The sequence below is a fragment of the Thalassobacter stenotrophicus genome, from assembly GCF_001458315.1.
Classification (GTDB): Bacteria; Pseudomonadota; Alphaproteobacteria; order Rhodobacterales; family Rhodobacteraceae; genus Thalassobacter; species Thalassobacter stenotrophicus.
On sequence record NZ_CYRX01000033.1, the window covers coordinates 613734 to 670400 of the forward strand.

The following is a 56667-nucleotide window of genomic DNA, read 5'->3' on the forward strand; positions in this document are numbered from 1 at the left end:
CCGTGCCAACGGTTTCCGTCACTTCTTCAACTCCTACATGTCCGGTGCTGCACTGGCTCCCGTGCTCGAAGCTCGCTACGGCTCCGACCGGAACGCCTACCACCTGACCGCGGACTACAACTGGGGTTACACCACAGAAGAAGCCGTCCGTTCGTCCACCGAAGCCATGGGCTGGAACACGGTCAACGCCGTGAAAACCCCCCTGACCGCGACTGACTTCTCGGCCTACATCACGCCGATCCTCCAGTCCGACGCAGACGTTCTGGTTCTGAACCACTACGGCGGCAACATGGTGAACTCGCTCACGAACGCCGTTCAGTTCGGCCTGCGTGACCGGATCGTCAACGGCAAGAACTTCGAAATCGTTGTGCCTCTGTACTCGCGCCTGATGGCGAAGGGTGCTGGTGCCAACGTTAAAGGTATCTTCGGTTCCACAAACTGGCACTGGTCGCTGCAGGACGCAGGCTCGCAAGCCTTCGTTCGCTCGTTCGGCACCAAGTACGGCTTCCCCCCCTCGCAGGCGGCGCACACATGCTACGTGCAAACGCTTCTTTATGCGGATGCCGTGGAGCGCGCAGGCTCGTTCAACCCATGTGCGGTTGTCGAGGCTCTGGAAGACTTCGAGTTCGACGGTCTGGGCAACGGCAAAACGCTGTACCGTGGCGACGATCACCAGTGCTTCAAAGACGTGCTGGTTGTGAAGGGTAAAGAGAACCCAACATCCGAGTTCGACCTTCTCGAAATCGTCGAAGTCACACCCGTCGAGCAAGTTACATACGCACCTGATCACCCGCAGTTTGCGGGCGGCGAACTGGGCACGTGTAACCCCGGCGCATAAGCCTGACGAATCCAGTGCGGGCTCGCCCCCGCGCTGGACTTCATCACCCGCGGCCCATCCGACATGGGCCGCGGGCTCTGACACTCTGCAACTGCGAAGGGTGGGACCGATGGAAGCCATTATCCTCCAAATTCTCAATGGGCTCGACAAGGGCTCTGCCTATGCGCTGATCGCGATGGGCCTGACACTCATTTTCGGCACGCTCGGCGTTGTGAACTTTGCCCACGGGGCGCTGTTCATGGTTGGCGCGTTCTGTGCTGTCACTCTGAGCCGTATCCTCACGCTCAGCCACGAGGTGGTCGACCCCACCCGCACCGACTTTTTGGGCAACCCGCTCAAGGTTGACGTGCCCTACGCCTACGATTGGTTTGGTCAAGCCACGGGTGATGCGATTATCGACTGGGCGGTGCCGCTGTCGATCCTGTTCGCGGTCCCTGTGATGATCATCATCGGTGTGGTGATGGAACGCGGGTTGATCAAACACTTCTACAAACGCCCCCACGCGGACCAAATCCTCGTGACGTTTGGCCTTGCCATCGTTCTCCAAGAAGTCATCAAATACTTCTACGGCGCGAACCCAATCCCAACACCCGCCCCGCAAGCCTTTGCCAGCTCGATGGACATGGGTGCGGCTCTTGGTTTTGAGGCCGGGCAGATCATCTATCCGATCTGGCGCTTGGTGTATTTCGTCTTTGCCGCAATCGTCATCGGCTGCGTGTTTGCCTTCTTGCAGTTCACCACCTTCGGGATGGTTGTCCGGGCTGGTATGGCCGACCGCGAAACTGTTGGCCTGCTGGGCATCAACATCGACAAACGCTTTACGATTATGTTCGGCATCGCCGCCGCCGTGGCTGGCCTTGCGGGTGTGATGTACACGCCGATCACGTCTCCCAACTATCACATGGGCATGGACTTCCTGGTTCTCAGCTTTGTGGTTGTTGTTGTGGGCGGCATGGGCTCGCTGCCCGGTGCGGTTCTGGCGGGCTTCCTGCTGGGTGTGATCGAAGCCTTTGCTTCGCTGCCCCAAGTGCTCGACGTTCTGCCGGGCCTCAACCAGATCATCATCTTCCTTGTGGCGATCGTGATCCTGCTGACCCGTCCCCGGGGCCTTATGGGCCGCAAGGGCGTGATGGAGGAATAAGAGCCATGACGAACGCAATGTACACATTCATCTCTATCTCGGAAGGAGCGGTGCAATGACCGACCAGACCGAACAGCACGCCACCTCTGCGGCCCCTGCTGCAAGTTCCGCGACCCAATCCAGCACCAAGGTGCTGGGCCTCGGCCCCAAAGACTTCAAACTGATGTTCTTGGTTGTCGTCCTGACTATGGCCGCACCCTTCTTGCTGAACCCCTTCCCCGAAGGCTCAGCGATGGCGCAGTTCAACGCAGGCTACCCTGACTTGATGCAGCGCTTTGTGATCTTTGGCATCTTTGCCATTGGCTTTAACATCCTGTTTGGCCTCACCGGCTACCTCAGCTTTGGCCACGCCGCGTTTTTGGGTGTGGGGTCCTATGCGGGCATCTGGATGATGAAACTGCTGACCATGAACGTGATCCCCGCCATCGTGGTGTCGGTCGCAGTGGCTGGTGTGTTTGCCTTGATCGTGGGGTATATCTCTTTGCGGCGCTCGGGCATCTACTTCTCGATCCTAACTCTCGCGTTTGCGCAAATGTCCTACTCACTGGCCTACTCGGTGCTGACACCGATCACCGGCGGTGAGACTGGCCTGCAGCCAAAAGTGGCTGACCCGCGTATCCTTGATGGCGCACTAGAGGCAGGCGCCTCCCCACGTGCGAACCTTTTCGGGCTCGAAATGGGCGCAGGTTTTGAATGGCAAGTCGGCAACTGGTTGTTCACCTTCAACGCAGGCTACTACGTGGCCGCCGTTGTGATGCTGGTGGCATTCTACCTGTCGATCCGCATCTTCCGCTCTCCCTTTGGCATGATGCTGCGCGCGGTTAAATCCAACCAGCAACGCCTCAGCTACACGGGCCTCAGCCCCAAACCCTACACGCTGGCAGCTTTTGTGATTTCCGGCATGTATGCGGGTCTTGCGGGTGGTCTGTTGGTTGCGATGGACACTCAGGTGGGGGCAGAGCGTATGTTCTGGACAGCCTCCGGTGAGGTGGTTCTGATGACCATTCTTGGCGGTGCGGGCACGTTGATTGGTCCCGTCCTGGGCGCTGGCTTGATCAAGTACATGGAAAACATCCTGTCCAAGATCAACAAAGACATCCTGCACGAATGGTTCTTCTTCCTGCCCGACGGCTTTGAGAACCTGATGGTTGAACTGGTCTATCCGTTCATCGGCAAAGGGTGGCACCTCACGCTTGGCATCATCTTTATGCTCGTCGTGATCTTCCTCCCCGGTGGCCTTGTTGAAGGCGGCCAGAAAATCGCCGGTATGTTCAAGCGTGGCAAAGACGCTGACGCTTCCAAAACCACCCCCGCAGAATAAGGAGATACACCAATGGGTATTCTTGAAGTCAAAGGGGTGAACAAACGGTTCGGCGGCCTTCAGGCGCTGGGCGATGTGAACCTCTCCATTGCGGACAATGTCTGCCATGCGATCATCGGGCCGAACGGTGCGGGCAAATCCACGCTGCTGAACTGCCTCGTGGGTAAGCTGATCCCCGACACCGGATCCGTCAGCTTTAAGGGCAACTCGGTGCTGGGGCGCTCCCCGCACGAGATCAACCAGATGGGGATTTCCCGCGTGTTTCAGACACCCGAAATCTTCGGTGATCTGAGCGTGCTCGAGAACATGATGATCCCGTGTTTCGCCAAGCGCGACGGCTATTTCAAACTCAACGCCATCTCCGATGTGATGGCGCAGCGCGATATGGTCGAAAAAGCGGAGCACATGCTCGAAGAGATGAACATGGCCAATAAAAAGGACATGATGGCATCTTCCATGTCGCGCGGTGACAAACGTCGCCTTGAGATCGGCATGTGTCTGGCCCAAGAACCGTCGCTGCTGTTGCTGGATGAACCAACCGCCGGTATGGCGCGCGCGGACACCAACAACACGATTGACCTGCTCAAGCAGATCAAGGACGAGCGCGACATCACCATCGCCATCATTGAGCACGACATGCACGTTGTGTTCAGCCTTGCGGACCGGATCACCGTTCTGGCCCAAGGCACGCCGCTGGTCGAAGACACGCCGGAAAACATCAAGGGTCACCCCAAGGTGCGCGAAGCGTATCTTGGTGAGAACTCTGGCCACTAGGAGGGCGATTTCATGAACGTCAAACCCGATTTCACGAAAAACGCCAATGCGGCGACCACCGCTCCGGCCTTCTTTTCCGTCTATGATCTGCACGCCTACTACGGCGAAAGCTACATCGTTCAAGGCATCAGCTTTAACGTCCACGAGGGCGAGATCCTCGCGCTTTTGGGGCGGAACGGTGCGGGCAAAACCTCGACCCTGCGGGCCTGTTCGCGGGTCGGCAGCCCCGAGGTGCGCCGCGGCGAGATCTGGCTTGATCACCAGCCGCTGCACCTGATGGAAAGCTATCAGGCGTCGGCTGCGGGTCTTGGCCTCGTGCCCGAGGATCGTCGGATCATTCCGGGCCTCACGGTGGAAGAAAACCTGCAACTGGCCCAAATCGCACCGCCCATCGGGTGGTCGATTGAGCGGATCTATGACCTGTTCCCCCGCCTGGGTGAACGTCGCAAGCAAGAGGGCGTGACCCTCTCGGGTGGTGAGCAACAGATGCTCTCGATCGCCCGCGCGCTGGCCCGCGACATCAAGGTGCTGCTGCTGGACGAACCCTATGAGGGCCTCGCCCCCGTGATCGTGGATGAGATCGAAAAGACCCTCATGCACATCAAGGAACAGGGCATGACGACCATTCTGGTAGAACAGAACGCGGTACGCGCGCTGGAACTGGCAGACCGGGCCGTGATCCTCGACACCGGTGGCATCGTCTTTGACGGCCTCGCATCCGAGGTTCTGGCCGATGAAGCCCTGCGAGCCGAATACCTCGCCATCTAAGGCACACAATTCAAAATCCCTCGTAAGGCGCGCCAATCGGCGCGCCTTACCTCCGTTTCCCACATCATAATCGGAGAAACCGATGAGCGATAAGACCTATCCCCCCAGTGCAGAATTTGCGGCCAACGCCCACGCCGATGCCGCGACGTATGAGGCGATGTACACCGCCTCCGTCACAGACCCCGAGGCCTTTTGGGGCGAGCACGGCAAACGGATCGACTGGATCAAGCCCTACACCAAGGTAAAAAACACCCGCTACGATTTTGGCGACGTGGACATCAAATGGTACGAAGACGGCACGCTCAACGTTTCGGCCAACTGCATCGACCGCCATGCGGCGGCGACCCCCGATAAAACCGCCATTATCTTTGAGCCCGACGAACCCACCGAGCCCGCGCGCCACATCTCCTACCGGGAGCTGTTGGAGCAAACCTCGCGGATGGCTAATGTGCTCAAGGGGTTGGGCGTGGGCAAAGGCGACCGCGTTGTCCTGTACCTGCCCATGATCCCAGAGGCCGCCTATGCAATGCTGGCCTGCGCGCGGATCGGCGCGGTGCATTCTATCGTCTTCGCGGGCTTTTCGCCCGATGCCTTGGGCGCACGGATCAACGGGTGTAACGCCAAGGTCGTGATCACCGCCGACGAAGCCCCCCGGGGCGGGCGGAAAACACCGCTCAAGACCAACACGGACAAAGCGTTGCTGCACGGCAATGACGGTGTGAAATGTCTGGTGGTCAAGCGCACAGGTGGCCAGACCACATGGATTGATGGTCGCGATTTCGACTACAACGCGTTGGCCGCTGAGGCCTCGACCTACTGCACCCCCGCTGAGATGAATGCCGAAGACCCGCTGTTCATCCTGTATACATCGGGCTCAACCGGTCAGCCAAAGGGTGTGGTGCATTCCTCCGGTGGGTATCTCGTGTTTGCGGCGATGACGCATCAATACACCTTCGATTACCATGATAATGACGTCTTTTGGTGCACCGCGGACGTAGGTTGGGTCACGGGCCATAGCTACATCGTGTACGGTCCCCTCGCGAATGGGGCGACGACCCTGATGTTCGAAGGCGTGCCGACCTATCCCGACGCGGGCCGGTTCTGGGCCGTGTGCGAAAAGCACAAAGTGAACCAGTTCTATACCGCGCCGACCGCGCTGCGCGCGTTGATGGGGCAGGGCAATGAATGGGTCGTGAAGTACGATCTGTCCTCGCTTAAACTGCTCGGAACAGTGGGCGAGCCGATCAACCCAGAGGCTTGGAATTGGTACAACGACGTGGTGGGCGGCGGGCGTTGCCCGATTGTCGACACGTGGTGGCAGACAGAAACCGGCGGCCACCTTCTGACGCCATTGCCCGGCGCGACGGCGACCAAACCCGGCTCGGCGACACGGCCATTCTTTGGGGTGCAGCCCGTGGTGTTGGAGCCGACAACCGGTGAAGAGATCACGGACACAGCCGCCGAGGGCGTGTTGTGCCTGCGCGACAGTTGGCCGGGTCAAATGCGCACCGTCTGGGGCGATCATGAGCGGTTCATGAAAACATACTTCTCGGACTACAAGGGTTACTACTTCACCGGTGATGGCTGCCGCCGCGACGCGGATGGGTACTACTGGATCACGGGCCGCGTGGATGACGTGATCAACGTGTCCGGCCACCGGATGGGCACCGCCGAAGTCGAAAGCGCGCTGGTTGCCCATGAAACCGTCGCAGAGGCCGCCGTGGTCGGCTATCCACACGACGTCAAAGGGCAGGGTATCTATGCCTATGTCACGTTGATGGCAGGGGTCGAGGCGACCGAAGAGCTGCGCAAAGAGCTGGAGAAATGGGTCCGGACCGAGATCGGCCCGATTGCGAAGCCCGATCTGATCCAGTGGGCGCCGGGCTTGCCCAAGACGCGCTCGGGCAAGATCATGCGCCGGATCCTGCGCAAGATCGCCGAAGATGATTTCGGCGCCTTGGGGGATACATCTACGCTGGCTGATCCGTCCGTTGTGGACGATCTGATCGAAAACCGCATGAACCGCGCGGCGACCGAATAGGTTTGATCTAAAGGAAAGCCCCGCCATTGGCGGGGCTTACATCTTTGAAATAATTTGGCCTCAGCGCGACCCTTGGGTGCTAAGATGCAAGGCCGCTCTTGGTCCGTGCCGACCATCCTCCAAGACGGCGCATTTGACAGGTTCAAAACCCCGTTGCTAACCTCACAAAACTTATGACCTAAATTTTTTAGTGGAGTTTTGTGATGCGTATTATTGCGTTTGTTTTACCTTTTGTTTTGCTTGGATGTGACGTGGCCGAGGAAATGGCCCCAAGCTCGACGCAGCTCTCGACATCAGCCGAGTTTGCGCCTCTTTTGGGCAAACGTCTGGAATTAAATGAAAACGATCATCTTGTTTTGAATGCCGATGGAAGTCTTTCGGGAGAATTCGGCGGTGCGGTGACGCGCGGCACATGGGTTGTTCGCGACGGTTTTTGGTGCCGTGAATTGAGCGCGGGGCCGCGCGGACCTTCCCCTGAGGATTGCCAGCTGTGGGCCCAAGAGGGCAGCTCCATTAACGTGACCCGAGATCAGGGGCGCGGCGGATCGTTTGTCTATGAAATCAGCTAGCGATGGCTGGGTCAGAGGGAAAATGGCCCTTTTGTGGCGCCATTTTCATTTGTGATTGCGCCGGGCCTTTGGCCCGTCGCGGTGGGCGCTGCGCGCCATTGAGTATTTTTAGAACAAAGGAGCCTTTTAGGCTTGGAGTGCGCGCAGGCGTTTGATGAGGCTTGAGGTGTCCCACCGGCCGCCGCCCATGTTTTGGACGTCTTTGTAGTATTGATCGATCATGGCCGTGCCCGGCAGCGGTGCGCCAATGTTGTTAGCCTCATCGAGGCAAATCCCGAGGTCTTTGCGCATCCAGTCGACGGCGAAGCCGAAATCGTAGGTGTCATCGAGCATGGTCGCGTGGCGGTTGAGCATTTGCCAGCTGCCCGCAGCGCCGCCCTTGATCACATCGACAACCGCGCGTCCGTCTAGGCCGGATTTTTCCGCAAATAGCATCGCCTCGGACAAGCCCTGGAGGAGGCCTGCGATTGCGATTTGGTTGACCATCTTGGTCAGCTGACCCGCGCCTGTTTCGCCCATGCGGGCACAGGCACCGGCATAGGCGTCGATGACCGGAGCGGCTTGGTCATAGGCGTCTTGGTCGCCCCCGCACATGACGCTGAGCACGCCGTTTTCGGCGCCGGCCTGTCCGCCGGAGACGGGCGCATCAATGAAGCTGATGCCGTGGTCTTTGGCCGCCGCGTACAGCGTGCGCGTGATATCGGCGGAGACTGTTGTGTGATCGACGAATACGGTGCCTGCAGCCATCGCTCCGAGTGCGCCATCCTCCCCTAGGCACACGCTGCGCAGGTCATCATCGTTGCCCACGCAGGACATCACAAAATCCGCGCCCTTTGCGGCCGCCGCCGGTGTTGTGGCCATCGCGCCACCATGTTCTGCGACCCAAGCCTCTGCCTTGGCAGTGGTGCGGTTGTAGACGGTGACGGTGTGCCCGGCCTTTACCAAATGCCCGGCCATCGGATACCCCATGACCCCCAAGCCCAGAAATGTGACGTTCGCCATGGTGTGCTCCCTTTGCAAATAGCGTTCCTAGCCGTTACGTAACGGGATGAGCGTGGCCGTCAACGGGGACAAGTATGGGCGAGGTGTTTCGGTGGACGGTGCGTGGCATTGGGGTCGTGTTTGCTTTGGCGGCTTTGGGGCTGTTTTTGGGCTATCTTCTCGCGGCGCGGTCGCTGCCTGAGTACGATAAGCGGCTGCGTGTTGCGGGGCTTGAGGCACGGGTCGAGATCGTGCGCAACACCCACAACGTGCCTCACATTTTGGGCGAAACCTCTGAGGCTAGTTATTTTGGCTTGGGCTATGTGCACGCGCAGGACCGGCTGTGGCAGATGATGGTAATGCGGCGCACGGCGCAGGGCCGTCTGTCTGAGCTGTTTGGCGCCGAAACTCTGCGCACGGATGAATTGCTGCGGCGGTTGGACCTGTATGGTGCGGCCAGCCGTGCGATCCCCGCGCAGGACCCTGAAACGATGGCTATGCTGGAGGCCTATGCCGCCGGGGTGAATGCCCGTATCCAACAGGTCAACGATGAGGCCTTGGGCCGTGGCGCGCCGGAATATTTTCTGTTTCCGCCACAAATCGCGCCGTGGCGGCCGACCGATAGCCTTGCCGTCCTCAAGATCATGGCCCTGCAATTGGCCGGACACATGGAGGAGGAGATCGCGCGCGCCCGCGCCGGCCTCGTACTGCCGGCGGAGCGGTTGGTGGATCTGCATCCGGATGCGCCGGGGGGCGGGCGGGCTGTCCTGCCGGAGATTAGCACATTGTTCCCCACGCTTGAGCCGACGCAAATCGCCCGCTCGGACCGGCCCGCCTTGTGGCCCGCACCTTCGCGCAACATGGCGGGAGCCTCTAACGCTTGGGCGGCCACTCCCGCCCGCGCGGCCAAAGGGGGCACGCTGCTGGCCAATGACCCCCACCTTGGGCTGAGCGCGCCGTCCATCTGGTATCTTGCACGGCTTGAGTTGGCGACGGGCGGCGTGATCGGTGGCACCGTGCCGGGGATGCCGCTGGTTCTGGTCGGCCGCTCGGACCAGATCGGCTGGGGCCTGACCTCGGCCTATCTTGATGACCAAGACGTGTTCATCGAACGCCTGAACCCCGACAACCCGTTCCAATATCGCACCCCCGACGGCTGGAAAGATTTCGAGGTCCGGGAGAGTATTATTCAGGTCAAGGATGCGGACCCTGTGACCATCACCCTGCGCTGGACCGACAATGGCCCGGTCCTGACGCGTGGGCAGTTCGATCTGGGCAGTGTCACCCCGCAGGGGCACGTTGCGGCCTTGGGTTGGACCGCACTTGCCGATGCCGACACCTCAATGCGCGGCGCGCGCGAAATCATGGCTGCCAACACGATTGATCAGGCACTTGAGGCGGGCCGCTACCACGTGGCACCGGCGCAAAACCTGACGGTCGTCGACGGCCGCCGCGTGGCAATGCAGATCATCGGGCACCAGCCCCAGCGTGACATCAACCACCAAAGCCAAGGGCGCATCCCCGCCCCCGGGTGGGAGCCGCGCAACCGCTGGCAGGGCACTATGCCCTACGCGATGAACCCTCGTTTTGTGGACCCCGCAGGCGGCATCGTGGGCAACACCAACAATAAAACCGTAGATCAGCCCTTTCCCCGCCACATCAGCCACTGGTGGGGCGACACCCAACGCGTCCAACGCTGGGAACGGTTGATGCAGGCACGCGTCGCCCATACCCGCGAAAGCTTTATCGAAGCGCAACTAGACCCCGTCAGTATCTCGGCTCGTGCACTTTTGCCGCTGATCGGGCGGGACCTTTGGTTCACCGGTGAGGCCGCCGCCGCCGACACCCCCGAACGCACGCGCCACGATGCCCTGACGCTTTTGGCGGCATGGAATGGTGAGATGTCCGAACATCTGCCCGAGCCGCTGATTTATGCCGCATGGGTGCGCCACCTTCAGGATCGCCTGATCCGCGATGAACTGGGCCCCTTGGCCGACGATTACACCCATGTTGAACCTTTGTTCATCGAGCGGGTCTACCGCAACGCCCAAGGGGCGGCGGCGTGGTGCGATGTGATCCAATCCACCCCCCTTGAGACCTGCGCAGACATGGCGCGGATTTCGCTGGATGAGGCGCTGATCTGGCTGACGGAACGCTATGGTCGCACGCCCGCCAGTTGGCGCTGGGGCGACGCCCATGAGGCCCGTCATGATCACCCCGTGTTGGGCGAGGTGCCGGGCCTGTCGCTGGTGGTGAACATTCGTCAATCAACCTCGGGCGGGGACAATACGCTGATGCGCGGGCTGACCTCTGGTGAGGACCCCGATCCGTTCACGAACGTCCATGCCGGGGCCTATCGCGGGGTCTATGACTTTTCGGATCCTGAAAGCTCTGTCTTTATCATCTCAACCGGGCAAAGCGGGCATCCGCTGTCGCGGCACTACGATGATCTGGGTGAGCTGTGGCGGCGCGGCGAATACATCCCGATGACGCTAGATCCCGCCTTGGCGCGGGCGGGCGCGGTGGGCGTTACGGTGCTTGAGCCTGCGCGCTAGGCCGCGCCAAGGCATTAGCGGCGGGCGGGGCCGTGGCCACAAGATATGGCGCTCACCATCGGTATCTCGTGGTTAACAAATCACTAATATAGTGTGAAAATCGTTAATTATAAGTAAGTTAGCATGACCCATTGTTGCGCGCTCGCAACAATGGGTCATAGGTGCAGACCTAAGCTCTGTCGCGGGGTCAGACCCTAGCCGCGGTTCAAAATCCGCGCGACTTCAGGGGCGAAATAGGTCAGGACCCCATCACATCCCGCGCGGCGAAACGCCATGAGGCTTTCCAACATCACCCGCTCTCCATCGATCCAACCGTTGGCGGCAGCGGCCTTGATCATCGCGTATTCCCCCGACACCTGATAGGCATAGGTGGGCGCGCCAAAGGTGTCTTTGGCCTCACGGCAGATGTCCAGATAGGGCATGCCGGGTTTGACCATGACCATATCGGCCCCTTCGCTCAGATCACGCTCAATTAAGCGCATCGCCTCGCGCCGGTTGAGGGGGTCCATCTGATAGGTTTTCTTATCGCCCGTCAGCGCGCCCGAGGCTCCGACCGCATCGCGGAACGGACCGTAAAAGGCAGACGCGTATTTCGCGGCATAGGACATGATAGTAACGTTCTTGTGGCCATTGGTTTCAAGCGCTTGGCGCAACGCACCAATGCGGCCGTCCATCATGTCGGAGGGACCAAGGATATCGGCACCTGCCTCCGCTTGGGCCATGCCCATCTTGACCAACGCCTCAACGCTTTCGTCGTTGACGACCTCACCGTTGACCACAATCCCGTCGTGACCGTGGGTGTTGTAGGGGTCCAGCGCGATGTCCGTCATGATCGCGATTTCCGGCACGGCGGCCTTGATCGCGCGGGTGGCGCGGTTTGATAGGTTGTCGGGGTTCCACGCTTCTTCGCAGCCGGGCGTTTTCAGCGCAGGGTCCGTGTAGGGGAACAGGCAAATCGCGGGGATCCCAAGGTCAGCGGCTTGCCGTGCGGCCTCAACCAACAGATCCACCGAAAGCCTCTCAACCCCCGGCATCGAGGGGATAGGCTGGCGTGTGTTTTCACCGTCGCACACAAAAATGGGCCAGATCAGATCATCCACCGAAAGCCGATCCTCCCGCACCAGCGCCCGAAGGGCAGGGGTTGCACGGGTCCGGCGCAGTCGCGTGCCGGGAAAGGGGCTCTGGGTCGGGCGCATCGCGTCCTCCTGGAATAATGTGTCAGGTTTGAGTGACACGAAATCGCCATCGGCTGCAAGGCCCGCAAATGTCCTATCGGGTTGCAAATTTGCCCCCCGCGCGCCAAAGAAAAGCCATTCCCCACCCGCAGAAGGCACGCAGTGGATTTTTTCTGGCTCAATACGGCCTTCGAGGTCATCGACATGCGCTCGTTCTCGAACCTTTGGTTCTGGATCGCGCTGGCGGTGTTGTGGTCGACGGCGGCGCACTGGGTGATCGGCGTGCCCTTCGATATGGTCCAACGTGCCAACCGGGGCCAAGACGCGGCCCTGCGCGATGTTGAGACGCTGGCCAACATGCATGCGCGTCGCTTGATCCATATCTTTGATGTCTCCGGTATCTGGGCCACAGGGTTCATCTTTTTCGCACTGGCCGCCCTTGCGTCGCTGGGCTTTGTCTACGGACTTGAGTTCGCGCAGGCGGTGTTTTTGCTGGGCTTTCCGATGTCGATCGTTTGGGGGCTGTCGCTGCATTCAGCCCGGGCCATTCCCGGCATGGAGGTGGGCGCGCTGCTGGAACATCTGCGTTGGCACCGGGTCAAAGTGCAGATGGTCGGGGTTGTGTCGATCTTTGCCACGTCCATGTGGGGCATGTACGTAAACATGAGCGTGAACGTGCTGGGCGGTTGACAGCGGCGCTTATCCCGTTACCTCCCACGGCCATGGCTTCTTCCAATCACATCACCGCCTCTGGCGCTCCCGAAGGCTTTGACGCGAGCGTTTTGCTGCGCGAGCTGGAAAACGGCATGGTCCTGCACCTTGCCCGCGACGACAAACGGATGGAGGCGATGGCCGCCGCCCTGCGCTTTTTCGCGCCCAAGGTGCCTGTGTTGCGCCTTCCGGGGTGGGATTGTCTGCCCTATGATCGGGTCTCGCCCAACCCCGAGATCAGCGCCGAGCGGATGGCCACGCTGACCCTGCTTGCGCACGGGTTTTCGGAAAAGGTGATCGTGCTGTCCACGCTGAACGCCGCGACCCAACGGGTGCCCGCGCGTGAGGTTTTGCGCGGGGCGGGCTTTGCCGCGCGCCTCAACCAACGGTTGGATGAAAAGGCCCTGCGCGATTATCTGGTGCGCAACGGGTTTTCCCAGACCTCAACCGTGATGGAGCCGGGCGATTACGCGTTCCGGGGCGGCATCATCGACATTTGGCCCGCTGGTGAGCCCGCGCCGGTTCGGCTGGACCTCTTTGGTGACACGCTCGACGGGTTGCGCCGCTTTGATCCGCAGAGCCAGCGCACGACCGAACAGCTCAAGGGGATTGAGTTGGCCCCGGTGTCCGAGGTCATCCTTGATGGCCCCGCGATCACCCGCTTTCGGCAGACCTACCGCATTGAGTTCGGGGCCGCGGGCACGGACGATCCGCTGTATGAGGCCGTCAGCGCGGGCCGCAAACATGCCGGGATCGAACACTGGTTGCCGTTTTTCCATGAAACATTGGAAACGCTTTTTGATTACATGCCAACGGCTTCGGTCGTGGTGGACCCTGATGCCGACGCCCTGCGCGCGGACCGTTGGACCAGCCTGACCGACATGTACGACAACCGCCACGAGGCGATGACAGCAAAGGGGCGCGTGGATACTGTCTACAAGCCGTGCCCCCCCGATTTGCTCTATCTGGATGACGCCGCATGGGGTGCCGCGCTGGCCCCCCGCCGCGTCGTGAACATGAGCACATTTTCCCAGCCCACCGGGCCGGGTGTGATTGATCTGGGCGCGCGTCAGGGCCGCAATTTTGCGCCCGAACGGCAGCAGGCTGAGCTGAGCCTGTTCACCGCGCTCAAGTCCCACGTGCAGGCCGTGCGCGCCGATAAGGCCGTGGTGATCGCCAGTTATTCGGGCGGCGCGCGGGAGCGTTTGCAAGGCCTGTTGCTTGATGAGGAACTGACGGACGTCAAGCTGATCAAGAACCGCTCTGAGGTGGCGAAAGGCGAGGTCGGTCTGACGATTTGGCCGCTGGATGAGGGATTTGAGGCTTCGGACATCGTTGTGATTTCCGAACAAGACGTCTTGGGGGAGCGTTTGGTGCGCGGCCCCAAGAAAAAGCGCCGGGCTGAGAATTATCTGACCGAAGCGCAAAGCTTGTCGCCACAAGATCTGGTAGTCCATGTGGATCACGGCGTGGGTCGCTACCTAGGGCTAGAGACCGTCAGAGCGGCGGGTGCTCCCCATGAATGCCTCACGCTGGAGTACGCAGGCGGGGACCGGCTGTTCCTGCCGGTTGAGAATATCGAACTTCTGAGCCGTTATGGTCAGTCGGAGGGGATGCTCGACAAGCTGGGCGGCGGAGCGTGGCAGGCGCGCAAGGCCAAGCTGAAAGAACGCATTCGTCAGGTGGCCGAACGGCTGATGCGGATCGCAGCCGAGCGCGCGCTGCGCCGTGCGCCCGCGTTGATCGCGCCGCATGATATGTACGAAACTTTTGCCGCGCGTTTCCCCTACACTGAAACCGACGATCAGATGTCGGCGATTGATGACGTCGTGTCTGACCTCGGCTCTGGCCGGCCGATGGACCGGCTGGTCGTGGGGGATGTGGGCTTTGGCAAGACCGAGGTCGCGATGCGCGCGGCCTTTGTGGCAGCCTCTGCGGGCAAACAGGTGGCCGTGATCGCACCCACGACGCTGCTTGCGCGCCAACACGCCGCGAGCTTTGCGGAACGGTTCCGCGGGACCGCCCTGACGGTGAGGCAATTGTCCCGCTTTGTGACCAACAAAGAGGCCGCGGCGACCCGTGCGGGCATTGCGGACGGGTCCGTGGATATTGCCATCGGCACCCATGCGCTTTTGGCCAAAACGGTCAAGTTTCAGGACCTTGGCCTGTTGGTCATTGATGAGGAACAGCATTTCGGCGTCACCCACAAAGAGCGGCTCAAAGAGATGCGTTCGGATGTGCATGTTCTGACGCTGTCGGCCACGCCGATCCCGCGCACGCTGCAAATGTCGCTGTCTGGGGTGCGGGACCTGAGCGTGATTGGCACGCCGCCGGTGGACCGGCTTGCGATCCGCACCTACGTCAGCGCGTTTGACACTGTGACCCTGCGTGAGGCGCTGTTGCGCGAACACTATCGCGGCGGGCAGAGTTTCGTGGTTGTGCCGCGCATTTCGGACCTGTCCGAGATGGAGGAATTCCTGCGCAATCAGGTGCCAGAGGTGACCTATGCGCTGGCCCACGGCCAATTGGCGGCAGGCGATCTGGATGACCGGATGAACGCGTTTTACGACGGTAAGTATGACGTCCTTCTGGCCACGACGATTGTGGAATCGGGTATTGATATCCCGACGGCCAACACGATGATCATCCACCGCGCGGATATGTTTGGCCTGAGCCAGCTCTATCAAATTCGCGGTCGGGTGGGGCGGTCCAAGACGCGTGCCTATGCCTATCTGACGACGAAACCGCGTACGAAGCTAACGCCCACGGCGCAAAAGCGGCTCAAGGTTTTGGGCTCTCTTGATGCGCTGGGTGCGGGTTTTAACATCGCCTCGCAGGATCTTGATATTCGCGGCTCTGGCAACATCATCGGTGAGGAGCAATCGGGCCACATGCGTGAGGTCGGCCATGAGCTGTACCAATCCATGCTGGAGGAAACGATTGCCAAGTTGAAGGCCGGTGAGGCGGGCTTGGTTGAGACGGATGACCAATGGGCGCCGCAGATCAACCTAGGGGTGCCCGTGTTGATCCCCGAGGATTACGTGCCCGATTTGGACGTGCGGCTGGGCTTGTATCGCAGGCTCTCAACGCTGGCGAGCAAGGTCGAGTTGGAGGGCTTTGCGGCTGAGTTGATTGACCGGTTCGGCCCCCTCCCGCGGGAAGTCACGTTGCTGACGCGGATCGTGCGGATCAAGGCGATGTGCAAGAAGGCGGGTATTGCCAAGCTGAACGTCGGGGCCAAGGGCGCCACGATTGAGTTTTATAACAACAAATACGCCAATCCCGCAGGGTTGGTGGCGTTTGTTCACGGGCAAAATGGCCGGGCCAAGATCAAGGATACCAAGATCGTGGTGCAACAGGATTGGCCGTCTGAGGGTGACCGCGTGAAGGGGGCATTTGCCTTGGCTAAGGACTTGGCACTGAACGCGCGGGCCTCTGCGGCTTAGCGGTTTGGGCGCGGGAGTGAGGCCAGAACGCTCTGGAGCTTGACGCCCGCGCGGGCGGCATATCCGCTGCGGATTTTGCCGCCCTGCGCGAGCCGCATCACCGCGACCTCGGGCGGGCAGGCTAGCCCCGTTTCGGCGTCGTAATAGCGCGGATAGGCGATCAAGGTGGCGTGTACGAATTGCAGCAGGGTCGGGCGGGCTTGGCGGCGCGCGGGGATGGTGCCCAAGTCGCGGGTCAGCCCCCAGCCCGCATAGAACGGCGCCCCAAGCGTCGTGACAGGCACGCCGCGCAACAGGGCCTCAAACCCGAGGGTTGAGGTCATGGTCCACACCTCATCCGCGATTTTCAACAGCGCGAGGGGGTCTGCCTCGCTTGCGATGAAATCGGCCTCAGTCGCGGGGATTTGACCGTTGCGCAGGCCGGTTTCCACGTCCGGGTGGGGTTTGTAGATGATCCATGCATCGGGGTTTTCGCGCCGCGAGGCGGCCAGAAGGGCGGCGTTATCCGCGACGCGGTCCGTGCCCGTCAGGATGGAGGCATCATCCGCCACTTGCCCCGGTACAAGGATCACCCGCGCGCCTTTGGGCGGGGTGGGGGCGGCGGCGCGCCCGGTGAGGTTATATTTCGTCACCCCAAGTTTCAGGAGCGCATCTACCAAGCGTTTGGCGCGCACCTGATCGGCCGCGCTTAGGCTTGCGGATTGGGTGATCAGCCCTTCAAGGTCCGAAGCGCTGCGCGGGTCGTAATAGATGCCCGCGTGATCCAGCACGAGGCTGAGCGGCGGCGTCATCGCAGCCCCCAACCCGCGCGAGCGAAGAAAGCCGTCCTCCACTTGGATCAGCGGTTGATTGTGATTGGCACTGGTGGCGCGCAGTTCCGGCGTGATCGCGCGGCTCCAGACCAGCACGGGGCGGTCCGGTGCGCGCAGGGTCTCCGTAAATGTCATGCGCATGGGGCGGCCAAACATCTCCTGAAAGGCGGCGCGTTTCCAAAATCGCATGCCGGTCCCGATGTATCCCTGCCGGTCCTCGCGCCACGCGCGGGCCTGCGCCTCAAGGATTTCGAGGATATCCTCCAGCTCGCACAGGGTGTCGGTGAAGGGGCTGTACCACTTGGGGTATATTAGCATTGCGCCCGCAAACAGCTGCGCCTTGGTCAGGGTGCGACGGCGGCGATCAATCGGGTTGCGGTCCGCCGTCAGGCCCCAGCCCGCATAGAACGGTTGGCCAAACACCTGCGGTTTGTGGCCCGCAAGGATTGCTTCAAAGCCCATGTGGCTCGACACGGTATAGACCGCGATCGCCCCGTCCAGCAGGGCCCAAGGCGAAAGGGCGCGGTCCTCAAGCGTGATGTTGCGGTTCGTATCAGATTTGGTGAAATGGCCGGTGCCTGCGTGCGCTTTGGGGTGGGATTTGATGATGATCCGGGTGTGGGGGTGTTCGGTCTGGGCAAAGACCAACATCTCCCGAAAGGTGGCGGCGGAGGCGTTGCCATAGGTGATGGCCGGGTCATCGCGGGGCTGGTCGATGACCAACACATAGCCGGGTTTTGGCGGCTCTAGCGCGGGGTCCACGGCGGCGAACTTGGTGATATGCGTGCGGCGCATCCGGTCCATTGCGTTGTTTGCACGGGCCAGTAGGGGGGCATCGTCGAACGGGTGCCGCGCCAGCAGGTTTTCGAGGTCCGTTGGGCGGCGCGCGTCATAGTGGCTGCCGCGATGATCGACGCACAGGCCGATGGGCGGCGTGCCGTGATCCGTGGGATGCAGGCCGCACAAAAAACCATCGTCCAAGCGGGTGATCGGCAGGGTGTTGCGGGCGGCTGCGGCCTCGGCCCGCTGGGTGTGTGGGCCGTGCCCATAAGCGGCCACCGTGTCGCCGCCCCGTGCGGTTGGGCCAAAGACCAGATCAATCCCGGCCAATTGCAGGATCCGCCGCACCCTGCGGTCGGTTGCAAAGCGGGTGTTATAGAAACGCGCCCGAAGGGACCCCTCGGGCGCGGTGGAAGAAGACATGTCTGGTCGCGGTCCCAAGGGGCGCTTAGCCGCCTTCGACCAGCTGGCTGACCGCGCCGACATTGCCAAGCGACCCTGTGAGCGAGGAGATTGTCTTGCTCCAGGTCACAAACGGGGCCTCGGTCACATAGACGGTATCGCCATCCCGCACGACGAAATCACGGGCGATGAACACGCCGTTCGGCTCCGTCAGGTCGAGCACATAGGCAAAGCGCTGGGTGCCGATCAGATCATCGCGGTCCAACACCTGACGGGCGATGAACTCTGGCTCATTACGGAAAACGAACACGCCGGTGGGGTCGGCCAGACTGCTGTTTAAACCGCCGACCTGTGCGATGGCCTCAATCGCCGAAAGCGTTTGGCTTTCAAAGGCGAGGCGGCTTTGCGCGCCGGTTGCGCCAAGGGCCGTGAAGGAGCGGCTGTCCTCTTCGACCAGAATGCGGTCATCATTGCGCAGGGCAATGTCGAGGCGCGGTTGTTTATAGAGATCCAGCAGCCAGACTTTTTCCGTCGCATTGCCGCGCACCAGCGTGACTTGTGCAATCTCGGGCACCGCGCTGACGCCGCCCGCTGTGGCCAGCATCGAGGTCAGCATCCGGTTGGAGCGTTCGATTGGATAGACCCCCTGCGCGCCGACGTTGCCCAGCACGCTGACCGTGGCACCATCGCCCGCAAGGCGACGCACGACGACTTGAGGGTCGGGGGTTTGCGCATCCAGCCGTTCGGTGATGATTTCGCGCAGGCGGTTGGGGGAATTGCCCGCCGCCCGGATGCGCCCAGCGTAGGGCACAAAGATAAAGCCCGCGCCGTCTACTTGAACCTCATTGATGACGGAGGCGTTCTGACCCGCACTCGCGAGCAAGCCGTCCTCAACGTTTTCGTAGATCGTCAGGCCCAGCGTGTCGCCGGGGCGGATCGTGTCCGCGCCAACGGGGGCTGCATTGATCAGTTCCTCCGAAAAGCCCAGTGCGGGCACAATGCCCGTGGCCCGCGTCACGCGGTCATTGACGGATACGATGAACGCATCCCCCTGTTCGAGGACAGAACCTGAAAAGATTTGGCGTTTGCTTGGCCCACCGCGTGGCAACCCGCAGGCCGCCACCAAAGACGCAATCAACACCAGGACGATAATCTTCGCCCCCCGGGGTGCCGTGGTAATCAAAAGAATGGGCTCCTAGCTGCCGAAGTGCCTCAGTTTTATATTTTGGAAAAGCGTACCCCGTGTGGGCGTGTATTTCTAGTTTTTCATGGGGCTTTGCGCGTCGCGTAGACGAAATTTCGCCGAGTGTGGCATTTATTTCACAAGGTTTCGGGAAGGGCGCGCGCGTTTGGCGGTGCCGCAATGTGCCCGCAGGCTTGTCTTGGCAGGTGGTTAGGGCTACCTCGCGGTGAGCAACAGGAGGCCTTTATGTTCACAGGTATCATCACCGATGTTGGAACGATCCGCACGCTAGAGCGGCGCGGCGATCTGCGGGCGCGGATTGGCACGGCCTACGACCCTGAGGGGATCGACCTTGGGGCCTCGATTGCCTGTGACGGTTGCTGCCTGACGGTTGTGGACCGGGGGCGCGATGATCAAGGCGCGTGGTTTGACGTGGATATTTCGGCCGAAAGTGTCTCCAAGACCGCGATTTCCGATTGGGCCGAGGGGCGCGGCGTGAACCTTGAGCGCGCGCTGAAGGTCGGTGACGAACTGGGCGGGCACATTGTGTCGGGCCATGTGGACGGTGTCGCGCATATCACGGCCATGCAGGATGAGGGTGATAGCACACGCTATACCTTTGAGGTGCCTGAGGCGCTGGCGCGGTTCATCGCGCCCAAGGGGTCTGTTGCGCTTGATGGGACGTCGTTGACCGTGAATGAGGTTGGCCGCACGCATTTCGGGGTGAACTTGATCCCGCACACCAAAACCGTGACCACATGGGGCGCGGCCAAGGTGGGCGACAAGGTTAACCTTGAGATCGACACGCTCGCCCGTTACGTCGCCCGTCTGCAAGACTGGGCGTAGGTTCGCGCGCCCCTTTGGCGGGAGCGTATCTGCTCACTTTTCCCAACAGCCGTCGCGGCACGGCTGGTCACGCGGGCGCGGGCAGGGTATGTGCCTGCGCAACGATATCAGGAGAGACCCATGTCAGATCCATTGCCCTTTGAGGCACCCGGCCCCGTTGAAGCCGCAAATTCCGATGTGATTTCCCCCATTGAGGAGATCATCGAAGACGCGCGCAACGGTCGTATGTTTATCCTTGTGGACCATGAGGACCGTGAAAACGAAGGCGATCTGGTGATCCCTGCGCAAATGGCGACGCCGGATGCGATCAACTTTATGGCGACCCATGGGCGTGGCCTGATTTGTCTGACGCTACCCACCGAGCGGATCGACGCGCTGGGCCTGCCGTTGATGGCCACGCAAAACTCTAGCCGTCACGAGACCGCGTTTACCGTGTCGATTGAGGCGCGTGAGGGCGTGACGACCGGCATCTCTGCCCATGATCGGGCGCGCACGGTGGCTGTGGCGATTGACGCGGGCAAAACTGCGGCGGACATCGCGACGCCGGGCCACGTGTTTCCGCTGCGCGCGCGCGACGGTGGTGTGTTGGTCCGCGCGGGCCACACTGAGGCCGCGACGGATATCTCGCGGTTGGCGGGGCTGAACCCTTCGGGCGTGATCTGTGAGATCATGAAAGAGGACGGGTCTATGGCTCGTTTGCCCGACCTGATTTCCTTCGCGCAGCGCCACGGTCTCAAGATCGGGACGATCAGTGATCTGATCTCGTATCGGCGGCGGCACGACAATCTGGTGAACCAAACGGCGTCCCGTCCGGTCACATCTGCCCATGGGGGCGATTGGCTTTTGCGGATATTTACCGACGAAACTGAGGGCGCAGAGCACGTTGTCTTGACGAAAGGCGACATTTCCACGCCTGAGCCGGTTTTGGTACGCATGCATGCGCTCAATCCTGTTGAGGACGTTTTGGGCATCGGTGAGAGCGACCTTTCGCGCGCTATGGACGTGATTGCGGACGCGGATCGCGGCGTTGTCGTGCTGTTGCGTGATACGGCGATGAAGCTGGACACTGAGGGCAAAGCCTCGCCGCAGAAATTGCGGCAATACGGGCTGGGCGCGCAGATCCTTGCCGCACTTGGGATCTCGCAGATGATCCTTGTGACCAACTCGGGCGCACCCAAGGTTGTCGGCCTTGAGGCGTACGGCTTGGCTATCACCGGCACCCACCCCATCCCGCAGGAGTAGACCATGGCCAGCGCTGAGCAGCATTATTCCCCACCCCGTCCAACCTTTGATGCGCCTGTTAAGGTTTTGGTCGTGGTTGCGCCGTATTACAAAGACATCGCTGACAACCTGTTGGCGGGCGCGACTGCGGAGCTAGAAGTCGCAGGCGCAAGTTATGAGGTGGTTGAAGTGCCCGGCGCGCTAGAGGTTCCCACAGCGATTGGTATTGCCCATCGGCAGTCGAATTTCGACGGCTATGTCGGCTTGGGCTGTGTCATCCGGGGTGAGACAACGCACTACGATACGGTCTGCAATGACAGCTCGCGCGGGATCACGATGCTGGGCCTTTCGGGGGCTTGTATCGGCAATGGTATCCTTACCGTTGAGAACCGCAAACAGGCTGAGGTCCGTGCTGATCCTAAGGATCAAAATAAAGGTGGTGGTGCGGCTGCAGCGGCGCTGCATTTGGTTGCGCTGACACGGAAATTCGCTAAACCGCCCTCTGGTGTGGGCTTCAAGCCCGCAGGCACCGTCTTGATGGCGGAAACGACCAAAGGGCCAACAACTGCATGACGACTTCTTCAGATACCCGGGCGCTGAAAAAGCAGATGAAATCTGCCGCGCGCCTTTTTGCCGTTCAGGCGCTATTCCAAATGGAAGCCGCAGGGCAGACCGTGGACAAGGTCCGCGTGGAGTTTGAAGATCACCGGTTTGGGGCCGACTACGACATCGGTGAGATGGCCGATGGCGATTTGGACACGTTCCGTGACCTGTTGGAAGGCGCGGTTGAGCGTCAGGCCAAGATCGACCAAATGACCGACCGTGCGTTGGTGGCCAAGTGGCCGATTGACCGGATAGACCCCACGCTGCGGGCCTTGTTCCGGGCTGCGGGTGCGGAATTGATCGGTGCAAAAACACCGCCCAAGGTCGTGATCGTTGAATTCGTCGACGTTGCGCGCGCGTTTTTCCCCGAAGGCAAAGAGCCTAAGTTCGTGAACGCGGTGCTGGATCACATGGCCCGCGAAGCCCGGCCAGAGGCGTTTTCCTAAGCGAACGCCGGTATTTTCGGCCTAAACGGGTTGTTTTGGCGAAAATCACGCACAGTTAACCATTCAAGGGGCGTTTACGTGTATCATCGCGGTGACGCCCGCAAGAACGGAGACTGCACATGCCACACCATATTCGATTTCTTTTAAAACACGCGGCCATTGGGGCTGTTGCTGGGGTGGCTTTTGTCGGTCTGCTGTTGGCGTTTGATGTCGTGGGTCTGCGGCATCTGGTTTTGAACACCAGCGAAGGGTTTATCGCGCTTGCGGTGATGACGATGTTGTTCGTGATCACCTTCGGCTCGGTTCAGATGGGCCGCGCAATTATGTCCCTTGGTCGGGATGATCGCAGGGGCGGTGGGCGGCCCCAGGCTGAGGCGCTTATCCCTATCCCGGTTGAGACGGCGCAGCGTCAGGCGCATCCTCGGCGTCGGTGATATCTTCACCGGTTTCGTGCCGCAGGAGTGCTGTTTCGAGGTCTTTGTTCAGATCGCGCGCGCGGGCTACGTAGGCGTCATTTTCGGCCAGCGGTAGGTCGGGGTTCCACAGCTTTGCCAGTTCCAGTAGCGCGTGGCGATCGTGTTTAAAGAACGCCTGTTCGGCTTCATTTGCCTCATATTCCGTGTAGCCCATGTTTTCTAACACGTAGCGGCCTGCCCGGAGGGAGCTATCGAACATCTCTCGGACGATGTCATCGGCACCCGCGCGGTAGAGAGCATATGTGTGCACGCGGTCGTATGCGCGGGCGACGATGTGCAGATCCGGGCGTTCGCGGCGGGCATATTCCACCAGTTTGATTGCCTCTTTCGGGTCATCCATCGCAACGACCAAAACCTTTGCCTGCTCAAATCCGGCGGCGTGCAACAGCTCGGGGCGCGTGGGGTCTCCAAAGAACCCTTTGACCCCAAAACGGCGCATCAGCTGGATGGTCGATAGGTCATTGTCCAACACCACGGTGCGCACCTGCGCCATCTGCATCATACGGTTCACAACCTGACCAAACCGCCCGATGCCGGCGATGATCACGGGCTGTTTTTCATCAATGTCGTCGTGGGGCGTAGTAGGCGTTGGGTCCACAAGGCTTTTTGAGACGTGTTCATAGACGATGAACAGAACGGGCGTGAGCAGCATCGAAAACGCGATCACCAGCAGGAGGGCTTGGCCCAGTTCTGCGGGGACCGCGTTTTGCTGCACTGAAAATGAGGTGAGCACGAAGCCGAATTCCCCGGCTTGGGCCAGTGACAGTGCGAAAAGTAACCTGTCTTTGCGGGGCAAGCGCGCGGCCATGGCCAAGCCATAAAGGATCAACCCTTTGACCGTGATCAGCCCGAATGTGAGGCCAATGATTGTCACGGGTGCCGACATAAAGACGCCAAAGTTGATGCCCGCACCGACCGTGATGAAGAATAGGCCCAGTAGGAGGCCTTTGAACGGTTCAATATCGGCCTCTAGCTCATGGCGGAATTCGGAGTTTGCCAAGACGACGCCCGCAAGGAACGTACCCAGCGCGGGCGATAGCCCGACCGTTAGCATCAGGGCCGCGACCCCGACGACGAACAACAGCGAGACCGCCGTGTACATTTCGCGCAACTTGGCCATGTGGATGAACCGAAAGATCGGGCGCGTCAGGTAGTGGCCGCCCAGCACAACAGCGACCACGGCCCCGATTGTGACAAGCGTCACACCCCACGCGGGCAAGCTGTCGATCAGGTGCATCACCGGGCCTTCGTCACCGTGGCCGCCGCCGTGATCACCGCTGGCCGCGTTGTGCAAACCGGGCAAGGCGAGCAGGGGAATAAAGGCCAGCATTGGGATGACCGCGATGTCTTGGGCCAGCAAAACCGTAAAGCCGGAGCGGCCCCCGGTTGTCCGCATCAACCCTTTTTCTGTGAACGTTTGCAGGACGATAGCGGTGGATGACAGGGCGAAGATCATCCCGATCGACAAGGCGACGCTCCATTCCAGGTCAAGTGCCATGGCGGCCGCCGTGACGACCCCCATCGTGATCGATATCTGTAGCCCGCCAAGGCCCGCAAGCCGCGCGCGCATCCCCCATAGGGCCCGCGGATCAAGCTCCAGCCCGATGAGGAATAGCATCATCACAACACCGAATTCCGCGATGTGTTGCAGGTCTTGGGTTTCGGCGCCGACAATGCCCAGAACCGGGCCAATGATGATCCCGGCCAGCAGATAGCCCAGCACGGACCCCAGCCCGAACCGAACACAAATCGGCACTGCGATCACGGCCGCAAGCAGGTAGATAACGGCGTCCGCAAGTATGCCCTGCATGAAAAATCCTCAGTCGTTCTTGGCCCTTAGGCAGAAAAGAGCGCGGTCACTTTTGGGGTGAGACGCATTCATATTGAGGCTAGTCCGCTTCGCCCTGCGCCGTCCAGCGCCATGTTGCAGGTGCAGAAAGGTTAATCGGTGTAGAGCGTGGCGTAGTGGTCGCGCAGGACGCGGCGTTGGATTTTGCCGGTCGCGGTCATTGGCAGGGCGTCTAGGATGATGACCCGCCGCGGTGCTAGATGCGGGGAAAGTCGGGACTTTACGTGGGCGATGAGGGTGGCCTCGATGTCTCGTGCGTCGGTGGGGCAGGTGATGAAGGCGGTCACGGCCTCGGTGCGGGCCGGGTCAGGCAGGCCGACCACGGCGGCCATCGTGACGTCGGGGTGTGCGGATAAGCAAGTCTCAATCTCGGACGGGCCGATGCGGTAGCCCGATGAGGTGATTACGTCATCATCGCGCGCGGCAAAGGTTACGTAGCCATCGTCGTCCATGACGCCGAGATCGCCGGTGTATAGCCATCCATCGCGCACCTTTTGGGCGGTTTTTTCGGGTAGGTTCCAGTAGTTCAGGAATTGGCAGGGGTTTGGTGTGCGGATGCAAATCTCACCCACTGTGCCGTTCGGCAGCGCGCCCTCGGGCCCGCGGATTGAAACGTCAAACCCCGGAACTGCCCGCCCCATGGAGCCGGGTTTTTGCGGCATCGTTCCCGCGCAGGAAGCGAGCACGAGGTTACATTCCGTCTGGCCGTAGAATTCGTTGATCGCGACGCCTAATTCGCGTTTCGACCATTCGAGAAGGTCCGGGCCGAGCGCCTCACCGCCTGAGCCGATGGTGCGGATGTTCAGGTCCGTTGGTCGCGGGGCAGCGCGCATCAACTTGAGGGCTGTGGGCGGCAAGAACAAGTTGCGAATGCCTTCGTCTGCGATAAGAGCCCACGCGCGTTCGGCATCAAACTTTGCCATTCGCAACGCGACCAGCGGCACGCCGTGATACAGGCAGGGTAGGGCCATATCCATTAACCCGCCGATCCACGCCCAATCGGCGGGTGTCCAGCCTTTGTCGCCCGCTTGCGGGAACCCCTCGTGGTGGCACTCGACGCTGGGCATGTGGCCGATCAAAAATCGGTGCGCGTGCAGCACGCCCTTGGGGGCGCCGGTCGTGCCCGAAGTATAGATCATCACGGCAGGGTCTTCGGCAGAGGTCTGAACAGGGCTGGGAAGGGGCGCGTGTTCAAGAGCGTCCTCAAGGGACAGTGCGCCGGGTGCGGGTTCTGTCGTGATGATTGTGTGCAGTGCGGGCAGGTCCAGGCCCGCCAGTTTTTCAAGCTCGGCAGGATGGGTGATCAGGGCCGCGGCCCCGCTATCGCGCAACCGGTAGGCCAGTGCATCGGGGCCAAATAAAGTGAACAAAGGCAATGAGATGCCGCCCAACTTGTGGGTAGCGAAATGTGCGATCAGGGTGGCTGCGCATTGCGGTAGCAAGATGCCGAGCCGATCGCCACGCTCAAACCCGCGGGCGCGAAGAGCCCCGGCGAGCCGGTCTGAGGCGTCTTTGAGCGCGCGGTAGCTCCATTCGACGCGGCCCTGTGGCGTGTGTTCGATCAGTGCGATTTGATCGGGCGCAAGGGCGGCCCAGCGGTCGCAACACGCCTCGGCGATGTTGAATATATCGGGCACGTTCCAGACGAATGCCTCGCGCATCGCATCCCACGATTGCAGCGTCTGGATGGTGCGCGGGTTTGCGCGGCTCGCATCAGCCATTGATGGCCCTCGCACGTTTGAGTTGCGCTGCATTCCGTTTCCTCCCCTTTGACGCATGTTAACCTCTTGCAGGCTTTGCAACCTGCACATAGAGTTTCGCAATGAGCAACGTAGCCCCCCTGATCGACCCGTTCCAGCGCCCGATTTCGTATCTGCGCGTCTCTGTCACTGATCGCTGTGATTTCCGGTGTGTGTATTGCATGTCTGAACACATGACGTTCCTGCCGAAGAAGGAGCTTTTGACTCTCGAGGAGTTGGACCGCATGTGTTCGACGTTCATCGGACTTGGCGTTGAAAAGCTGCGGATTACTGGTGGTGAGCCGTTGGTGCGCAAGGGGATCATGACGTTTTTCAACCAGATGTCGCGGCATCTGGAGGCGGGGACGCTCAAGGAGTTGACGCTGACAACGAACGGCAGCCAGTTGCAGAAATACGCAGGCGATCTGTATGCGGCGGGGGTGCGGCGCATCAACGTGTCGCTGGATACGCTGGATGATGAGAAATTCGCCAAGGTCACGCGCTGGGGACGTTTGTCTCAGGTGTTGAACGGCATTGATGCCGCACAAAAAGCGGGCCTCCGGGTCAAGATCAATGCCGTGGCCTTGAAGGGGTTTAATGAGGACGAACTGAACACAATCGTGGATTGGTGTGCAGAGCGGGATATGGACTTGACCTTTATCGAGGTCATGCCGATGGGTGATCTCGGCAACGAGGATCGGTTGGATCAATATTGGTCGCTCAAGGATTTGCGCGGCCGGCTTGCAGAGCGGTTCACGCTTAGCGATCTGGCCGAGCGTTCGGGCGGGCCTGCGCGGTATGTGCGGCTGGAGGAAACCCAGCAGAAGATCGGTTTTATCACGCCGCTGACCCACAATTTTTGCGAAAGCTGTAACCGCGTGCGCCTGACCTGCACGGGTGAGTTGTACATGTGCCTCGGGCAAGAGGATATGGCCGATCTGCGCGCGCCGCTGCGGGCTGATCCGGACAGCAATGCGCCCTTAGAGGCCGCCATTCGGGCCGCGATTGAGCGCAAACCCAAGGGCCATGATTTCGACTATTCCCGGCAGAAGGCGGACGGGCAAATGACCCGCCACATGAGCCACACGGGCGGCTAGCTTTCCATCGATTTGCGGATACGTGCGACCATCATCCACACAAGGATGACTACGGGCACGACCGCCAAGCCGAACACCCATTCCTTGCTTAACCCAAAGGGTGAGGCGACGGGATAGAGCATGTAACCCACAAGGTTCAGCGCGTAATAGCTGATCGCGACGACGGACAGCCCCTCAACCGTTTTTTGCAGGCGCAGTTGGAGGGCAGCGCGTTCATCCATGCTTTCGAGCAGTTTTTGGTTCTGCTCAGAGCGTTCGACGTTCACCCGTGTGCCCAGCAGATCACCTGCACGGCGGGCGCGTTCGGCCATCGTCTCCATCCGACGTTCGACTGACACACACGTGCGCATTGCGGGGTCAAACCGGCGCATCATGAATTCCGCGAATGTCTGGCGGCCGCCATAGCGTTCTTCGCGTAGGACGGCGATGCGCTGATTGACCAGCGCCTCATAGGCACCGCGCGCGCCAAACCGAAACGCGGACCGGGCGAGCATGGTTTCCAGCTCTGACGCGATTTCCAGCAGTCCATCTAGCGTATCCACTGATTGGGCGTCGGGGTTGCGCATGTCCTCAACCAGCTTGGACAGCGTTTGATCCATGTCGCCCAGTTGTGCGCCCAGACGGCGGGCTTTGGGCAGGCACAGCATCGCCATGGATTTATAGGTCTCAATCTCACACAGGCGCTGGATGACCCGGCCAATCCGACGCATCCCGGTGTCGGGGCTGACAAAGGCCGCCATCCGCATGTGCCCGCTGGTATCAATGCGGAAATCGGTCGCGATGACCGCGCTTTCGTCCAGCACGTTGGAGGCCGCGAGGCTTTCGGGCACAAACCAAGTATCGAACTGTTTGCTGATGTCGGTTTCATCGTCAGGGCGTTCTTCGACCCGGATCAGGCAGGACGTGATGCGCGCGCCGGGGGCATTTTCCAGCCAATCCTCGGGAAAGACGTTGAAGCCGCCGGCGTCAAAGGCGGGGCCTTCGGGGATGTCGCCGAAGATGGTGTAAGTCACGAACTCCGTGTGGCTTTCCCACTTAAGGTGATAGCGACCGATCTGTCCGAAAAAGTGCGTATCCTCGGGTGCGGGGTGCGACGTGCCGTAGCGATCCAACAGATCCAGCAGGTGCGCGCGGTCTGCGGCGCGGTCCCGGTTGGCGGCCTCTCGGGGCTGTTTGATGGCAAGGTACGCTGCCTGACAGGGGGCGCGGAGGGACGGGAACGGCCGCGCGTGCAGTTCATTGGCCAGAGCGTAACGATTGGGGTGGTCTTGGAGCGGAGACATAAAGGAAAAGCTTTCGTGCTGTTGCCTTGGAGGTAGTGCAAAAAAGTGAGGCCGCAAAGGCATTTATGGGAATACATTGGTATGCTGTGGTGCAGCAATTGGAACTTTGTTGCCCACAAGCCACGGCAGAACATGAAAAAGTGTCGCAGTGGAATGGGTGGATTCACCCATGCGTGGGGTGCATGACAAAACGGTATACATATGTATTCAATGCATAACCCGGCCCTAAGGCCTTAAAATGATATGATTTCGCTCATCTCGGTTGCGCTAACGCCTTGTGGGATTCTTGTGGGATCAGGGACATTTCGCGCAAAAACACCGAGTTGGCCAAAGTGCCGTAGCGTCCATTTCGCGTCTGGCAAGCCGTTGAACTGGCTGCCTGTGTGGTGTTAAGGCCCGTCTACCAATCCAGAGATGCGTGACGTGCGCGCTTTGTCATGAGGGGACGGAAACGTGAAAATCGGGGCACCGAAAGAGATATTTGAGGGCGAGTCGCGCGTTGCGATCACGCCCGACAGCGCCAAAGCTTTGCAAAAGCTTGGCTATGATGTGGTCATCGAGAGCAAGGCAGGCGAAGCCGCCGGGTTCTCGGATGCGGCTTATACGGCAGCAGACGTAGAGGTGGTCAAAACCGCCGCGGCGCTGTTCAAAGCGGCAGATGTGGTGGCCAAGGTCCGCCCCCCAAGCGACGCAGAAGCCAAGCGCCTGACCAAAGGCCAGACGCTGATTTCGTTCTTCTATCCAGCCGCCAACGAGGCGCTGATGGAACTTGCGAAAAGCAAGGGCGCCAACGTGATCGCGATGGACATGGTTCCGCGGATTTCACGCGCCCAGAAAATGGACGCGCTGTCGTCTATGGCCAACATCGCCGGCTACCGGGCCGTGATCGAGGCAGGCAACAACTTTGGCCGCTTCTTCACCGGTCAGGTGACAGCCGCCGGTAAAGTCCCCCCCGCCAAGGTTTTGGTTGTGGGTGCGGGCGTTGCGGGTCTTGCGGCGATCGGGACATCGACCAGCCTTGGTGCGATCACCTACGCGTTTGACGTGCGCCCCGAAGTGGCTGAGCAGATCGAATCCATGGGGGCGGAGTTCGTCTTCCTTGAGTTCGAAGATAGTGAATTGCCTGATGGTGCCGAGACAGGTGGCTATGCGCCGCCCTCTAGCCCCGAATTCCAAGCCAAGCAGCTTGAGAAGTTCCGTGAGATCGCGCCAGACATGGACATCGTGATCACCACCGCGCTGATCCCGAACCGCGCCGCGCCGATCCTTTGGACCAAAGACATGGTCGAAATGATGAAGCCGGGCTCCGTCATCGTGGACCTTGCGGCTGAAAAGGGCGGCAACTGTGAGCTGACCAAGATGGACGAGCGCGTTGTCACCGACAACGGCGTGATCATTATCGGCTACACCGACTTCCCATCGCGGATGGCGACGCAGGCCTCGACGCTTTATGGCAACAACATCCGTCACATGATGACTGACCTGACCCCCGAAAAGGATGGTCAAGTTGTACACAACATGGAAGACGATGTGATCCGTGGCGCGACCGTCACGTTTGAAGGCGACATCACCTTCCCACCGCCGCCACCAAAAGTGGCCGCAATCGCGGTGCAAAAGAAAGAAAAGCCCAAAGAGCTGACCCCAGAGGAGCGTCGCGCCCAAGAAATGGCCGACTTCCAAGCACAGACCAAACAACAGGTGACCCTGTTGGCGGTTGGTGGAGCCTTGGTTCTGGGTGTCGGTCTGATCGCACCCGCGAGCTTTATGCAGCACTTTATCGTGTTCATTCTGTCTGTGTTCATCGGCTTCCAGGTGATCTGGAACGTCGCACACAGCCTGCACACACCGCTCATGGCGGTGACCAACGCGATCTCGTCGATCGTGATCTTGGGGGCTCTGATCCAGATCGGGTCGAGCAGCGTGCTGATTACAATACTCGCCGCGTTGGGGGTCTTTATGGCCTCGATCAACATCTTTGGCGGCTTCCTCGTGACACGGCGCATGCTCGCCATGTTCCAGAAATCTTAAGGAGACGAGGGAAATGGACTTCGGATTTACGATTGCAGCCTACGCGGTTGCGGGTGTCCTCTTTATCCTGTCGCTTGGCGGGCTCTCGGGACAAGAAAGCGCAAAGCGCGCGGTGTGGTACGGCATTGTCGGCATGGGGATCGCGATTTTCGCAACGATCGCTGGACCGGGTCAGGGCCTTGCGGCGCTGTCGATCATCCTGATCGCTTTGGGCGGTGCAGTTGGCTACCAACTTGCGACCAAAGTGCAGATGACCCAAATGCCCGAGCTGGTTGCGATCATGCACTCGCTCGTGGGTTTGGCGGCTGTGTTTGTCGGCTTCAACGCCGAGATCGAGCTGGGCCGGGTGGCTGCGGCGATGATGGCAGCAGACCTGCCGTTCCCAGCGCTTGAGTACGGACAAAAGGTGCCGGCACTTGTGGCGGCTGAGTTCGGCACATTTGCAAACCTTCTGGCGAAAAAGACAGCTGTTGAGGTCGGTATCCTGCGGGTTGAGCTGGTGCTTGGCGTTTGGATCGGTGCGGTGACGTTCACGGGCTCGGTCATTGCCTACGGCAAACTGGCGGGCAAAGTGGACTCGGCGGCGAAAAAGCTGCCCGGTGGTCACATGCTCAACATCGCGGCTGCGGGTGGTTCGCTGCTGCTGACGGCGATGTATCTGGGCGGCGCTGGCACATGGACGCTGGTCGTTCTGACGCTGCTGGGCCTGTTCATCGGTTATCACCTGATCATGGGTATCGGCGGCGCCGACATGCCGGTGGTTGTGTCGATGCTGAACTCCTACTCCGGTTGGGCTGCGGCTGCGATTGGCTTCTCGCTTGGCAACGATCTACTGATCGTCGTGGGTGCGTTGGTTGGCTCTTCCGGGGCGATCCTGTCGTACATCATGTGTAAGGCGATGAACCGTTCGTTCGTTTCTGTGATCTTGGGCGGCTTTGGTGGCCCCGCAGGTGAGCAAATGGCCGTTGAGGGTGAGCAAGTTGCGATTGACGCCGACGGCGTGGCAACAGCCCTGAACGAGGCGGATAGCATCGTGATCATCCCCGGCTACGGCATGGCTGTGGCTCAGGCCCAGCAAGGCGTGGCCGAGTTGACCCGCAAGCTGCGCGCCAAAGGCAAGAACGTCCGTTTCGCGATCCACCCCGTTGCGGGTCGCTTGCCAGGCCACATGAACGTGCTGCTCGCAGAGGCCAAAGTGCCCTACGACATCGTGCTCGAAATGGATGAGATCAACGACGACTTCCCCGAGACGGACGTTGCCATCGTGATCGGTTCCAACGACATCGTGAACCCTGCTGCGCAGGACGATCCCAACAGCCCCATCGCCGGTATGCCGGTTCTGGAATGCTGGAAGGCCAAGCAGGTGTTCGTATCCAAACGTGGTCAGGGTACCGGGTATTCGGGCATTGAGAACCCGCTGTTCTTTAAGGACAACACGCGGATGTTCTACGGTGATGCGAAGGCATCCATCGACAAGCTGATCCCGATGATCGACTAGAGCATCTGATCTATGTACGGAATGAAAGGCGGCTTGCGGGCCGCCTTTTTTCATGCGCTGTTGAGGCTGCATCCGCTAAGGGGGAACATATGACACGGCTGGCCATCGTCTATTATTCACAGACCGGGAACACGGCTCTGATCGCGGCAGCGGTGGCGGAGGGCGCTGAAACGGTTGCCGGGGTTGATGTCCTGCGCATCCCAATTGCCGCGGATGGGACGCTGTCTGCTGACGATTGGGCGGCGCTTGATGCCGCCGACGCGATCATCTTTGGTACGGCCACGCATATGGGCGGGCCTGCGTGGCAGTTCAAACGGATGGCCGATGACAGTGGGCTGCGCTGGTTGGATCGGGCGTGGTTGGACAAGATCGCAGGGGGCTTTACCTGCGCGGGCAGTCCCAACGGCGACAAGGGCACCGTGATGCTGTATCTTGCGACATTGGCTGCGCAACACGGGATGATGTGGGTCAGCCTTGGACAATTGCCGGCGCAGTTGGAAAACAGCACTCCGGCTGAGCAAAACTGGGTCGGCGGCTCATTCGGACCTACTGCCACGGCCCCCGCAAAAGGGGCAGTGGCGCAGGGCGATTTGCTGAGTGCGCGGACCTACGGCGCGCGGCTCGCAACGGTGGCCAAAGCCTAGGCGGCTGGCATCCGCCGTTCCACGATCTCAGCCCAGTAGGAGCAGCCCGCCGGGATCGTCTCATCGCTGAAATTGTACTTGGGGTGGTGGACGTCTGCCGTGTCGCCGTTGCCTACCAGGATATAAGCACCGGGGCGTTTTTCGAGCATGTAGGAAAAATCCTCACCGCCCATTGTGATCTCGGCGTCTTGGCAGTCGCCGGACACGGCGCGCGCGACTTCGGCTGCGAATTCCGTCTGCTCGGGGCTGTTGACGGTCGCGGGATAGCCGGGGTGAAAGATCACCTCGACCGTGCCTCCATAGGTCGCCGCGATGCCTGCGGAAATCTCGCGCATACGGGTTTCGCCCAATGCGCGCATTTCGGTGCCCATGCTGCGGATCGTGCCTTTGATGTGCACGGTTTGCGGCAGCACGTTGAACGCCTTGGATGAGGTTTCAAAGGAGGTCACGGAGACCACAAGGTTGCCGTCAGGATGGATGTTGCGCGAGACAATGGATTGCAGCGCCACAACGATATGCGACGCGATAAGGGTCGTATCAATCGCCTCATTCGGTTTGGCCGCGTGCCCCCCTCGTCCCTTAACGATCAGCTCAAACTGATCGGTGGCAGCGAAGAACGGGCCGGGGCGAATGGCGAACTGGCCGATGGGCAGTTTGGGCCAATTGTGCATGCCGTAGACTTCTTTGATGTTGAACCGCTCCATCATGCCATCCTCGACCATTTCGCGACCCCCGCCGCCGCCCTCTTCGGCGGGCTGGAAAATGACCACGACGGTGCCGTCGAAATTGCGCGTCTCCGACAGGTATTTCGCGGCCCCCAGCAGCATGGCGGTATGTCCGTCATGACCACAGGCGTGCATTTTGCCCGGCGTGGTAGAAGCGTAGTCGACCCCGGTTTCCTCAAGGATCGGGAGCGCGTCCATATCTGCGCGTAGGCCGATGACGTTGCCGGTTGTGTCGGTCTTGCCCTTGATCACGCCAACCACGCCCGTCCGCCCGATGCCGGTGACGACCTCATCACAGCCAAATGCCGCCAGCTTGTCAGCCACGATCCCGGCGGTGCGGTGCGTGTCGAACAGCAGTTCAGGGTTGCGGTGGAAATCCTGACGCCATTCGGTGATTTCAGGCAGGAGTTCGGCAAAGCGGTTTTTGATGGGCATCCGGGGGTCTCTTGTTCGAGGGTCAGGGCCGCGTGTGTCGCGCGCTTGGCTTTATAATTAGGGACTGACGGTCAACATGTCGACCACTGCGCGCAGAACCTGTTCACCTCGGGTGAATTGCGCGAGCTCGATATACTCATTGGGTTGGTGGGCTTGTGCGATGTCGCCGGGTCCACAGATCACGGCGGAATACCCTGCGTTTTGGAACTGCCCTGCCTCTGTGCCGTAACTGACGGCATGGGTGCCATTGTCACCGGTGGCTTGGCGCATGATCTGCTCGGCCCGTCCGTTGTGCTCGGGCGCAAGGGGCGGGACGTCGAACTGCGGGGTCAGGGTGATGCCGGCATCGGGGTGGATGGCTTTCATCCGTGCCTCGACCTGCGCGACCCGCGCGCGAAGCGAGGCCTCATAGCTTGCGGCGTCTTCGCCTGGCACCAATCGCACGTCGATACCAAAGCGGCAGTCTTTGGCTGTGATGTTATGGGCCGTGCCGCCGGTGATGGTGCCGGTGTGGGCCGTGGAAAAGGGCGGGTCGAAGGGAGCTGCAAGGACCGATGGCGTCTGCGCGCGGATGCGGTCATTAGTGTCATTTACCCACGACAAAAGGTGCGCGCCTTCAAGGATTGCGCTGACACCTTCGTGCATCATCGACGAATGCACCTCGTGCCCGCGGACATGGACCTGCCAGCCGACGCTGCCCTTTTGGCCGGTCACAACCTGCATGTTTGTCGGCTCTCCGATCAGGGCGATGGCGGCTTTGGGCAGGCGGTCCACCATATCCGCAATCATGTGCGGTGCGCCGACGCAGCCGATTTCCTCATCATAGCTGAGCGCGATTTGGAGGGGCCGCTTTAGGTCAAGCGACAGTGCGTAGGGCACCATCGCGAGGGCCAGTGCGTTGAACCCTTTCATGTCGCAGGTGCCGCGGCCGTACAAACGATCGTCCCGTTCCGTGACGGTAAACGGATCGGTGTCCCACTCTTGGCCATCGACGGGCACCACATCTGTGTGGCCTGACAAAATGATCCCGCCCTCCACCTGAGGTCCGATATGGGCATAGATCGCGGCCTTCCGCCCTGTTTGGTCGTAGACCCGATGCGCTGTAACGCCAAAATCTGCCAGATACCCCTCAACCCAGTCCACAAGGGCGAGGTTGCTGTCACGGCTGACGGTTGGAAACGCCACAAGGGTTTCGAGAATCTCGCGCGGGGTCAAAGAGTTTGGCATCGGGGCTCCGGATGTTGCGGCTGCGGAAAAGTGTGGCGGGGTCCCGCAAAGGTCAAGCGCAACTGAGTGATTTGACACCTCAGGCGAGGGGTCAGCGGTAAGGTGGATTGCGAGCCGCGCAAAGTGTGTTAATCTTTTGATATGTTAATCATCAAAAGTTTTTTTGGTGATCAATGTCTCCATTCAGGGGGAGGGTGGCACATGCCCGAGGGTGGGCGACGCGTTCTTGAGGTTTTGGGCCTTGAGATCGTATTTCACACGCGCGACGGCGAAATACATGCCGTCAACGATGTCAGCTTTAGTCTCGCCCCCGGAGAGGTTCTGGGCGTGGTGGGCGAGAGCGGCTCGGGAAAATCCGTTACTATGATGTCCCTGATTGGGCTGTTGCCATCACCTCCCGCTAGGGTGTGCCGGGGTCAAGTCCTGTTGGACGGCGAAAACTTGCTGATGGTATCCCCTGCGCGCATGCGCCAAGTGCGCGGGGGCGAGGTGGGCTTTGTGTTCCAAGACCCGATGACCTCGCTCAACCCGGTGTTTACGGTGGGCTACCAATTGGCAGAGCCACTGCGCCGCCACATGGGGATGACCAAACGCGCGGCCCGTGCGCGGTCGATTGAACTGCTAGAGCTGGTAGGCATTCCCGATGCGGCGGCGCGGTTGCGCGACTATCCGCACCAGTTTTCGGGCGGCATGCGCCAGCGCGTGATGATTGCGATTGCCTTGGCGTGTGAGCCTAAGGTGTTGATCGCGGATGAGCCGACCACCGCGTTGGATGTCACCATTCAAGCCCAGATCCTGGAACTGCTCCAAGATTTGCGCGCGCAACTGGGTATGGCGATCATTTGGATCACCCATGATTTGGGGGTGATCGCTGGTATCGCGGACCGTGTGATGGTGATGTACGGCGGCCAAGTGGTTGAACAGGCCCCTGTGCGGGAGGTGTTTGGCAACCCGCAGCATCCCTACACCCGCGCGTTGTTGAAAACGGTGCCCAGTGTGACCGGCGCGCGCGCGGCTCGGTTGGAGGTGATCGAGGGCCAGCCTCCGATTTTGACCAGCGCGCCATCTGCATGCAGCTTTCGGGATCGATGTGCGGACCGGGCTGCGCAGTGCGACCGCGAAAATCCTGTGCTGCGGGCCATCGGCGGCGGGCACGATGTTGCATGCCATCAAAGCTATGGGGGATGCCCCGCATGAGTGCCGCCTTGGTTCAGGTCCGCGACCTAAAAATGCACTTTCCGATCTATGCGGGGCTGTTTCGGCGGCAAGTTGGCAGCGTAAAGGCCGTGGATGGGGTCAGCTTTGACATTATGGCCGGTGAGACACTGGGCCTTGTGGGTGAAAGCGGGTGTGGCAAGTCCACCTGCGGGCGCGCGGTGCTGCGTCTGTATGATATCACGGGCGGCTCAATCACCATTGACGGACGTGAGATTGGACATGTTCCGCAATCCGCGCTGATGGGTATGCGACCAACCATGCAGATGGTGTTTCAGGACCCGCAGGCCAGCCTCAATCCGCGCATGACTGTCGCCGCCATTATCGGTGAGCCGTTGGATGAGCACACCGATTGGTCCAAGGCGCAAAAGCTGGACCGTATCTATGAGTTGATGGATCAGGTCGGGCTGAACCGGCAGTTCGCGCACCGCTATCCACATGCGTTTTCCGGGGGGCAACGCCAGCGGATCGGGATCGCGCGAGCGCTGGCGCTGAAGCCCAAGTTTATCGTCTGCGATGAGCCGATTGCCGCCCTTGATGTGTCCATTCAGGCGCAGGTGGTGAACCTGTTGGAAACGTTGCAGGACGAACTGGGCCTGACCTATCTGTTCATCAGCCACGATCTGAGCATGGTGCGCCATATCGCCGACCGCGTGGCGGTGATGTACCTAGGGCAGGTGGTGGAACTGGCCCCGCGTGAGGCGCTGTATCACAACCCGCTGCACCCCTACACGCAGGCCCTGTTGTCAGCGGTGCCCGAGCCTGACCCCGCACGCGCCCAAACCCCGCAGTCACGGATTATTTTGCGTGGTGACGTGCCATCGCCCGCCGACCCACCCAAGGGCTGCAATTTCTGCACCCGGTGCCCGCAGGTGATGGCGCGGTGCAAGACCGAGGCCCCCATTTTTAGAGAGGTGACGCCGGGCCGTTTTGTGGCCTGTCACCTTTATGAGACCGTCAATTAAGGGCGGAAAGACCAAAGCATTGTGAACCAGTACGGGAGACCGATTATGATGAGAACAGCTTTGCAAAGCGCTGCCGCGACTTTGCTATGTGTGCCGATGACACTGGCGGATGGGCACAGCGGTGAGCGTGGCCGCGATGGGAACCTGTCGCTCATTTATTGGCAGGCGCCCTCAATCCTGAACCCCTTTTTGTCTGCGGGCACCAAGGACGTAGAGGCCGCCTCGCTGATGCTAGAGCCGCTGGCCCGCTATGATGAGACCGGCACAATGGTGCCTTGGCTGGCCGCTGATATCCCGACGGTTGAAAACGGCGGTGTGTCCGAAGATTTGACGACGATCACATGGAAAATCCAACCGGGCATTGTGTGGTCTGATGGCACTGCGTTTACGGCGCGGGACGTGAAGTTCACGGCTGAATACTGCATGAACCCCGACGGCGGCTGCGCGCATGGAACGAAGTTTGAGGGTGTGCAATCGGTTGAGGCGCCGGATGACCTGACGGTTGTGGTCACCTTTGATGGGCCCAAGCCCTTTCCCTATGGTCCGTTTGTTGGGGTCGAAAGCCCAATCCTACAGGCTGCTCAATTCGCTGATTGCATGGGGGCGGCGGCCTCTACCTGTACGGAGCAGAATTTTAATCCCATCGGGACCGGCCCTTTTACGGTGACGGAATTCCGCACCAACGACGTGATCACACTGGCTGCGAACGAATCCTACCGCGAGGCGGGCAAACCCGCCTTTGCCACAGTGACCTTTAAGGGGGGCGGTGACGCAGCCGCCGCTGGCCGCGCTGTGATGGAAACCGGTGAGTTCGACTACGGCTGGAACCTGCAACTTGCGCCTGAGGTAATTGCAGGCATGCAGGCTGGCGGCTTGGGCACCCCGGTCGCGGGTTTTGGCCCTTTGGTCGAGCGTCTGATGCTAAACCAAACTGATCCTGACCCCGCGCTTGGGGATCGTCGATCCACCGCTGACGCGCCACATCCGTTCCTACAGGACCCTGCGGTTTATACTGCGCTGTCGATGGCGATTGACCGGCCGTTGTTGGTGGAAATTGGCTACGGACAAGCCGGGCGCGTGACGTGCAACTGGATCGCGGCACCGGCGGCTGTGAATTCCACCACCTTCACGTGTGATACACAGGACCTTGAGGGTGCCAAAGCCATGCTAGAGGCGGCGGGCTACGTCGACACCGATGGCGACGGTGTGCGCGAAACGCCCGCAGGCCGACCGATGGAGATTTTGTACCAGACCTCAACCAACGCGGTGCGACAGGATTTTCAGGCTCTGATCAAGGAATGGTGGGAAGAAATCGGCCTGAGCGTTGAGTTGCGGAACATATCTAGCTCTGTGTTCTTTGGGGGGGATGCGGGATCACCTGATACCCTGCAAAAGTTCTATGCGGACGTTCATATGTACGCCAACACGTTCAACGGGACCGATCCGCAGACGTATTTGGGCAATGGTTTGTGCGACAAGGCTCCGCGGCCCGAAACCCAATGGCAGGGTGAGAACATGTCACGCTTTTGCATGGCGGAATATGACGCCCTGCACGCGCAACTGCAAACCACCGCAGGGGCCGAGGCGCGCGCCGCCATCGCCCGCGCGCTGAACGATATGTACGTGGGCAACGGTGGGATGATCCCGCTGGTGCACCGGGGGCGTTTGTCCGCCCACGCCAACACGCTGGGCGGTGTGAAGCTGAACGTATGGGACAGTGAAATTTGGAACATCGCCGATTGGTACCGCATCGGCGAATAAGTCCTGAGCGGGGTTGCGCGGATACGTTCTGCGCCGCCCCAAACGACCCTGAATAAAGGCGCCTGTATAGATGCTGACATTCACGATCCGACGATTGATCTTTGCCGTGCCGACACTTCTGTTCACGGCGCTTATCATCTTTTTGTTGCTAGAGCTGGCACCGGGCGATCCGATGTCGAACGTACCGCTCACGGTGCCTGATGATGTAAAGCAACAGATGCGGCTTGCGCTGGGCCTTGGTGAACCGATGCACATCCGGTTCTTTAAATGGATTGTGCAGTTTTTCTGGATTGAGCCGCTGAACCTGTTTGATCAGATGTTTGGCACCACCTTTGCCGAGGGCAAATTGCGCGTGATCTCGTGGCAAAGCCGCAGCCCCGTTATCGACATTATCGCAGAGCGTATTCCTCAAACGCTGTGGGTGGTGGGGACGGCCTATGTGGTGGCAATCGCGATCGCGATCCCGGTCGGGATCTATTCTGCATATCGCCAGTATTCGTTCTTTGACCAAGCGGGGACGTTCATCACGATGGTCGGCTATTCCGTGCCGCCGTTCTTTTCGGGGGTGTTGGTGATTGTGGTTTTCGCGGTGAACCTTGGGTGGTTCCCGTCGATCTATGACACAACGCACAAAGTTGTCGATTGGGACAGCTTCGTGGTGCAATTGAAGCAGATGATTATGCCGGTGATGGTGCTCGCGCTACAGATTACCTCCCAGATTTCGAGGTTCATGCGGGCGTCTATGCTGGACAATCTGGAGCAGGACTATGTGCGCACCGCACGCGCCAAGGGGATGGGGGAGCGGACGGTGGTGATGGTCCACGTGCTGCGCAATTCGATGATCCCTGTGGTGACGGTGATCGCGCTGGGCATTCCTGCTATTTTTGGCGGCGCGATCATCACTGAGCAGGTATTTAAGGTGAACGGTATTGGGCAGTTGTTGATCACCGCCATTCAGGCCAATGACCTGCCGATGGTGCAAACGCTGACCTTCATTTTCGCGGTCCTGATCGTGCTGTTTAACCTGTTTGCAGACGTGTTGTATGGCATCCTGGACCCGAGGATCCGCTATGACTGAGCCCTCGATCCCGGGTGTGGCTGCGCGCCCGCCTCGCAATCATTGGTGGGATGTGTGGGACCAGTTCAAGGTTCATAAGGGCGCGTTGGTGGGGGCGTTTTTCTTTTTGTTGATCGTGTTCTTGGTGCTGTTTGGGCCGCTCCTGTGGGACATTGATCCGACCAAGACCAACATCCGTTCCCGCAATCAGGGAATGAGTTGGGCGCATCCGTTTGGGACCGACCAGTTGGGGCGCGATATTTTTGCGCGGATGATTGCGGGGGGGCGCGTGTCGATGGGCGTGGGGCTAACGGCGATGGCCCTATCGGTAATTATTGGGACGTTCGTCGGTGTGATTGCGGGCTACTTCAAGCGGCTCGATGGGGTGTTGATGCGGCTGACGGACCTGTTCCTCGCGCTGCCGCTGATGCCGCTGTTGTTGGTGACGGTCCTGTTGTTCCGAGAGCCGCTAAGCGCAGCCTTTGGCCCAGAAGGTGGGATATTCGTGCTGATGGTCAGTGCGATTGGTATCACGTCATGGATGCAAACTGCCCGCATTGTGCGCGGTGATGTGTTGGCATTGAAGGAGCGAGAGTTCGTACTGGCAGCGCGCTCGATCGGGACGCCGCCGCGTCGGATGATCACACGCCATATTTTGCCCAACGTGATGTCACCGATCATGGTGTCGGCCACGCTGGGCATTGCGAATGCCATTATCACCGAGAGTGCATTGTCCTTTTTGGGGTTAGGGTTTCCGCCGGATTTTCCGACGTGGGGGCGGTTGTTGTTCGACGGTGTGGATTACCTGACGCAATACCCAGAGCGGGTGTTTTGGCCGGGCCTTGCGATATCTTTGACGGTGTTGTCGGTAAACTACGTTGGCGACGGTTTGCGCGATGCTTTGGATCCGCGCATTCGGGGGCGTTAGGACTTTGGATATTTAAGAACCAAAGAAGCGGGGGCGCGCCGCGAGATGGGCCACGCGGTCTTGGGTTTCTGGGCGGATTGGGCCCGGGCGCGGGGCGTCGCGCAATGTGGTGAACCAGTGCTCAGGTGGCGATTTTCCGCGGGAGTGATTGTCCCATTTGAGGGCGCGTAGGACGTCTTGGGCGTTTGGGGGGAGGCGGTCTGGGATATCATGGCCGCTGAGTGTGGCCCAAACGCCTGTCCAGAGCCGACCCACGGACCACGGGTTGTAGCCGCCGCCGCCTAGGACCAGCACGCGGGGGGCGGCATCCTTTAGGGCGTGGATGATGGCCCAGTGGGCGTTGTTTGATAGGGTTAAGCGGGAAAGGGGGTCCTCTTCTACGGCGTCTGCACCGCATTGTAGGACGAGGGCGTCTGGGGCCATTTGCTCGATCAGTGGGAGGATGAGATGGTCGAGGATATGGGCCATCTCGCTGTCGTTTAGATTGCGGGCAAGGGGGAGGTTGTAGGTTTGGCCGATGCCCGCATCGTCCAGCGCGCCGGTGAAGGGCCAGCGTTTTTCTTCGTGGGTTGAGATGAGGAGCGTATCAGGGTCGTCGGCGAAGGCGTGTTCAACGCCGTCCATGTGGTGGGCATCGATGTCGAGGTAGGCGATGCGTTGTGCACCATTGCGGCGGAGCGACAAGATCGCGAGGACCGGATCGTTGAGGTAGCAAAAGCCGTTGGCCCGATCGGGCATGCCATGATGAGTGCCGCCGCCGGGGTGGTAGATTGTACCTCCGTCTTTGAGCAGCTCACCTGCCAGAAGCGACGCGCCGGCCGCGGTGGCGGGACGGCGCCAAACCTCGGGGTAGATGGGGTTGGCGTGGGTTCCGAGCCCGTGGCGTGCCTTCATCTCATCCGTTGCGATGCCTGTGGTTTCGGCCTGTTGAAGGGCGGCGAGGTATTCGGGTGTATGCCAGATTTCCAGTGCCTTGGCCTTGGCGCGGGGGGAGGTGAGATATACCTCCCGCGGGAGCCAGCCCATCGCGCGGCTGAGGTCCATCGCGGTGGAGACGCGGGGAATGCGTAAGGGATGCCAGCCGCCGTAGCTGGAGCCGCGGTAAATTTCGGAGCCGAGGAAAAGGGGTGGGGTCACTCTGGCATCAGGGCCTTGATTTCGCGCAACAGCTTCTGGCTGTCAGGGCGCACGCGCGAGGGATGAAAGCTGATCAGGTCACCATCTGGGCCGATCAGGGCTTTGTTGAAATTCCACTTTGGAACCGCGCCTTGGCCTGCGAGCCAGCGATAGAAGGGATGTGCCTGTGGGCCGCGAATGCGCGTAATGTCCGTCATGGGCAGGGTTAGCCCATATTGGACCTCACAGAATTCCTGCACTTGGCTGGCTGTTGCGAGTTCTTGGTTGAAATCGTTGGAGGGGACTGCGAGCACGATCAACCCCTTGGGGCCGAGCTCTTCGTGCAGGGCTTGTAGCGCCTCAAGTTGGGGGGTGAAGCCGCAGCGCGAGGCGGTGTTGACGACCAAGACGGGTTGTCCGCGAAAGGCGTCCAGATCGATAGTGTCGCCCTCAATCCCGGTAAACGTGAAGGCGGCGGCGGGGCCGCATAAAACCGCGCTCAGCAAGGCGTAGATGAAGTGACGTAAACGAACCATGGACCGCTTCTCCTTTGGGGTTGAGGTAGAAAGCTTGGTCGTTGTGTCAAGCCATGAGGGGCACTACATCTAGGTGTAGGTTTGATACTCCCCCAAGTTATGCTATGTCCCCAATCACTATGACAGACGCCAAACACATTGTCCTGAAACCCGTCGATATGTCGGGCCTCAAGAAGCGCGAATTGCGGACGCAATTTGGTGCGCTGTGTTGGCGTGAGCATATGGGCAAGCTGGAGGTGTTGATGATCACCTCGCGCACCTCCAAACGGTGGATCATCCCCAAGGGGTGGCCCATGAATGGCGCCACTGCTGCGGAGGCTGCGGCCACTGAAGCGTGGGAAGAGGCGGGGGTTGTTGGCAAAACCTCAGACCAATGCGCGGGCATCTACACCTATCACAAGGATCTGGGCGGCAAGTCGGTGCCCGTGGTTGTGGCGGTGTTTCCGGTGCGGGTCAAAAAGCTCAAGAAAACCTACCCTGAGGCTGGCCTGCGCAAGTTGCGCTGGATGAAGCCATCTAAGGCGGCGGGGTTGGTTGCGGAGCCGGAATTACGTGGTATTCTCAAGGCCTTCCGACCGCCCGCGTAATCGACGCAGCGCGTCTGCCTTTGTTATCCAGTGTCAATTCATGAGTTATCAATGTCTGATGTGCACAGTGGGGTTCTATGATCCGATACGCTTTGAAATGTGCCGATGGCCATGGCTTCGACAGTTGGTTTCAGTCGGCTGGGGCCTACGACAGCCTGTCTGAAAAGGGCATGGTATCTTGCGCGGTTTGCGGCAGCACGGACGTGAGCAAAGCGATTATGGCGCCGCGCGTCACTGTCAAAGAAGACGCGGCACCCTTGTCCGCGCCCTCGACACCGGCCGAACAAGCATTGCGTGCGATGCGGGCAGAGTTGGAGAAAAACGCCGACTACGTAGGTGAGACATTTGCCACAGAGGCACGGGCCATCCATGTGGGCGACGCACCTGAGCGGCCGATTTGGGGCCAAGCCAATTTGAAAGAAGCCAAGGCCCTTGTTGAAGAGGGCGTGCCTATTGCGCCTATTCCCTTTGGCCCCCCGCGAAAGACAAACTGATGCGTACTTTGATCACTGGTGCTAATCGCGGCGTGGGTGCTGCCCTGCGTGAGGCAGGGATTGCGGCGGGGCACGATGTGTTGGCCACGGCGCGCGCGCCCTCGGGACAAGGCGATAACTGGCTGACGCTGGACCAATCCAACCCGCAATCTGTGCGCGCGCTTGCCGCGGATTTGGCAGGGCAACCGTTGGATTTACTGGTGCTGAACGCGGGTGTTTACTTGGATAAGGGACAATCCATTGATGGCGGCTTTGCCCCAGAGCTTTGGGCCGAAACCTTTGCGGTAAACGTCACCGGCACGTTCCTTGTGGCACAAGCCCTTTTGCCGAATATCCGTGCGGCGGGCGGCAAGATTGCGATTATTTCCTCGCAGATGGGGTCGAGTGAGCGGGCATCGGGGGGGGGATATATCTACCGCGCCAGCAAAGCCGCAGAGATCAGTTTGGGCCGAAACCTTGCGGTTGATCTGGGCCCAGAGGGGATTGCCGTAGGTATCTATCATCCCGGCTGGGTACGCACCGACATGGGTGGCAGCGCGGCTGATATTGATGCGGATACGGCGGCCCTCGGCCTGTGGAAACGCTTTGAGAATTTGTCGATGGATACGACCGGCACGTTCGAATTTTATGATGGCGCGCCCATTCCATTTTGATCCAAGCGGTTCGTCGCACCTTGCGGGCCGCTGGCGGGTTGGGCAAGGTCGCGTCATGCGTTGGGTTCTCCTTTTTCTTTCTTTGCTTTGGGCAGGCACGGCATCGGCCGAGCCGGTGCGTGTCTTTGCGGCGGCAAGCCTGAAAACCGCACTCGACGCGGCGGCGGCAGAATGGGCAGGGGGTACGGTGTCGCTCTCTTACGCCGGTTCTGGCGCGGTTGCGCGGCAGGTTGCTGCGGGCGCACCGGCGGATATTGTGGTGCTTGCGCATGCGGATTGGATGAAATGGCTGGATGCGCAAGGCGTTCTTGGGACCGATCCGGTGATATTTGCGGGCAATACGCTGGCCGTGATTGGGCCGGTTGGGGACGCTGAGTTGGCTTTAACACCCCAGGACATTGCAGCGCGCTTGGGCCGCGATGGCCGCCTCGCAATGGGTGATTTACGGGCTGTACCCGCAGGCATTTATGGGCAAGAGGCATTGGTTGCGCTCGGGCTTTGGAATGGTGTGGCCGGGCGGATCGCGCAGGCGGATAATGTGCGCAACGCTATGGCCTTTGTGGCACGAGGCGAGGCGCCTTTGGGCATTGTCTATGCCTCAGACGCGCTGGCAGATCCACGGGTGGCCATTGTTGCTGATATTCCAAGTGATGTTCACGCACCCATCGTTTATCCAGCAGCAGTCACGGCATCCGCGGGACCAATGGCACAGGAATTTTTGTCTTTTTTACAGTCGTCTGTGGGGCAAAGCGTATTCCGAGCCGCAGGCCTGCAGGAGCCGCCGAAATGATCAACCTCCCCCCAGAAGGTTGGGACGCGTTGTGGTTGTCGCTTCGGGTTGCTGGCCTTTCGACGTTATTGTCGCTGCCTGTGGCGCTTGGGGTTGCGGTTTTACTGGCGCGGGGGCGTTTCTGGGGCCGGGGCATCTTGAACGGATTGGTCCATTTGCCCTTGGTGTTGCCGCCGGTCGTGACGGGATACCTATTGCTGATCGCTTTGGGGCGCACGGCACCGATTGGCGTGTTTCTTGAGGAGACGTTCGGATTGGTGCTCGCGTTCCGTTGGACGGGTGCGGTTTTGGCGGCTGCTGTCATGAGCTTTCCGCTGACAGTTCGGGCAATTTGGCTCGCGCTTGAGGCGGTAGAACCGGGCCTAGAGGAAGCTGCCGCCACGTTGGGCGCAAGCCCGGCCCGTGTGTTCGCAACCGTTACTTTGCCCCTGATCGCGCCGGGGGTTTTGGCCGGTGCCGTCATCGGATTTGCCAAGGCAATGGGTGAGTTCGGCGCGACCATCACCTTTGTTTCAAACATCCCCGGTGAAACGCAAACTGTGCCCTCCGCCATCTATAGCTTTTTGCAGGTGCCCGGGGGGGAGGCCACGGTTTGGGGGCTTGTCGCCTTGGCCGTTGGCGTCGCATTGGGCGCGCTTTTGTTGGCAGAGCTGCTGTCGCGCCGCGTGGCCGCACGTATCGCGGGGCGGGCGTGATGCTGAGGATTGAGCTCTCGCATCGGTTCGGAGATTTCGCGCTGGACGTCGACATCACTGCCGGCGATGGGATTACCATGCTGTTTGGGCCGTCGGGCGCGGGGAAGTCGACGATTGCGAAGGCCGTTGGTGGGTTGTTGCAGACTGATCAAGCCTATGTGCAGCTGGGTGAGCGGGTGTTGGCAGACACCTCCAAGCTGCTCTGGTTGAAACCTCACATGCGCCGGATTGGCTATGTGTTTCAGGAGCCGCGTTTGTTTCCGCATTTGTCCGTACGGGGCAACCTTTTGTACGGGGCGGGGCATGATACTGACCTAGCGCGCATCGCGGATTTGCTGGATATCGCGCCGCTTTTGACCCGGCGACCTGCGGGGCTATCGGGTGGAGAAGCTGCGCGTGTCGCCCTTGGTCGTGCCCTGCTGAGCGCGCCATCGTTGCTCATTTTGGATGAGCCGCTCGCCGCGTTGGATGCACGACGCAAGGCCGACATTCTGCCATACCTTGAACGCTTGCGCGACCATGCGAATGTGCCGATGCTGTATATCACGCATGCGCTAGATGAGGTCGCGCGCCTTGGCTCAACCCTTGTCTTGCTACAAAATGGCAAGGTTGCGCGCTCTGGTTCTGTGAAAGATGTGCTGAGCGATCCAGACGCCGTGCCTGTTTTGGGGCCGCGCATGGCGGGCGCGATGCTTGAAGGGCACGTCGTGCGCCATGTCGATGGTTTGACGGAGTTAGAGGTATCTGGTGGCCTTGTGTGGGTGCCGGGAACAGCCGGGGCCGTGGACACAAAGATCCGGCTGCGGGTTATGGCGCAAGACGTGATCGTTGGGACGCAGAAACCACAAGGGCTGTCTGCGTTGAACATCCTACCCGCGAAGGTGGTGAGCCTGCACCGCGGCGACGGTCCGGGCGCGCTGGTCGTGTTGCAAAGCGGGACGGACAGGTTGCTTGCGCGGATCACGCAACGGTCTTTGGATGAGATGAGCCTCGCACCCGGTGATGCGGTTTACGGCATCCTCAAAACCGTTTCGGTTGGGCCAACGGACGTCTTTGCGGGTCTGGATTAGGCGGCAGTAAGCCCAAGGTAGCGGAAGACCGACGTTGCGCCGGAATTGTCGAAGAACGGCACATTTCTGGGGCCGGGTGTGCTGACGCGGGCGGCGATTTCGGCCAAAACGACTTCCGTGATAAAGGGCACGTCTAGGGCACGCGCCTCCGACAGGGGGACCCAGTGCAGGTGGCTTAATTCATCCTCAGCGTTGGAGAAATCATCGAGATCCCCGGTCAGATCATCAGCGTTTACCATGAAGAACCGTGCATCAAACCGGCGGGGGCGACCGGGCGGGGTGATCGCGCGAAACACGAATTGCAGGGCGGACGCGTGGGGGGCTTCGTCCGTTAGTCCGGCCCAAGTACCGGTATAGGGTGCCGTGAGGCGCTGGCCGGTTTCTTCCAGCAATTCGCGCACCGCAGCGGTGGCAAGCGCATTTGGCGCTGTTGTACTTGCATCGCGGAGCGCTGCTTGGTCCGTTTCGAGTAGGGGCGTGGCCAGCGGCGCGGAGGCATCCTGTGCATCAACTGCGCCCCCCGGAAACACATATTTTGAGGGCATAAAGGCCGCTTTCGCGCCGCGCTGGCCCATCAAAACACGAGGGGTTGTGGCGTGATCCCGGACCACGATGATGGTTGCAGCGTCGCGAATAGGGGCGTTCATCGGTGGCCTCAGCTTTGTGTGCGGCCAAATCCATGCATGCGGTTGGCCCATTGGATGCCGACAATGACGCCTTTGAGCCGGGGCAGCAAGTAGAGGCACATTGAAACGCCCCCTACGCAGAACAGCGAAACAAATACGAGCGGCTCCGGGCGGAATGCCTCAAAAAACCAGAGCATAAGGGGGCCGATGATGTGAGCGACGATCAGGATCGTCAGATAGGGGGGGCCATCGTCGGCGCGGTGGTGGTGTAGTTCTTCGGAACAAGATGTACAGGTGCTGCGGACCTTGAGATAGCCTTCCATCAGCTCGCCCGCGCCGCATTGCGGGCAGCGTTTGCGCCAGCCACGCAGCATGGATCGTTTGACGGGACGCAAGGGGGCATCAAGTTCGGGGGTCAAAGTTGGCCCCAGCTCGGTTTGTGTCATGGTTATATCCTATTCACGTGCGCAACGTTTAGCGCAAACAAACCTCGGCTAATACGCGACACCTGCGCCGTGCGGCGGGGTGTCGCAAAAAAAGTTGAAAAGAGTGCGACGGAATTGTGGAGGTGATGCGTGGAAGGGGCATCAATATGATCTGAACCCCGAAGGATATACCATGCAAAACACGAACAAATTCTCGACACTCTTGGGTTACGGCGCATTGGCTTTGACTGGCGGTTTGATGCTAGCATCCGTTGTTGCCACGGATGCGCAGGCGCGCGGACCTCACGGAGGCATGATGGAGCGGCCCAGTTTCGCGGAGTTGGATGCGGATGGGAGCGGTGAGATCACACCGGAGGAGATGGCCGCCCAAGGTGCCGCGCGATTTGCGCGTATGGATGCCGATGGTGATGGCAAGCTGACGGCGGCGGAGATTGTGGCGGCCAGCAATGCGCGCGCAGTTAACCGCGCAGAGCGGATGATTGAGCGACTTGATACCGATGATGATGGCGCTGTGAGTAAGGATGAGCTGCAAGCCGGCCGTGATGCCCGTGCCGAGCGGCGGCATGCCAAGCGGTTCGCGCGGATTGATAGCGATGCGTCCGGCGGGCTCTCGGCTGCTGAGTTTGATGCCATGCTCGAACGGGGCGGTAAACATGGATCACGCGCGGATAATTGAGCCGATACATAGGCAAAGCGGCGCGCTGGCTGGTTTTGGCCTGCGCGCCTCGCTAGGGTGCCTCAACACTATTCTTCAGGAGCGGCCGTGCCCGACCCAGAGGTTTTCAGCGATGATGCGCTCTTGCTGCGGTTTGCCCGTGGGGATGGGCAAGCGGCTGCGTTGTTGACGCAGCGTTTGGCCCCTAGGTGCGTGGCATTTGCGACCCGTATGTTGAATGGCGATCGGGCGGAGGCTGAGGACGTGACGCAGGAAGCGATGTTGAGGCTTTGGCGGCAAGCGCCGAAGTGGGACGCACATGGAAGCGCGCGGCCGGGTACATGGTTGTTGAAGGTCGCGGGTAATTTGTGCATCGATCGCTTGCGCCGTGCGCGGACGCTTAACATCGAAGCCATCGCGGCCCCTGCCGACCCGGCACCCGGAGCTTTGGCGAAATTGGAGGCGTCTGAGCGGCTTGTGGCCCTTGATGCGGCCCTTGCGACATTGCCAGACCGGCAACGTCAGGCGGTCGTGCTGCGGCACATCGAAGGCTGGTCCAACCCTGATATTGCGACGGTGATGGAGATATCGGTGGAGGCCGCCGAGAGTTTGCTTGGACGCGGAAAGCGCGCCTTGACGCAGGCGTTGGCCCCACGACGAGAGGAGCTGAGTGATGGCTAGAGACCCGATGAAACCGCGCGGCGCTGGGCATGAGGAGGACATCCTTGGGGATGCTTTCGAAGCCGCTCAACAAGATGTTAGACCGTTGTCTCCCGATTTAGAGGCGCGCATTTTGATGCAAGCCGCTCAGGCCCAAGCGGGGTTCGCGCGTGAGCGTGAGGCCAATGGCCTTTTTGCGCGCCTTCAACGGGCTTGGGGCGAGTTGGGGGGATGGCCTGTCGCGGCTGGGCTTGCGACGGCGACCGTGGCGGGGCTGTGGTTGGGGGTTGTATCGCCTCCGGCACTCGATGCTGTTTGGAATGGGGTCGGCTTGACCTCCGCCTCATTGGATGGGGACTTCCCCGATTATGAAGCCTTCTTTGAGGAGATATGACCCATGGAAATTGACACATCTGGCGTTCGTTCCCCGACTTGGATGAAGGTCGCGCTGAGCGTTTCTCTTGGCTTCAATTTGGTGGTTTTAGGGGCGGCTGTCGGGGTATTGGCCTTCGGAGGGCCGCATGGCGGGCCAAGGGGGGCGGATCGTGGGGTGGTGTCGACCCCATTGTTGCGCGCTTTGCCGGAGGCAGATCAGCGCGTGTTGCGTCAAAAGCTGAGAGCCGAACACGTCCATCTGCGCGAGAGCCGGAGTGAGTTGCGCGGCGCGCGGGCGGCAATGGTGGTGGCGCTGAGACAAGAGCAATTTGATGCGGCGGGTTTTGCTATGGCGCTTGAGGCCCAGCGTCGGTTGGCGGGGGATTTGATGGATGCCGCACATTCGGCCCTGTTGGATCATATGTCATCCAAAACCCTTGCGGAGCGTCAGGCTTATGCGGATCGGTTAGAGGCGTTTTCCAAGCGGCGGGCGGGGCGTCGCGAATAAACGTTAAGCCGAAACAACCACACTGTTTCGACCTGTCGCTTTGGCCGTATAAAGCGCGCGGTCAACAGACTTGAGGATTTCGTCAATGTTGTGGTTGGCGCCTGACAGCATGGTTACCCCAAGGCTGAGCGTCACGCTGACGTGTCCGCCGTGGCCATTAGGAAGCTGCAATGTCTCAATCCCGCTGCGCAACCGCTCGGCGATGATGCGGGCCTGCTCAACACTGGCTTCTGGCAGAATGGCTAGGAACTCTTCGCCACCAATCCGGGTCACAAGGTCTTCTCCGCGTAGACTGGCGCGGAGGGTTGCGGCGACCTCTTTGAGGATTTGATCGCCAACCAGGTGGCCGAAGGCGTCGTTCACGGTTTTGAAGTGATCCACATCAATCATGATTGCGGCGGCATCGGTTCCGGTTTCTTTGCATTGGCGGGCGACACGCTCCAGATGGCGCATGCCGTAGCGACGATTGTAGAGCCCGGTTAGGCTGTCCGTGACTGCAAGGCGTAGTCCGTCATCGAGCGTGGCGCGCAGCCGATCGGCGCGTGTTTTTCGTTCCAACTGGGTGCGGATGCGGACGGCCAGTTCGGGTGCAAGAAACGGCTCAGAACTGATGTCATTCGCCCCAAGATCTAGGGCCGTTGCGGCACGTTCACTGTCGCCGTGGGGCAAAACGATAATGATTGCGCTGTGGCGTGTGGTGGCGCGCGACCGGAGGTCAGACATCAGGCGCAGCCCGCCGTTGCGTTCCTGCTGGTCGACGGAAATGACAAACACATCAGGCACGTTATCATCGGCAGTTAACCTTAATGCATCGTCGCCGGTTCCATAAGTGATGTCCTTGAGCATTCGGTCGTCGAGCCGTTCTTTCCATGCTTTGCTGGCCGCGAGGGTATTGGCCACCAACATGACACATGCGGCTTTCTTTGAGGACATGCTCTCTTCGGGAAAGCCCAATTCTGCAAAAGTCGCCTCACGTAAGTGCAGTTCGCGTTCTTGATCCCGGGCGCGCAAAAGGCTGCGGACACGGGCCAGCAGTGCAATCTCATCCACGGGGCGAGATAGGAAATCGTCGGCGCCTGCCTCAAGGCCCGCCATCCGGGAATCGTTGTCGTCTAGTGCAGTTATCAGGATGATTTTGATGCCTGATGTGACCGGGTCAGCCTTGAGCTTGGCGCAGACATCGAGCCCGGAGCGGCCGGGCATAAGGACATCCATCAAAATGAGGTCAGGTTGCATGCGCCGCGCAAGAGCCAGCGCTTGGTTGCCATCCTCTGCCATGATTGTTTGGTACTGCGCCGCGGACAGCTTTACCTTGAGCACGATCCGATTGGTCGCAACGTCGTCAACAATTAGGATCTTGCCGGTCATTTCTTCGCCTTACGCCTTTACGCATCTGTAACCGAACAGTTAGGGATAAAATGCTTAATATTTCCTTTCCAAAGGGTAAAAAATGCAAATTGAGGCGGCAGAAACGATTGCAGCGCGGGCTCTGGGCTGGATCGCCGGTCAAGAAGGGCTTCTTGAGATATTTCATGGGGCCACTGGGGCCGGGCTGGATGACATCAAAGCCCAAGCAACGTCGCCCGAATTTTTGGCAGCGGTGCTTGATTTTCTCCTGATGGATGATGCTTGGGTAACGGGCTTTTGTGAGGCTGCTTCGCTGCCATATGAAACGCTTTTGCGCGCCCGTGCCGCTTTGCCGGGAGGGGATCTTCCACATTGGACATAACATCAAAACTTGATCTGCGCGGACATGCTGTCCTGTTCGACAAAGACGGCACTTTGTTCGATTTTACAGCGTCTTGGGCGACGACATCAGCAGAGATCTTGCGTCGTTTGGCCGACGGAGATGCCGCGCGTTTGGAGGCGATGGCGCAGGCGGGTGGCTTCGACCTTGAGACGCAGACATTCCGGGACGATTCGATCATCATCGCAGGCACTGCAGCAGAGCTGTTCGATATGCTGGCCACGTCCGGAAACCTGCCGCTTGCGCATGTGCGGCGCGTGACAGATGCGGCCGTGTCCAGCGCGCAGATGGCACCGGTGAAAGGGCTGTTGCCTGCGCTTGAAGCGCTTGCACACGCGGGTGCTAAGTTGGGTGTCGTAACAAATGATTCCGAGGCCGCGGCGTTGTCACATCTGCGGGCGACCGGCATCCTTAAGTATTTCGAAACTGTGGTCGGCTACGACAGTGGGTACACGCCAAAACCTGATCCAGGGTCATGCTTTGGGGCGGCAAACCGGCTGGGCGTCGCGGCTGAACAGTGCATCATGGTGGGCGACAGTACCCATGACCTAGAGGCGGGTGCCGCTGCGGGCATGACGTGCCTTGCTGTGTTGACGGGTATCGCGCGGACACCGACCTTGGCGCCGCTCGCGCATGCGGTGCTGCCGTCTGTGGCCGAGATTCCGGACTGGCTGAATGATTGGAGGCCGTCCAAAGAAAACGACAGCAAACGTCGCCTTTGACACATAAAGCGGCGAGCTTGACGCGTTAACACTGGTTTGCGCATCAAGGAGAGCCACAATGACGACCGACACCGTTTCAGAAGCCCCCAAACGCCGCCGAGCCGGAGGCCGCCGCGGGCACGCCGATCGTGCAGGGGGGGCGGTGATCGAACAGATGCCGTTCAAGCAGCCCGTTAACCCCGATCCCTTTGTCGAACCGCTTAACGAAGACGGCGTTCAGGCGATCCACAAGGGGGTTGTTCGGATCCTCAAAGAGATCGGCATCGGGTTTCTCAATCCCGAGGCTTGCGAAATCCTGAAGCAAGCTGGCTGCAAGGTTGAGGGTCATACCGTCTTTATGGACGAAGATTTCCTGATGCAAATGATTGGTCGCGCCCCATCACAATGGACCGTGACGCCCCGGAACCCTGACAAAAAGATTGTCATCGGTGGCCGCCATATGGCCTTTGGCAACGTGTCGTCGCCGCCGAATTCTTGGGATCTAAAGCGCGGTAAACGGTCGGGCGATATGGCGACATATGTCGATTTTATCAAGCTCACGCAGTATTTTAACTGCATCCACTTCGCGGGCGGCTATCCGGTTGAGCCGATTGATGTGCACGCACGCGAACGCCACCTTGATTGCTTGTTCCACAAGCTCACGCTGACGGACAAAGTTCCGCATGCTTACTCGTTGGGTCGTGAACGCGTCGAAGACGTGATGGAAATGTGCCGGATTGCCGGGGGTCTGACGCGCGAAGAGTTCGACGCCAAGCCGCACATGTATACCAACATCAACTCTGTCAGCCCGCTAAAGCATGATTTCCCGATGCTTGAGGGGGCTATGATCCATGCCCGGCGCAATCAGGGTGTCGTGGTAACGCCCTTCACGCTGGCGGGTGCCATGGCGCCAGTGACCATGTCGGGGGCCGTCGCGCTGAGCCTCGCCGAAGGCCTCGCGGCGATTGCGCTGCTGCAATACATTAACCCTGGCTGCCCGGTGGCCATCGGGACGTTTACCTCGAACGTTGACATGAAATCCGGCGCACCTGCCTTTGGCACGCCAGAATACATGCGGGCGACGCAGATGACGGGGCAGATGGGGCGGTTTTATGGGCTGCCGATCCGGTCTTCGGGTGTGTGTGCGGCCAACGTTCCAGACGGGCAAGCCATGTGGGAGACGTCCAACAGCCTTTGGGCTGCGGTTCAGTCGGGCTCAAATATGGTCTATCATGCGGCGGGTTGGCTTGAGGGCGGTCTGATCGCCAGCCCCGAGAAATTCGTGATGGATTGTGAAGTGATTCAGCACATCCAGCGGTATTTTGACCCGGCGCTCACCTCGACAACACCTGACGATATCGCGGTTGAGGCCATCGCGGAAGTGGGCCCCGATGGGCACTTCTTTGGCTGTCAGCACACGCAAGAACGGTATCAAACGGCGTTTTATCAACCCTTTGCGAGCGACTGGCGCAACTACGAGGCTTGGGATCTGGCCGGTGGTGTGTGGACCGCAGAGCGGGCGCATAAAATATCACGCGATATCATCGATGGATTTGAGGCACCGCCGATGGACATCGCTATCCGGTCCGAGCTGGTGGATTTCGTGGCGCGGCGTAAAGCCGAAGGTGGCGTACCGACGGACTTCTAAGGGTTTAAAGCTGACAAGAGAGGCCGCTGCGTGTGATGCGCAGCGGCCTTTTTTATGCATTTAAGTTTGAGCCGCTAACGCATTTATTAGCGCAGAGCCTTTGCGATTTGTTAAACTGAGTGTGTTTTTATGCTGCGACAGCTTGAGGACAGATACGTGCATGGCCTGATTAACAAATCGGTGCAGGGTTTCCTGATATCGAACCACGGCAATGATGCGTGGGTTGAGATTGCGCGCATGGCAAATCTCCCTCCGCAGGGCTTTGAAAGCATGCTCACCTATCCCGATAGCATGACCGATAAGGTACTAGATGGAGCCTGTACCTACGTTGGTTGCACACGAGCATCTCTGATGGAGGACATAGGCATGTTCCTTGTCACCCACCCTGATCTGGAAGCGGTGCGTCGGTTAATGCGCTTCGGCGGACCTACCTTTGAGGACTTTGTACTGTCGCTGGACGAAGTGCACGATCGCGCCTGTTTGGCTGTGCCTGAACTGACCTTGCCTAAGATTAGTTTGAATGACACAGGCGTTGGTCAATACGTGATCACCACCCAATGGCAGGTGGTGGGGGCCATTTCACTTGTATCGGGTGTGCTGCGGGCGATGGCGGACGATTACGGTGCGCTTGTTGTTTTGGATGTTGGGCCGCATTTGCACAGTGACGGCAGGATCATGGAAACACTTTCGGTGTTTATTGCGGAGCCTGAATTCGCTGCCGGACGCAGTTTTTCATTGGCGGAGCGTTTGGCATGACAAGTACAGTTTCACTGGGGTTTGATGCGCTTGATGGCCTGATGCCGATGCATATTTTGATCGATAAATTAGGCGTCATTATGCACGCGGGCCCTACGGCGGTGCGGCTTCGGCCGGAGCATGATTTGCTCGGGATGCGGCTGTTTGATGTGTTAACCTGTGTGCGCCCGGCTTGTGATGGCGGTTTCGAAGATTTTCGGCAGGTGATCGGTCAGCCTTTGAAATTACAGTTTCGCGCGGCCCCGCATACGCGGCTCAGGGGGCTTTTGCATCCATTGGACGACGGGCAGTTGCTGTTAAACCTGTCTCTTGGATACTCTGTGGTGGAGGCTGTCTCGGACTATGCGTTGACCAGTCGTGATTTTTCGCACTGTGACCCAACGGTCGAAATGCTATTTTTGATTGAGGCAAAATCAGCAGCACTGAGCGAATCCAAAAAGTTAAACGCCCGTTTGGACGAGGCGCGTGAGGCGGCGCAGACACAGGCTGAAACGGATGCTCTGACAGGGTTACACAACCGCCGGGCAATGGATCAGCGGTTATGCGATATGACCCAAAGCCGCCGTCGGACAGAGTTTGGCTTGATGCATCTGGACTTGGATTTCTTTAAGCAAGTCAATGATACGCACGGGCATGCGGCTGGCGATCATGTGTTGCTAAAGGTGGCTTCGATCCTGCGCGAAGAAACTCGCGCAAATGATTTGGTTGCGCGGGTTGGCGGCGATGAATTCGTCCTGATCTTTCCCGATTGTACCGATGTGACCCTTCTTGACACGATTGCGGCCCGCATCATTGCCCGATTGGAGGAGCCTATCCCTTTCGGCTCTAAGCAATGTCGTATTTCCGCAAGTATCGGGACGACGATTTCGTCGCTCTACTCGGAGCCAGACCCTGATCGGATGCTCTCGGATGCAGACACGGCCCTCTATCAAAGCAAAAACGCAGGTCGCGCCCGACATACTCTGTTCAAAGACGCCTTCGAGGCGGATGATATGGTGGCGCACTGACGCATGGGTGAACGCGCTTTTGCCGGGGGCATGAGCCATCGTTTACTCAGGGTTGAC

Annotated in this window: 53 protein-coding genes (1 of these 53 cut by a window edge); 39 read left to right on the forward strand and 14 right to left on the reverse strand. The window is 60.0% G+C overall.

The window, feature by feature from the left end; all coding sequences use genetic code 11:
* The 7 genes from THS5294_RS17485 to THS5294_RS17515 form a co-directional block, all read left to right on the forward strand.
* A protein-coding gene (locus tag THS5294_RS17485) for a substrate-binding protein (RefSeq protein ID WP_038004937.1) crosses the window boundary here: on the forward strand, positions 1-838 show its 3' portion. It extends 509 nt beyond the left edge of the window; only the last 838 of its 1347 coding nucleotides appear in the window; the start codon falls outside the window, past its left edge; its stop codon occupies positions 836-838.
* Between the two features lie 109 nt (positions 839-947).
* On the forward strand, positions 948-1979 hold the full coding sequence (locus tag THS5294_RS17490; RefSeq protein WP_038004939.1) for a branched-chain amino acid ABC transporter permease: 1032 nt from the start codon (positions 948-950) through the stop codon (positions 1977-1979).
* Positions 1980-2109: 130 nt separating this feature from the next.
* Positions 2110-3300: a branched-chain amino acid ABC transporter permease gene (locus THS5294_RS17495; protein ID WP_058124809.1), complete on the forward strand. Its 1191-nt coding sequence runs from the start codon at positions 2110-2112 to the stop codon at positions 3298-3300.
* 12 nt (positions 3301-3312) lie between these two features.
* Positions 3313-4074, forward strand: a complete 762-nt coding sequence (locus tag THS5294_RS17500) for an ABC transporter ATP-binding protein (RefSeq protein ID WP_038004942.1) — start codon at positions 3313-3315, stop codon at positions 4072-4074.
* Between the two features lie 12 nt (positions 4075-4086).
* The gene (locus tag THS5294_RS17505; protein ID WP_038004944.1) at positions 4087-4842 is read left to right on the forward strand and encodes an ABC transporter ATP-binding protein; all 756 of its coding nucleotides are present in this window, start codon (positions 4087-4089) and stop codon (positions 4840-4842) included.
* An 82-nt stretch (positions 4843-4924) separates the two neighbouring features.
* A complete protein-coding gene (acs, locus tag THS5294_RS17510; RefSeq protein ID WP_058124726.1) occupies positions 4925-6883 on the forward strand; it encodes an acetate--CoA ligase in 1959 nt (652 codons plus the stop codon).
* 203 nt (positions 6884-7086) lie between these two features.
* Positions 7087-7452, forward strand: a complete 366-nt coding sequence (locus THS5294_RS17515; protein ID WP_058124727.1) for a hypothetical protein — start codon at positions 7087-7089, stop codon at positions 7450-7452.
* A gap of 126 nt (positions 7453-7578) precedes the next feature.
* Here the strand turns inward: THS5294_RS17515 and THS5294_RS17520 are convergent, their stop codons facing one another.
* Complete coding sequence (locus THS5294_RS17520) at positions 7579-8454, reverse strand: NAD(P)-dependent oxidoreductase (protein ID WP_038004950.1); 876 nt, start codon at positions 8452-8454, stop codon at positions 7579-7581.
* Between the two features lie 74 nt (positions 8455-8528).
* On the opposite strand from THS5294_RS17520, the gene THS5294_RS17525 reads away from it, so the two are divergent.
* Complete coding sequence (locus tag THS5294_RS17525) at positions 8529-10988, forward strand: penicillin acylase family protein (protein ID WP_058124728.1); 2460 nt, start codon at positions 8529-8531, stop codon at positions 10986-10988.
* A 194-nt stretch (positions 10989-11182) separates the two neighbouring features.
* Here the strand turns inward: THS5294_RS17525 and hemB are convergent, their stop codons facing one another.
* Positions 11183-12184, reverse strand: coding sequence for a porphobilinogen synthase (gene hemB, locus THS5294_RS17530; protein ID WP_058124810.1), 1002 nt, complete (start codon positions 12182-12184; stop codon positions 11183-11185).
* Positions 12185-12325: 141 nt separating this feature from the next.
* Here hemB and THS5294_RS17535 point away from each other — a divergent pair, with 141 nt between their 5' ends.
* Positions 12326-12853, forward strand: a complete 528-nt coding sequence (locus tag THS5294_RS17535) for a hypothetical protein (RefSeq protein ID WP_058124729.1) — start codon at positions 12326-12328, stop codon at positions 12851-12853.
* A 32-nt stretch (positions 12854-12885) separates the two neighbouring features.
* Positions 12886-16320 carry a transcription-repair coupling factor gene (gene mfd, locus THS5294_RS17540; RefSeq protein ID WP_058124730.1) on the forward strand — a complete coding sequence of 1145 codons (3435 nt, stop codon included), beginning with the start codon at positions 12886-12888 and terminating at the stop codon, positions 16318-16320.
* Here the strand turns inward: mfd and THS5294_RS17545 are convergent.
* A complete protein-coding gene (locus tag THS5294_RS17545; protein WP_058124731.1) occupies positions 16317-18335 on the reverse strand; it encodes a capsule polysaccharide biogenesis protein in 2019 nt (672 codons plus the stop codon). The two genes, mfd and THS5294_RS17545, sit on opposite strands and share 4 nt — an antisense overlap.
* A 25-nt stretch (positions 18336-18360) precedes the next feature.
* Complete coding sequence (locus tag THS5294_RS17550; protein ID WP_369793299.1) at positions 18361-19497, reverse strand: polysaccharide biosynthesis/export family protein; 1137 nt, start codon at positions 19495-19497, stop codon at positions 18361-18363.
* Positions 19498-19743: 246 nt separating this feature from the next.
* Between THS5294_RS17550 and THS5294_RS17555 the strand changes: the two genes are divergently transcribed.
* The 5 genes from THS5294_RS17555 to THS5294_RS17575 all read left to right on the forward strand — a co-directional run bounded on the left by THS5294_RS17555 (position 19744) and on the right by THS5294_RS17575 (position 23047).
* Complete coding sequence (locus THS5294_RS17555) at positions 19744-20343, forward strand: riboflavin synthase (protein WP_038004960.1); 600 nt, start codon at positions 19744-19746, stop codon at positions 20341-20343.
* 120 nt (positions 20344-20463) lie between these two features.
* Positions 20464-21585, forward strand: a complete 1122-nt coding sequence (gene ribB, locus THS5294_RS17560) for a 3,4-dihydroxy-2-butanone-4-phosphate synthase (RefSeq protein ID WP_052068238.1) — start codon at positions 20464-20466, stop codon at positions 21583-21585.
* 3 nt (positions 21586-21588) lie between these two features.
* The gene (locus THS5294_RS17565) at positions 21589-22137 is read left to right on the forward strand and encodes a 6,7-dimethyl-8-ribityllumazine synthase (RefSeq protein WP_058124732.1); all 549 of its coding nucleotides are present in this window, start codon (positions 21589-21591) and stop codon (positions 22135-22137) included.
* Complete coding sequence (nusB, locus tag THS5294_RS17570) at positions 22134-22613, forward strand: transcription antitermination factor NusB (protein WP_038004964.1); 480 nt, start codon at positions 22134-22136, stop codon at positions 22611-22613. Before THS5294_RS17565 ends, nusB begins: the two co-directional genes overlap by 4 nt.
* Before the next feature lie 119 nt (positions 22614-22732).
* Positions 22733-23047, forward strand: a complete 315-nt coding sequence (locus tag THS5294_RS17575; RefSeq protein ID WP_058124733.1) for a hypothetical protein — start codon at positions 22733-22735, stop codon at positions 23045-23047.
* Here THS5294_RS17575 and THS5294_RS17580 read toward each other — a convergent pair.
* Together THS5294_RS17580 and THS5294_RS17585 are read right to left on the reverse strand one after the other, a co-directional pair.
* A complete protein-coding gene (locus THS5294_RS17580; protein WP_072936585.1) occupies positions 22998-24899 on the reverse strand; it encodes a monovalent cation:proton antiporter-2 (CPA2) family protein in 1902 nt (633 codons plus the stop codon). The two genes, THS5294_RS17575 and THS5294_RS17580, sit on opposite strands and share 50 nt — an antisense overlap.
* 131 nt (positions 24900-25030) lie before the next feature.
* A complete protein-coding gene (locus THS5294_RS17585) occupies positions 25031-26599 on the reverse strand; it encodes an AMP-binding protein (protein ID WP_058124811.1) in 1569 nt (522 codons plus the stop codon).
* A 161-nt stretch (positions 26600-26760) separates the two neighbouring features.
* On the opposite strand from THS5294_RS17585, the gene moaA reads away from it, so the two are divergent.
* A complete protein-coding gene (gene moaA, locus THS5294_RS17590) occupies positions 26761-27774 on the forward strand; it encodes a GTP 3',8-cyclase MoaA (protein ID WP_038004966.1) in 1014 nt (337 codons plus the stop codon).
* Here moaA and THS5294_RS17595 read toward each other — a convergent pair.
* On the reverse strand, positions 27771-29057 hold the full coding sequence (locus tag THS5294_RS17595) for a DUF3422 family protein (RefSeq protein WP_058124734.1): 1287 nt from the start codon (positions 29055-29057) through the stop codon (positions 27771-27773). The two genes, moaA and THS5294_RS17595, sit on opposite strands and share 4 nt — an antisense overlap.
* A gap of 453 nt (positions 29058-29510) precedes the next feature.
* Between THS5294_RS17595 and THS5294_RS17600 the strand changes: the two genes are divergently transcribed.
* The 3 genes from THS5294_RS17600 (at position 29511) to THS5294_RS17610 (ending at position 33227) form a co-directional block, all read left to right on the forward strand.
* On the forward strand, positions 29511-31085 hold the full coding sequence (locus THS5294_RS17600; RefSeq protein ID WP_038004968.1) for a Re/Si-specific NAD(P)(+) transhydrogenase subunit alpha: 1575 nt from the start codon (positions 29511-29513) through the stop codon (positions 31083-31085).
* Positions 31086-31098: 13 nt separating this feature from the next.
* Entirely contained in the window at positions 31099-32583 is a 1485-nt protein-coding gene (locus THS5294_RS17605) for an NAD(P)(+) transhydrogenase (Re/Si-specific) subunit beta (RefSeq protein WP_038004969.1), read from the forward strand.
* Positions 32584-32672: 89 nt separating this feature from the next.
* The gene (locus THS5294_RS17610; RefSeq protein ID WP_058124735.1) at positions 32673-33227 is read left to right on the forward strand and encodes a flavodoxin family protein; all 555 of its coding nucleotides are present in this window, start codon (positions 32673-32675) and stop codon (positions 33225-33227) included.
* Here the strand turns inward: THS5294_RS17610 and THS5294_RS17615 are convergent.
* Positions 33224-34387: a M20 aminoacylase family protein gene (locus THS5294_RS17615; RefSeq protein ID WP_058124736.1), complete on the reverse strand. Its 1164-nt coding sequence runs from the start codon at positions 34385-34387 to the stop codon at positions 33224-33226. The two genes, THS5294_RS17610 and THS5294_RS17615, sit on opposite strands and share 4 nt — an antisense overlap.
* A gap of 57 nt (positions 34388-34444) precedes the next feature.
* Complete coding sequence (gene argE / locus THS5294_RS17620; protein ID WP_058124737.1) at positions 34445-35614, reverse strand: acetylornithine deacetylase; 1170 nt, start codon at positions 35612-35614, stop codon at positions 34445-34447.
* Positions 35615-35815: 201 nt separating this feature from the next.
* Between argE and THS5294_RS17625 the strand changes: the two genes are divergently transcribed.
* From THS5294_RS17625 to THS5294_RS17645, 5 genes are all read left to right on the forward strand, one after another.
* Positions 35816-36811 carry an ABC transporter ATP-binding protein gene (locus THS5294_RS17625; RefSeq protein ID WP_058124738.1) on the forward strand — a complete coding sequence of 332 codons (996 nt, stop codon included), beginning with the start codon at positions 35816-35818 and terminating at the stop codon, positions 36809-36811.
* A complete protein-coding gene (locus THS5294_RS17630; protein WP_158508612.1) occupies positions 36808-37794 on the forward strand; it encodes an ABC transporter ATP-binding protein in 987 nt (328 codons plus the stop codon). The genes THS5294_RS17625 and THS5294_RS17630 overlap by 4 nt, the downstream gene beginning before the upstream one ends.
* Before the next feature lie 96 nt (positions 37795-37890).
* Positions 37891-39555, forward strand: coding sequence for a peptide ABC transporter substrate-binding protein (locus tag THS5294_RS17635; RefSeq protein ID WP_058124812.1), 1665 nt, complete (start codon positions 37891-37893; stop codon positions 39553-39555).
* 70 nt (positions 39556-39625) lie between these two features.
* Positions 39626-40633: an ABC transporter permease gene (locus THS5294_RS17640; protein ID WP_058124740.1), complete on the forward strand. Its 1008-nt coding sequence runs from the start codon at positions 39626-39628 to the stop codon at positions 40631-40633.
* Positions 40626-41540 (forward strand): ABC transporter permease, encoded by a 915-nt coding sequence (locus THS5294_RS17645; RefSeq protein ID WP_058124741.1) that lies wholly within the window; start codon positions 40626-40628, stop codon positions 41538-41540. The genes THS5294_RS17640 and THS5294_RS17645 overlap by 8 nt, the downstream gene beginning before the upstream one ends.
* 12 nt (positions 41541-41552) lie before the next feature.
* On the opposite strand, the gene THS5294_RS17650 is transcribed toward THS5294_RS17645, so the two are convergent.
* Positions 41553-42677 (reverse strand): acetoin utilization protein AcuC, encoded by a 1125-nt coding sequence (locus THS5294_RS17650; RefSeq protein ID WP_058124742.1) that lies wholly within the window; start codon positions 42675-42677, stop codon positions 41553-41555.
* The gene (locus THS5294_RS17655) at positions 42674-43192 is read right to left on the reverse strand and encodes a glutathione peroxidase (protein ID WP_058124743.1); all 519 of its coding nucleotides are present in this window, start codon (positions 43190-43192) and stop codon (positions 42674-42676) included. The genes THS5294_RS17650 and THS5294_RS17655 overlap by 4 nt, the downstream gene beginning before the upstream one ends.
* 104 nt (positions 43193-43296) lie before the next feature.
* Between THS5294_RS17655 and THS5294_RS17660 the strand changes: the two genes are divergently transcribed.
* The 6 genes from THS5294_RS17660 to modC all read left to right on the forward strand — a co-directional run bounded on the left by THS5294_RS17660 (position 43297) and on the right by modC (position 47481).
* Positions 43297-43779 (forward strand): NUDIX hydrolase, encoded by a 483-nt coding sequence (locus THS5294_RS17660; RefSeq protein WP_233486510.1) that lies wholly within the window; start codon positions 43297-43299, stop codon positions 43777-43779.
* Between the two features lie 77 nt (positions 43780-43856).
* Positions 43857-44273: a DUF1178 family protein gene (locus THS5294_RS17665; RefSeq protein WP_038004990.1), complete on the forward strand. Its 417-nt coding sequence runs from the start codon at positions 43857-43859 to the stop codon at positions 44271-44273.
* Positions 44273-44926: an SDR family NAD(P)-dependent oxidoreductase gene (locus THS5294_RS17670; RefSeq protein WP_058124744.1), complete on the forward strand. Its 654-nt coding sequence runs from the start codon at positions 44273-44275 to the stop codon at positions 44924-44926. The genes THS5294_RS17665 and THS5294_RS17670 overlap by 1 nt, the downstream gene beginning before the upstream one ends.
* Before the next feature lie 55 nt (positions 44927-44981).
* On the forward strand, positions 44982-45716 hold the full coding sequence (modA, locus tag THS5294_RS17675; protein ID WP_058124813.1) for a molybdate ABC transporter substrate-binding protein: 735 nt from the start codon (positions 44982-44984) through the stop codon (positions 45714-45716).
* Positions 45713-46411, forward strand: coding sequence for a molybdate ABC transporter permease subunit (gene modB, locus THS5294_RS17680; RefSeq protein ID WP_058124745.1), 699 nt, complete (start codon positions 45713-45715; stop codon positions 46409-46411). The genes modA and modB overlap by 4 nt, the downstream gene beginning before the upstream one ends.
* Positions 46411-47481 (forward strand): molybdenum ABC transporter ATP-binding protein, encoded by a 1071-nt coding sequence (gene modC, locus THS5294_RS17685; RefSeq protein WP_306434257.1) that lies wholly within the window; start codon positions 46411-46413, stop codon positions 47479-47481. Before modB ends, modC begins: the two co-directional genes overlap by 1 nt.
* Here modC and THS5294_RS17690 read toward each other — a convergent pair.
* Both THS5294_RS17690 and THS5294_RS17695 read right to left on the reverse strand, forming a co-directional pair.
* The gene (locus tag THS5294_RS17690; RefSeq protein ID WP_058124747.1) at positions 47478-48128 is read right to left on the reverse strand and encodes an NUDIX hydrolase; all 651 of its coding nucleotides are present in this window, start codon (positions 48126-48128) and stop codon (positions 47478-47480) included. The two genes, modC and THS5294_RS17690, sit on opposite strands and share 4 nt — an antisense overlap.
* 8 nt (positions 48129-48136) lie before the next feature.
* On the reverse strand, positions 48137-48553 hold the full coding sequence (locus tag THS5294_RS17695) for a DUF983 domain-containing protein (protein WP_058124748.1): 417 nt from the start codon (positions 48551-48553) through the stop codon (positions 48137-48139).
* Between the two features lie 172 nt (positions 48554-48725).
* On the opposite strand from THS5294_RS17695, the gene THS5294_RS17700 reads away from it, so the two are divergent.
* The 4 genes from THS5294_RS17700 to THS5294_RS17715 all read left to right on the forward strand — a co-directional run bounded on the left by THS5294_RS17700 (position 48726) and on the right by THS5294_RS17715 (position 50751).
* Positions 48726-49229, forward strand: coding sequence for an EF-hand domain-containing protein (locus tag THS5294_RS17700; protein WP_058124749.1), 504 nt, complete (start codon positions 48726-48728; stop codon positions 49227-49229).
* 87 nt (positions 49230-49316) lie between these two features.
* A complete protein-coding gene (locus tag THS5294_RS17705; RefSeq protein ID WP_058124750.1) occupies positions 49317-49889 on the forward strand; it encodes a sigma-70 family RNA polymerase sigma factor in 573 nt (190 codons plus the stop codon).
* Entirely contained in the window at positions 49882-50262 is a 381-nt protein-coding gene (locus THS5294_RS17710) for a hypothetical protein (RefSeq protein ID WP_133244391.1), read from the forward strand. The genes THS5294_RS17705 and THS5294_RS17710 overlap by 8 nt, the downstream gene beginning before the upstream one ends.
* Positions 50263-50265: 3 nt before the next feature.
* Entirely contained in the window at positions 50266-50751 is a 486-nt protein-coding gene (locus tag THS5294_RS17715; RefSeq protein ID WP_058124752.1) for a periplasmic heavy metal sensor, read from the forward strand.
* Between the two features lie 3 nt (positions 50752-50754).
* On the opposite strand, the gene THS5294_RS17720 is transcribed toward THS5294_RS17715, so the two are convergent.
* A complete protein-coding gene (locus tag THS5294_RS17720) occupies positions 50755-52119 on the reverse strand; it encodes a diguanylate cyclase (RefSeq protein ID WP_058124753.1) in 1365 nt (454 codons plus the stop codon).
* Between the two features lie 82 nt (positions 52120-52201).
* Here THS5294_RS17720 and THS5294_RS17725 point away from each other — a divergent pair, with 82 nt between their 5' ends.
* The 5 genes from THS5294_RS17725 to THS5294_RS17745 all read left to right on the forward strand — a co-directional run bounded on the left by THS5294_RS17725 (position 52202) and on the right by THS5294_RS17745 (position 56610).
* Complete coding sequence (locus THS5294_RS17725) at positions 52202-52480, forward strand: DUF3572 domain-containing protein (RefSeq protein WP_058124754.1); 279 nt, start codon at positions 52202-52204, stop codon at positions 52478-52480.
* Positions 52471-53220: an HAD family hydrolase gene (locus THS5294_RS17730; protein WP_058124755.1), complete on the forward strand. Its 750-nt coding sequence runs from the start codon at positions 52471-52473 to the stop codon at positions 53218-53220. Before THS5294_RS17725 ends, THS5294_RS17730 begins: the two co-directional genes overlap by 10 nt.
* A 58-nt stretch (positions 53221-53278) precedes the next feature.
* Complete coding sequence (locus THS5294_RS17735) at positions 53279-54847, forward strand: trimethylamine methyltransferase family protein (protein ID WP_058124756.1); 1569 nt, start codon at positions 53279-53281, stop codon at positions 54845-54847.
* Positions 54848-54976: 129 nt separating this feature from the next.
* Positions 54977-55603 (forward strand): heme NO-binding domain-containing protein, encoded by a 627-nt coding sequence (locus THS5294_RS17740; RefSeq protein ID WP_233486511.1) that lies wholly within the window; start codon positions 54977-54979, stop codon positions 55601-55603.
* Positions 55600-56610: a GGDEF domain-containing protein gene (locus THS5294_RS17745; protein WP_058124758.1), complete on the forward strand. Its 1011-nt coding sequence runs from the start codon at positions 55600-55602 to the stop codon at positions 56608-56610. Before THS5294_RS17740 ends, THS5294_RS17745 begins: the two co-directional genes overlap by 4 nt.
* The last annotated feature ends 57 nt before the right edge of the window (positions 56611-56667 follow it).

Excerpts from the sequence above, each read along its gene's own strand:
- THS5294_RS17695 (WP_058124748.1), bottom strand. The coding sequence starts at position 48,553 with ATGACACAAACCGAGCTGGGGCCAACTTTGACCCCCGAACTTGATGCC.
- argE (WP_058124737.1), bottom strand. The coding sequence starts at position 35,614 with ATGCCAAACTCTTTGACCCCGCGCGAGATTCTCGAAACCCTTGTGGCG.
- THS5294_RS17525 (WP_058124728.1), top strand. The coding sequence starts at position 8,529 with ATGGGCGAGGTGTTTCGGTGGACGGTGCGTGGCATTGGGGTCGTGTTT.
- THS5294_RS17595 (WP_058124734.1), bottom strand. The coding sequence starts at position 29,057 with ATGTCTCCGCTCCAAGACCACCCCAATCGTTACGCTCTGGCCAATGAA.
- modB (WP_058124745.1), top strand. The coding sequence starts at position 45,713 with ATGATCAACCTCCCCCCAGAAGGTTGGGACGCGTTGTGGTTGTCGCTT.
- modC (WP_306434257.1), top strand. The coding sequence starts at position 46,411 with ATGCTGAGGATTGAGCTCTCGCATCGGTTCGGAGATTTCGCGCTGGAC.
- moaA (WP_038004966.1), top strand. The coding sequence starts at position 26,761 with ATGAGCAACGTAGCCCCCCTGATCGACCCGTTCCAGCGCCCGATTTCG.
- THS5294_RS17740 (WP_233486511.1), top strand. The coding sequence starts at position 54,977 with ATGCTGCGACAGCTTGAGGACAGATACGTGCATGGCCTGATTAACAAA.
- THS5294_RS17660 (WP_233486510.1), top strand. The coding sequence starts at position 43,297 with ATGTCCCCAATCACTATGACAGACGCCAAACACATTGTCCTGAAACCC.
- THS5294_RS17585 (WP_058124811.1), bottom strand. The coding sequence starts at position 26,599 with ATGCGCGAGGCATTCGTCTGGAACGTGCCCGATATATTCAACATCGCC.
- THS5294_RS17490 (WP_038004939.1), top strand. The coding sequence starts at position 948 with ATGGAAGCCATTATCCTCCAAATTCTCAATGGGCTCGACAAGGGCTCT.
- THS5294_RS17625 (WP_058124738.1), top strand. The coding sequence starts at position 35,816 with ATGCCCGAGGGTGGGCGACGCGTTCTTGAGGTTTTGGGCCTTGAGATC.
- THS5294_RS17645 (WP_058124741.1), top strand. The coding sequence starts at position 40,626 with ATGACTGAGCCCTCGATCCCGGGTGTGGCTGCGCGCCCGCCTCGCAAT.
- THS5294_RS17745 (WP_058124758.1), top strand. The coding sequence starts at position 55,600 with ATGACAAGTACAGTTTCACTGGGGTTTGATGCGCTTGATGGCCTGATG.
- THS5294_RS17515 (WP_058124727.1), top strand. The coding sequence starts at position 7,087 with ATGCGTATTATTGCGTTTGTTTTACCTTTTGTTTTGCTTGGATGTGAC.
- modA (WP_058124813.1), top strand. The coding sequence starts at position 44,982 with ATGCGTTGGGTTCTCCTTTTTCTTTCTTTGCTTTGGGCAGGCACGGCA.
- ribB (WP_052068238.1), top strand. The coding sequence starts at position 20,464 with ATGTCAGATCCATTGCCCTTTGAGGCACCCGGCCCCGTTGAAGCCGCA.
- THS5294_RS17610 (WP_058124735.1), top strand. The coding sequence starts at position 32,673 with ATGACACGGCTGGCCATCGTCTATTATTCACAGACCGGGAACACGGCT.
- THS5294_RS17520 (WP_038004950.1), bottom strand. The coding sequence starts at position 8,454 with ATGGCGAACGTCACATTTCTGGGCTTGGGGGTCATGGGGTATCCGATG.
- THS5294_RS17555 (WP_038004960.1), top strand. The coding sequence starts at position 19,744 with ATGTTCACAGGTATCATCACCGATGTTGGAACGATCCGCACGCTAGAG.
- THS5294_RS17700 (WP_058124749.1), top strand. The coding sequence starts at position 48,726 with ATGCAAAACACGAACAAATTCTCGACACTCTTGGGTTACGGCGCATTG.
- hemB (WP_058124810.1), bottom strand. The coding sequence starts at position 12,184 with ATGCGCCCGACCCAGAGCCCCTTTCCCGGCACGCGACTGCGCCGGACC.
- THS5294_RS17655 (WP_058124743.1), bottom strand. The coding sequence starts at position 43,192 with ATGGTTCGTTTACGTCACTTCATCTACGCCTTGCTGAGCGCGGTTTTA.
- nusB (WP_038004964.1), top strand. The coding sequence starts at position 22,134 with ATGACGACTTCTTCAGATACCCGGGCGCTGAAAAAGCAGATGAAATCT.
- THS5294_RS17720 (WP_058124753.1), bottom strand. The coding sequence starts at position 52,119 with ATGACCGGCAAGATCCTAATTGTTGACGACGTTGCGACCAATCGGATC.
- THS5294_RS17605 (WP_038004969.1), top strand. The coding sequence starts at position 31,099 with ATGGACTTCGGATTTACGATTGCAGCCTACGCGGTTGCGGGTGTCCTC.
- mfd (WP_058124730.1), top strand. The coding sequence starts at position 12,886 with ATGGCTTCTTCCAATCACATCACCGCCTCTGGCGCTCCCGAAGGCTTT.
- THS5294_RS17565 (WP_058124732.1), top strand. The coding sequence starts at position 21,589 with ATGGCCAGCGCTGAGCAGCATTATTCCCCACCCCGTCCAACCTTTGAT.
- THS5294_RS17575 (WP_058124733.1), top strand. The coding sequence starts at position 22,733 with ATGCCACACCATATTCGATTTCTTTTAAAACACGCGGCCATTGGGGCT.
- acs (WP_058124726.1), top strand. The coding sequence starts at position 4,925 with ATGAGCGATAAGACCTATCCCCCCAGTGCAGAATTTGCGGCCAACGCC.
- THS5294_RS17665 (WP_038004990.1), top strand. The coding sequence starts at position 43,857 with ATGATCCGATACGCTTTGAAATGTGCCGATGGCCATGGCTTCGACAGT.
- THS5294_RS17715 (WP_058124752.1), top strand. The coding sequence starts at position 50,266 with ATGGAAATTGACACATCTGGCGTTCGTTCCCCGACTTGGATGAAGGTC.
- THS5294_RS17640 (WP_058124740.1), top strand. The coding sequence starts at position 39,626 with ATGCTGACATTCACGATCCGACGATTGATCTTTGCCGTGCCGACACTT.
- THS5294_RS17670 (WP_058124744.1), top strand. The coding sequence starts at position 44,273 with ATGCGTACTTTGATCACTGGTGCTAATCGCGGCGTGGGTGCTGCCCTG.
- THS5294_RS17500 (WP_038004942.1), top strand. The coding sequence starts at position 3,313 with ATGGGTATTCTTGAAGTCAAAGGGGTGAACAAACGGTTCGGCGGCCTT.
- THS5294_RS17580 (WP_072936585.1), bottom strand. The coding sequence starts at position 24,899 with ATGCAGGGCATACTTGCGGACGCCGTTATCTACCTGCTTGCGGCCGTG.
- THS5294_RS17505 (WP_038004944.1), top strand. The coding sequence starts at position 4,087 with ATGAACGTCAAACCCGATTTCACGAAAAACGCCAATGCGGCGACCACC.
- THS5294_RS17545 (WP_058124731.1), bottom strand. The coding sequence starts at position 18,335 with ATGTCTTCTTCCACCGCGCCCGAGGGGTCCCTTCGGGCGCGTTTCTAT.
- THS5294_RS17725 (WP_058124754.1), top strand. The coding sequence starts at position 52,202 with ATGCAAATTGAGGCGGCAGAAACGATTGCAGCGCGGGCTCTGGGCTGG.
- THS5294_RS17635 (WP_058124812.1), top strand. The coding sequence starts at position 37,891 with ATGACACTGGCGGATGGGCACAGCGGTGAGCGTGGCCGCGATGGGAAC.
- THS5294_RS17690 (WP_058124747.1), bottom strand. The coding sequence starts at position 48,128 with ATGAACGCCCCTATTCGCGACGCTGCAACCATCATCGTGGTCCGGGAT.
- THS5294_RS17615 (WP_058124736.1), bottom strand. The coding sequence starts at position 34,387 with ATGCCCATCAAAAACCGCTTTGCCGAACTCCTGCCTGAAATCACCGAA.
- THS5294_RS17735 (WP_058124756.1), top strand. The coding sequence starts at position 53,279 with ATGACGACCGACACCGTTTCAGAAGCCCCCAAACGCCGCCGAGCCGGA.
- THS5294_RS17630 (WP_158508612.1), top strand. The coding sequence starts at position 36,808 with ATGAGTGCCGCCTTGGTTCAGGTCCGCGACCTAAAAATGCACTTTCCG.
- THS5294_RS17710 (WP_133244391.1), top strand. The coding sequence starts at position 49,882 with ATGGCTAGAGACCCGATGAAACCGCGCGGCGCTGGGCATGAGGAGGAC.